The sequence below is a fragment of the Rhizobium sp. LjRoot258 genome (assembly GCF_964254185.1).
Classification (GTDB): domain Bacteria; phylum Pseudomonadota; class Alphaproteobacteria; order Rhizobiales; family Rhizobiaceae; genus Rhizobium.
On record NZ_CAXUST020000001.1, the window covers coordinates 3,301,164 to 3,357,846 of the forward strand.

53 protein-coding genes and 1 pseudogene (2 of these 54 only partly in view) are annotated in these 56,683 nt (G+C 60.5%); 19 read left to right on the forward strand and 35 right to left on the reverse strand.

Going from position 1 to position 56,683, the window contains the following annotated elements; translation table 11 throughout:
• From ACSQ9D_RS16210 to ACSQ9D_RS16230, 5 genes are all read left to right on the forward strand, one after another.
• On the forward strand, positions 1-592 hold the 3' portion of the coding sequence (locus ACSQ9D_RS16210) for an ABC transporter permease (protein WP_037119722.1). Its footprint begins 383 nt before the window's first position; the window shows 592 of its 975 coding nt (coding positions 384-975); the start codon falls outside the window, past its left edge; it ends in the stop codon at positions 590-592.
• Positions 582-1,397, forward strand: a complete 816-nt coding sequence (locus ACSQ9D_RS16215) for an ABC transporter permease (RefSeq protein ID WP_436283051.1) — start codon at positions 582-584, stop codon at positions 1,395-1,397. Before ACSQ9D_RS16210 ends, ACSQ9D_RS16215 begins: the two co-directional genes overlap by 11 nt.
• Positions 1,398-1,473: 76 nt before the next feature.
• A complete protein-coding gene (locus tag ACSQ9D_RS16220) occupies positions 1,474-2,901 on the forward strand; it encodes a gamma-aminobutyraldehyde dehydrogenase (protein ID WP_436283052.1) in 1,428 nt (475 codons plus the stop codon).
• A gap of 59 nt (positions 2,902-2,960) precedes the next feature.
• A complete protein-coding gene (locus ACSQ9D_RS16225; protein ID WP_436283053.1) occupies positions 2,961-3,455 on the forward strand; it encodes an ester cyclase in 495 nt (164 codons plus the stop codon).
• A 150-nt stretch (positions 3,456-3,605) separates the two neighbouring features.
• Complete coding sequence (locus ACSQ9D_RS16230) at positions 3,606-3,779, forward strand: DUF1328 domain-containing protein (RefSeq protein ID WP_024314924.1); 174 nt, start codon at positions 3,606-3,608, stop codon at positions 3,777-3,779.
• Here the strand turns inward: ACSQ9D_RS16230 and ACSQ9D_RS16235 are convergent.
• The 3 genes from ACSQ9D_RS16235 to ACSQ9D_RS16245 form a co-directional block, all read right to left on the reverse strand.
• The gene (locus tag ACSQ9D_RS16235) at positions 3,776-5,023 is read right to left on the reverse strand and encodes an adenylate/guanylate cyclase domain-containing protein (RefSeq protein WP_436283054.1); all 1,248 of its coding nucleotides are present in this window, start codon (positions 5,021-5,023) and stop codon (positions 3,776-3,778) included. The genes ACSQ9D_RS16230 and ACSQ9D_RS16235 overlap by 4 nt on opposite strands.
• A 38-nt stretch (positions 5,024-5,061) precedes the next feature.
• A complete protein-coding gene (locus ACSQ9D_RS16240; protein WP_436283848.1) occupies positions 5,062-5,700 on the reverse strand; it encodes a DUF1345 domain-containing protein in 639 nt (212 codons plus the stop codon).
• 101 nt (positions 5,701-5,801) lie between these two features.
• Positions 5,802-6,533: an SDR family oxidoreductase gene (locus tag ACSQ9D_RS16245; protein WP_436283055.1), complete on the reverse strand. Its 732-nt coding sequence runs from the start codon at positions 6,531-6,533 to the stop codon at positions 5,802-5,804.
• Positions 6,534-6,750: 217 nt separating this feature from the next.
• Here ACSQ9D_RS16245 and ACSQ9D_RS16250 point away from each other — a divergent pair, with 217 nt between their 5' ends.
• Entirely contained in the window at positions 6,751-7,587 is an 837-nt protein-coding gene (locus ACSQ9D_RS16250) for an amidohydrolase family protein (RefSeq protein ID WP_436283056.1), read from the forward strand.
• A gap of 237 nt (positions 7,588-7,824) precedes the next feature.
• On the opposite strand, the gene tal is transcribed toward ACSQ9D_RS16250, so the two are convergent.
• A complete protein-coding gene (gene tal, locus ACSQ9D_RS16255) occupies positions 7,825-8,790 on the reverse strand; it encodes a transaldolase (protein WP_436283057.1) in 966 nt (321 codons plus the stop codon).
• Between the two features lie 392 nt (positions 8,791-9,182).
• On the opposite strand from tal, the gene ACSQ9D_RS16260 reads away from it, so the two are divergent.
• Positions 9,183-10,163, forward strand: coding sequence for a sugar-binding transcriptional regulator (locus tag ACSQ9D_RS16260; protein ID WP_037119741.1), 981 nt, complete (start codon positions 9,183-9,185; stop codon positions 10,161-10,163).
• Positions 10,164-10,177: 14 nt separating this feature from the next.
• Here the strand turns inward: ACSQ9D_RS16260 and ACSQ9D_RS16265 are convergent, their stop codons facing one another.
• Both ACSQ9D_RS16265 and ACSQ9D_RS16270 read right to left on the reverse strand, forming a co-directional pair.
• Positions 10,178-11,050: a methylated-DNA--[protein]-cysteine S-methyltransferase gene (locus ACSQ9D_RS16265; protein ID WP_436283058.1), complete on the reverse strand. Its 873-nt coding sequence runs from the start codon at positions 11,048-11,050 to the stop codon at positions 10,178-10,180.
• Between the two features lie 69 nt (positions 11,051-11,119).
• Positions 11,120-11,617 (reverse strand): DUF2244 domain-containing protein, encoded by a 498-nt coding sequence (locus tag ACSQ9D_RS16270; protein ID WP_436283849.1) that lies wholly within the window; start codon positions 11,615-11,617, stop codon positions 11,120-11,122.
• 22 nt (positions 11,618-11,639) lie between these two features.
• Between ACSQ9D_RS16270 and nth the strand changes: the two genes are divergently transcribed.
• Positions 11,640-12,422: an endonuclease III gene (nth, locus tag ACSQ9D_RS16275; RefSeq protein WP_436283059.1), complete on the forward strand. Its 783-nt coding sequence runs from the start codon at positions 11,640-11,642 to the stop codon at positions 12,420-12,422.
• A 36-nt stretch (positions 12,423-12,458) separates the two neighbouring features.
• Here the strand turns inward: nth and ACSQ9D_RS16280 are convergent, their stop codons facing one another.
• Positions 12,459-13,172, reverse strand: a complete 714-nt coding sequence (locus tag ACSQ9D_RS16280; RefSeq protein WP_436283850.1) for a sulfate transporter family protein — start codon at positions 13,170-13,172, stop codon at positions 12,459-12,461.
• A gap of 230 nt (positions 13,173-13,402) precedes the next feature.
• On the opposite strand from ACSQ9D_RS16280, the gene ACSQ9D_RS16285 reads away from it, so the two are divergent.
• Positions 13,403-14,257: a MurR/RpiR family transcriptional regulator gene (locus tag ACSQ9D_RS16285; protein WP_436283060.1), complete on the forward strand. Its 855-nt coding sequence runs from the start codon at positions 13,403-13,405 to the stop codon at positions 14,255-14,257.
• Positions 14,258-14,261: 4 nt separating this feature from the next.
• On the opposite strand, the gene ACSQ9D_RS16290 is transcribed toward ACSQ9D_RS16285, so the two are convergent.
• From ACSQ9D_RS16290 to ACSQ9D_RS16325, 8 genes are all read right to left on the reverse strand, one after another.
• A complete protein-coding gene (locus ACSQ9D_RS16290) occupies positions 14,262-15,845 on the reverse strand; it encodes an FGGY-family carbohydrate kinase (RefSeq protein ID WP_436283061.1) in 1,584 nt (527 codons plus the stop codon).
• A complete protein-coding gene (locus ACSQ9D_RS16295; protein WP_436283062.1) occupies positions 15,845-16,534 on the reverse strand; it encodes an HAD family hydrolase in 690 nt (229 codons plus the stop codon). The genes ACSQ9D_RS16290 and ACSQ9D_RS16295 overlap by 1 nt, the downstream gene beginning before the upstream one ends.
• An 81-nt stretch (positions 16,535-16,615) precedes the next feature.
• Complete coding sequence (locus ACSQ9D_RS16300) at positions 16,616-18,097, reverse strand: mannitol dehydrogenase family protein (protein ID WP_436283063.1); 1,482 nt, start codon at positions 18,095-18,097, stop codon at positions 16,616-16,618.
• A gap of 107 nt (positions 18,098-18,204) precedes the next feature.
• A complete protein-coding gene (locus ACSQ9D_RS16305; protein WP_436283064.1) occupies positions 18,205-19,203 on the reverse strand; it encodes an ABC transporter ATP-binding protein in 999 nt (332 codons plus the stop codon).
• Between the two features lie 18 nt (positions 19,204-19,221).
• Positions 19,222-20,052, reverse strand: a complete 831-nt coding sequence (locus ACSQ9D_RS16310) for a carbohydrate ABC transporter permease (protein WP_072375549.1) — start codon at positions 20,050-20,052, stop codon at positions 19,222-19,224.
• Position 20,053: 1 nt separating this feature from the next.
• Positions 20,054-20,926 (reverse strand): carbohydrate ABC transporter permease, encoded by an 873-nt coding sequence (locus ACSQ9D_RS16315; protein WP_436283065.1) that lies wholly within the window; start codon positions 20,924-20,926, stop codon positions 20,054-20,056.
• Positions 20,927-21,062: 136 nt separating this feature from the next.
• Entirely contained in the window at positions 21,063-22,373 is a 1,311-nt protein-coding gene (locus tag ACSQ9D_RS16320; RefSeq protein WP_436283066.1) for an ABC transporter substrate-binding protein, read from the reverse strand.
• A 145-nt stretch (positions 22,374-22,518) separates the two neighbouring features.
• Positions 22,519-23,472, reverse strand: coding sequence for a sugar-binding transcriptional regulator (locus ACSQ9D_RS16325; protein ID WP_436283067.1), 954 nt, complete (start codon positions 23,470-23,472; stop codon positions 22,519-22,521).
• Positions 23,473-23,696: 224 nt separating this feature from the next.
• Between ACSQ9D_RS16325 and ACSQ9D_RS16330 the strand changes: the two genes are divergently transcribed.
• The 3 genes from ACSQ9D_RS16330 (at position 23,697) to ACSQ9D_RS16340 (ending at position 26,685) form a co-directional block, all read left to right on the forward strand.
• Positions 23,697-24,350 (forward strand): response regulator, encoded by a 654-nt coding sequence (locus ACSQ9D_RS16330; protein ID WP_436283068.1) that lies wholly within the window; start codon positions 23,697-23,699, stop codon positions 24,348-24,350.
• Between the two features lie 2 nt (positions 24,351-24,352).
• The gene (locus tag ACSQ9D_RS16335; RefSeq protein ID WP_436283069.1) at positions 24,353-25,687 is read left to right on the forward strand and encodes an ATP-binding protein; all 1,335 of its coding nucleotides are present in this window, start codon (positions 24,353-24,355) and stop codon (positions 25,685-25,687) included.
• Between the two features lie 74 nt (positions 25,688-25,761).
• Entirely contained in the window at positions 25,762-26,685 is a 924-nt protein-coding gene (locus ACSQ9D_RS16340) for an ROK family protein (protein ID WP_436283070.1), read from the forward strand.
• Here the strand turns inward: ACSQ9D_RS16340 and ACSQ9D_RS16345 are convergent.
• Entirely contained in the window at positions 26,678-27,553 is an 876-nt protein-coding gene (locus ACSQ9D_RS16345; protein ID WP_436283071.1) for a LysR family transcriptional regulator, read from the reverse strand. The two genes, ACSQ9D_RS16340 and ACSQ9D_RS16345, sit on opposite strands and share 8 nt — an antisense overlap.
• Before the next feature lie 127 nt (positions 27,554-27,680).
• Here ACSQ9D_RS16345 and ACSQ9D_RS16350 point away from each other — a divergent pair, with 127 nt between their 5' ends.
• Complete coding sequence (locus ACSQ9D_RS16350; RefSeq protein WP_436283072.1) at positions 27,681-28,040, forward strand: antibiotic biosynthesis monooxygenase; 360 nt, start codon at positions 27,681-27,683, stop codon at positions 28,038-28,040.
• 45 nt (positions 28,041-28,085) lie between these two features.
• Here the strand turns inward: ACSQ9D_RS16350 and ACSQ9D_RS16355 are convergent, their stop codons facing one another.
• The 6 genes from ACSQ9D_RS16355 to ACSQ9D_RS16380 form a co-directional block, all read right to left on the reverse strand.
• Positions 28,086-31,232, reverse strand: a complete 3,147-nt coding sequence (locus ACSQ9D_RS16355; protein WP_436283073.1) for an efflux RND transporter permease subunit — start codon at positions 31,230-31,232, stop codon at positions 28,086-28,088.
• Positions 31,233-31,257: 25 nt separating this feature from the next.
• Positions 31,258-32,394, reverse strand: coding sequence for an efflux RND transporter periplasmic adaptor subunit (locus ACSQ9D_RS16360; RefSeq protein WP_436283074.1), 1,137 nt, complete (start codon positions 32,392-32,394; stop codon positions 31,258-31,260).
• A gap of 53 nt (positions 32,395-32,447) precedes the next feature.
• Positions 32,448-33,056, reverse strand: a complete 609-nt coding sequence (locus ACSQ9D_RS16365; protein WP_037125701.1) for a TetR family transcriptional regulator — start codon at positions 33,054-33,056, stop codon at positions 32,448-32,450.
• Between the two features lie 320 nt (positions 33,057-33,376).
• Positions 33,377-33,808 (reverse strand): OsmC family protein, encoded by a 432-nt coding sequence (locus ACSQ9D_RS16370; protein WP_037125673.1) that lies wholly within the window; start codon positions 33,806-33,808, stop codon positions 33,377-33,379.
• Positions 33,809-33,937: 129 nt separating this feature from the next.
• On the reverse strand, positions 33,938-35,155 hold the full coding sequence (locus tag ACSQ9D_RS16375) for an adenylate/guanylate cyclase domain-containing protein (RefSeq protein WP_436283075.1): 1,218 nt from the start codon (positions 35,153-35,155) through the stop codon (positions 33,938-33,940).
• Positions 35,156-35,217: 62 nt separating this feature from the next.
• On the reverse strand, positions 35,218-36,240 hold the full coding sequence (locus ACSQ9D_RS16380; protein WP_436283076.1) for a LacI family DNA-binding transcriptional regulator: 1,023 nt from the start codon (positions 36,238-36,240) through the stop codon (positions 35,218-35,220).
• A gap of 94 nt (positions 36,241-36,334) precedes the next feature.
• Here ACSQ9D_RS16380 and ACSQ9D_RS16385 point away from each other — a divergent pair, with 94 nt between their 5' ends.
• From ACSQ9D_RS16385 to ACSQ9D_RS16400, 4 genes are all read left to right on the forward strand, one after another.
• Positions 36,335-37,522, forward strand: coding sequence for a phytanoyl-CoA dioxygenase family protein (locus tag ACSQ9D_RS16385; RefSeq protein WP_436283077.1), 1,188 nt, complete (start codon positions 36,335-36,337; stop codon positions 37,520-37,522).
• 85 nt (positions 37,523-37,607) lie between these two features.
• The gene (locus ACSQ9D_RS16390; RefSeq protein ID WP_436283078.1) at positions 37,608-38,429 is read left to right on the forward strand and encodes an SDR family oxidoreductase; all 822 of its coding nucleotides are present in this window, start codon (positions 37,608-37,610) and stop codon (positions 38,427-38,429) included.
• A gap of 100 nt (positions 38,430-38,529) precedes the next feature.
• A complete protein-coding gene (locus tag ACSQ9D_RS16395) occupies positions 38,530-39,441 on the forward strand; it encodes an SMP-30/gluconolactonase/LRE family protein (protein ID WP_436283079.1) in 912 nt (303 codons plus the stop codon).
• 149 nt (positions 39,442-39,590) lie between these two features.
• The gene (locus ACSQ9D_RS16400; RefSeq protein ID WP_436283080.1) at positions 39,591-41,834 is read left to right on the forward strand and encodes a glycoside hydrolase family 2 protein; all 2,244 of its coding nucleotides are present in this window, start codon (positions 39,591-39,593) and stop codon (positions 41,832-41,834) included.
• Positions 41,835-41,883: 49 nt separating this feature from the next.
• Here ACSQ9D_RS16400 and ACSQ9D_RS16405 read toward each other — a convergent pair whose 3' ends face one another.
• The 10 genes from ACSQ9D_RS16405 to ACSQ9D_RS16450 form a co-directional block, all read right to left on the reverse strand.
• Complete coding sequence (locus ACSQ9D_RS16405; RefSeq protein WP_436283851.1) at positions 41,884-42,165, reverse strand: hypothetical protein; 282 nt, start codon at positions 42,163-42,165, stop codon at positions 41,884-41,886.
• A gap of 100 nt (positions 42,166-42,265) precedes the next feature.
• Positions 42,266-42,976, reverse strand: coding sequence for a L,D-transpeptidase (locus ACSQ9D_RS16410; RefSeq protein WP_436283081.1), 711 nt, complete (start codon positions 42,974-42,976; stop codon positions 42,266-42,268).
• Positions 42,961-43,863: an ABC transporter substrate-binding protein gene (locus ACSQ9D_RS16415; protein WP_436283852.1), complete on the reverse strand. Its 903-nt coding sequence runs from the start codon at positions 43,861-43,863 to the stop codon at positions 42,961-42,963. Before ACSQ9D_RS16415 ends, ACSQ9D_RS16410 begins: the two co-directional genes overlap by 16 nt.
• A 173-nt stretch (positions 43,864-44,036) precedes the next feature.
• Positions 44,037-44,681 carry an alpha/beta hydrolase family protein gene (locus tag ACSQ9D_RS16420; RefSeq protein WP_436283082.1) on the reverse strand — a complete coding sequence of 215 codons (645 nt, stop codon included), beginning with the start codon at positions 44,679-44,681 and terminating at the stop codon, positions 44,037-44,039.
• A 60-nt stretch (positions 44,682-44,741) separates the two neighbouring features.
• The gene (locus ACSQ9D_RS16425; protein ID WP_037125650.1) at positions 44,742-44,939 is read right to left on the reverse strand and encodes a hypothetical protein; all 198 of its coding nucleotides are present in this window, start codon (positions 44,937-44,939) and stop codon (positions 44,742-44,744) included.
• Positions 44,940-45,319: 380 nt separating this feature from the next.
• Positions 45,320-47,032: a GH32 C-terminal domain-containing protein gene (locus tag ACSQ9D_RS16430; protein WP_436283083.1), complete on the reverse strand. Its 1,713-nt coding sequence runs from the start codon at positions 47,030-47,032 to the stop codon at positions 45,320-45,322.
• Positions 47,033-47,035: 3 nt separating this feature from the next.
• Positions 47,036-47,929 carry a carbohydrate ABC transporter permease gene (locus tag ACSQ9D_RS16435; RefSeq protein WP_436283084.1) on the reverse strand — a complete coding sequence of 298 codons (894 nt, stop codon included), beginning with the start codon at positions 47,927-47,929 and terminating at the stop codon, positions 47,036-47,038.
• Positions 47,922-48,854 (reverse strand): carbohydrate ABC transporter permease, encoded by a 933-nt coding sequence (locus ACSQ9D_RS16440; RefSeq protein WP_436283085.1) that lies wholly within the window; start codon positions 48,852-48,854, stop codon positions 47,922-47,924. The genes ACSQ9D_RS16435 and ACSQ9D_RS16440 overlap by 8 nt, the downstream gene beginning before the upstream one ends.
• Positions 48,855-48,936: 82 nt before the next feature.
• The gene (locus tag ACSQ9D_RS16445) at positions 48,937-50,229 is read right to left on the reverse strand and encodes an ABC transporter substrate-binding protein (RefSeq protein WP_436283086.1); all 1,293 of its coding nucleotides are present in this window, start codon (positions 50,227-50,229) and stop codon (positions 48,937-48,939) included.
• Positions 50,230-50,270: 41 nt separating this feature from the next.
• Positions 50,271-51,269, reverse strand: coding sequence for a LacI family DNA-binding transcriptional regulator (locus tag ACSQ9D_RS16450; RefSeq protein ID WP_436283087.1), 999 nt, complete (start codon positions 51,267-51,269; stop codon positions 50,271-50,273).
• Positions 51,270-51,523: 254 nt separating this feature from the next.
• Here ACSQ9D_RS16450 and ACSQ9D_RS16455 point away from each other — a divergent pair, with 254 nt between their 5' ends.
• Together ACSQ9D_RS16455 and ACSQ9D_RS16460 are read left to right on the forward strand one after the other, a co-directional pair.
• Positions 51,524-53,329: a hypothetical protein gene (locus tag ACSQ9D_RS16455; RefSeq protein ID WP_436283088.1), complete on the forward strand. Its 1,806-nt coding sequence runs from the start codon at positions 51,524-51,526 to the stop codon at positions 53,327-53,329.
• A gap of 102 nt (positions 53,330-53,431) precedes the next feature.
• Entirely contained in the window at positions 53,432-53,896 is a 465-nt protein-coding gene (locus ACSQ9D_RS16460; protein WP_436283089.1) for a hypothetical protein, read from the forward strand.
• A gap of 157 nt (positions 53,897-54,053) precedes the next feature.
• Here ACSQ9D_RS16460 and ACSQ9D_RS16465 read toward each other — a convergent pair whose 3' ends face one another.
• The 3 genes and pseudogenes from ACSQ9D_RS16465 to ACSQ9D_RS16475 all read right to left on the reverse strand — a co-directional run.
• Complete coding sequence (locus tag ACSQ9D_RS16465) at positions 54,054-54,989, reverse strand: DUF2950 family protein (RefSeq protein ID WP_436283090.1); 936 nt, start codon at positions 54,987-54,989, stop codon at positions 54,054-54,056.
• 34 nt (positions 54,990-55,023) lie between these two features.
• A pseudogene (locus ACSQ9D_RS16470) lies at positions 55,024-56,487 on the reverse strand (DUF3300 domain-containing protein).
• A gap of 38 nt (positions 56,488-56,525) precedes the next feature.
• Positions 56,526-56,683, reverse strand: partial view of a hypothetical protein gene (locus tag ACSQ9D_RS16475; RefSeq protein WP_436283091.1) — the 3' portion only. Its footprint extends 157 nt past the window's final position; only the last 158 of its 315 coding nucleotides appear in the window; the start codon falls outside the window, past its right edge — the gene reads right to left on this strand; its stop codon occupies positions 56,526-56,528.

Genomic DNA, 56,683 nt, shown 5'->3' on the forward strand with positions numbered 1-56,683 from the left:
GGGCAAATGGAAGGCGCTCTTCTATCTCGGCATCATGCTGCCGCTTTGGTCGAGCTACCTCGTGAAAATCTATGCCTGGAAACTCATCCTCGCCAAAGAAGGCATTCTCACCTGGATCTTCGCCAAGCTGCACCTGTCCTGGCTGCTCGACGGTGTCCTCAACCTGCCCATCATCGGCGGCAATTCGCTGTCGGTCAGCTATCTCGGCACCTTCCTCGTCTTCGTCTATGTCTGGCTGCCCTACATGATCCTGCCGGCGCAGGCCGCACTCGAGCGTGTCCAGGGCAACCTCATCGAAGCCTCCGCCGATCTCGGGGCAACCCCGAGCCAGACCTTCCGCACCGTGCTCTTCCCGCTGGCGCTACCCGGCATCGTTGCCGGCTCGATCTTCACCTTCTCGCTAACCTTGGGCGATTACATCATTCCGCAGATCATCGGCTCGTCGCGCCTTTTCATCGGCCAGGCTGTCTATGCCCAGCAGGGTACTGCCGGCAACGTCCCGCTCGCGGCCGCCTTCTCCGTCGTCCCGATCGTCATCATGGCCATCTATCTATGGCTAGCCAAGAAACAGGGGGCCTTCGATGCGCTCTGACCGTTCACAGCGTTCACCGCTGCTTGTGAAGATCGCCGCTGCGGGTGGCCTGCTCTTCCTGCATCTGCCGATCCTCTTGATCTTCGTCTACGCCTTCACCACCGAGGAGAAGAGTTATCAGTGGCCGCCGCCGGGTCTGACCACGCAATGGTTCGCCGTTGCGTGGAACCGTCCCGATGTCTGGTCCGCGCTCGGCCTCTCGGTGCAGGTGGCCTGTGTTGCCACCGCCATCGCTCTGATACTCGGAACGCTTTGCGCCGCCGCGGTCAGCCAGACGAAGTTCTTCGGTCGTGAAGCGATCTCACTCCTCGTCATCCTGCCGATCGCGCTGCCCGGCATCATCACCGGCATTGCGCTGCGCTCGGCCTTCAGCCTGTTCGACATCCCCTTCTCGGTCTGGACGATCGTGCTTGGCCACGCGACCTTCTGCGTCGTTGTCGTCTACAACAACGCCGTCGCCCGCTTCCGCCGCACCTCCGGCTCGCTGATCGAGGCGTCGATGGACCTTGGCGCCGACGGCTTCCAGACCTTCCGCCATGTCATCCTGCCCAATATCGGCACGGCGCTGCTCGCCGGCGGCATGCTTGCCTTCGCGCTGTCGTTCGACGAGGTCATCGTGACCACCTTCACCGGCGGCCAGCAATCGACGCTGCCGATCTGGATGCTCGAAGAACTCATCCGTCCGCGCCAGCGCCCGGTCACGAACGTGGTCGCAATGGTCGTCGTGCTCGTCACTTTCCTGCCGATCCTGGCAGCCTACTACCTCACCCGCGACGGCGATCAGGTCGCCGGAGCCGGCAAATAACCCAGAGTGGGATGCGGAAAAGTGTGAAGCGGTTTTCCGCCCACATCCCACTCGACCAACGACAAGGGAGAACATCATGGACACTGCGATGCTGATTGGATCCCGCTTCGAAGCGGGCAAGGAAACGGAAGAGCACATCCTGAACCCGAAGACGGGCGAGACAGTGCTTGATCTGCCGGAAGCCTCGCTTGGCCAGATCGACGCCGCCGTCGATGCCGCAGACAACGCGTTCAGGAGCTGGTCGCAGACGACACCGGGGGAACGCTCCGGCTACCTCCTGAAGATCGCCGATGCGATCGAGAAGGAGGCGCAGGGCTTTGCAACGCTGGAAGCGCTGAACTGCGGCAAGCCGATCAACGCCGTGCTCAATGACGAAATCCCGGCGATCGTCGATTGTTATCGCTTCTTCGCCGGCGCGGTGCGCAACCTGCATGGACCGATCGCCGGAGAGTATCTGCCGAACCACACCTCGATGATCCGCCGTGATCCGGTCGGCATTGTCGGCTCGATCGCGCCGTGGAACTACCCGCTGATGATGATGGCCTGGAAGCTCGCTCCGGCCATCGCTGGCGGCAACACCGTCGTCTTCAAACCCTCCGAGCAGACGCCGCTGACGGCGCTGAAGATGGCGAAGCTCCTCGCCGATATCCTGCCCGAGGGCGTCGTCAACGTCATCCTCGGCCGCGGCGAGAGTGTCGGCAATGCCCTGATCAACCATCCGAAGATCGGCATGGTCTCGATCACTGGCGATGTCGCCACCGGCAAGAAGGTGTTGCAGGCTGCTGCCAAGACCGTCAAGCGCACACATCTGGAACTGGGCGGTAAGGCGCCGGTCATCGTCTTCGACGACGCCGATATCGATGCCGTCGTCGCAGGCATCCGCACCTTCGGCTACTACAACGCCGGCCAGGACTGCACCGCCGCCTGCCGCATCTATGCCGACGCCAAGGTCTACGACAAGTTCGTCGCCGACCTCTCCTCGGCCGTCTCCTCGATCAGGTTCAATCAGGCCGACGACACCGAAAACGAGATCGGCCCGCTGATCTCCAAGCGCCAGCGCGACCGTGTCGAAAGTTTCGTCACCCGGGCTGCCGAGCACAAGCACATGGAGGTCACAACCGGCGGCAAGACATCGGGCGAGAAGGGTTTTTTCTTCGCGCCGACCGTCATCGCCGGCGCCACGCAGGACGACGAAATCGTTCGCCGCGAGGTCTTCGGTCCGGTTGTCTCGGTCACCCGCTTCACCGATGTCGAGGATGCTGTCACCTGGGCGAACGACAGCGATTACGGCCTCGCCTCGTCGGTCTGGACCAAAGACATCAGCCGCGGCATGAAGACGGCCGCCCGCCTGCAATATGGCTGCACCTGGATCAACACCCACTTCATGCTCGTCAACGAGATGCCGCATGGCGGCTTAAAGCAGTCCGGCTACGGCAAGGACATGTCGGTCTACGCACTGGAAGACTACACGGCCGTCCGGCACGTGATGATCAATCACGGCTGATCTGCGCCGGGCCGAACGGCCCGGCCGCCACCCAAACAAGCATGCAAAGGGGCGCCTACATGAAACGCCGTACCCTTCTTGCCGCCTTCGGCGGCATCTGTCTCGCCTCGACCCTTGCCGGAATGCCGGCCTATGCCGCCGACCAGGCGCCGCTGGCGGTCGTGGAACAGTATCTGGCTGCATGGAACGCCCATGACGGCGCCAAGGCCGCCTCCTATTTCGATGAGAAGGTGAATTACTACGACGCATCCGTCGGCAAGCCGACAGTGGGCCAGGCCGAAGCCAAGGCTGCCGTGATCGACAACTTCATGACCGCCGTGCCCAACTTGAAATGGATGATGCGCGGCGATCCGATCGTCAGCGGAAACAAGGTCTCTTTCGAGTGGACCTTCACAGGAACGAACAGCGGTGCCTGGGCGGATGGGACGGCCGCCACCAACAAGTCCTTCTCGTTCGACGGCGCCTCGGTCTTCGTCATCGAGAAGGGAGCAATCAAGCAGCAGTCCGACTACTACGACGCTCTTGGCTTCTACAAGCAACTGGGCCTGATGTAGCAGACTGCCTCGCCGCGTGCCTGCCGACGTGGCAAACTTGCCTGCGCGAAGCACTGGCGCCTGACGGCCATACCAATTGTGCGCCATCGGACATGGAACAATTCTCTTTGCCCCGCGTCATCGTGACGTAGAACACGGAGGAAGTCATCCATGCTCAAATGGGCTCTCATATTTTTCGTTGTGTCCCTGGTCGCCGGCTTCCTCGGTTTTTCCGGCGTCTCAGCGGCAACGGCAACGATCGCGCGGGTTCTGTTCGGCATTGCGCTGGTAATCTTCCTGATCTTCCTCGTCCTCGCGCTGTTGGCTGGCAGTGCCGTGTTTTAGCCCGCTGCCAGGCGTTGAGCGGCGAAAAGAGGCACCGAGTCCTTGAAGCCTTTCAGGGACACAGCTCCCAGACCCTGGAAGGCAAGACCGCGTGCTGCTGCTTCGGCGGCAGCACGCGTATTGAGGCAGACGAGAGTCTGCGAAGGCCCTGCGACGGAAGAAACACGCGCAGCAAGATTAACCGTCCTTCCGAAGATATCGCCGTCACGCGGCACCACCAGTCCCGTAGCCACGCCGACTCGCACAGGCGGCAACTCATCCAAACGGCTCTGCTCCACCAGCGACAACGATGCTTGCACCGCAGAAGCCGCATCCGGGAACAGCATCATCATCCCATCCCCCAGCGGCTTGACGATCCGTCCGTCGAACGCGCACGAAAGACGTTGCGCGATTGCTTCAAAGCGGGTGGCCTTCTCGGCGGCGGAAATGTCACCGATCTCATGCGTCAGCCCGGTGAAACCGGACAGATCGGCGAAGGCCACGGCCGGCAGGCTCTGCTCGTCACCAGGTTCCAGGCCGTGCTCGCGCAGAGCATCCTGCAGCCTCCCGACGATGTTGTCGAAAACCGCCTCCTCCAGCATCCGCCGCTGCAACAGGAAGAGCATTCGGAAACCGACCCGCTGCAGCGACAGCCGCTTTGCGGCGGAAATCTCCAGAAGATGGCGATAGCTCAGGCCCGCATTCAGCATGGGCTCCTCGACCTCGCCGCGGAAGAGGTCGCGCATCGTGTCGACGCAGCGGCGAACCGAATGACCGAAGACGCGCAACACCCGCTCCATCCCTGCAACGGAGGCACCAAGCTGTGTGCACTCCGTCAAAAGCCGGATGAATTCTACATCGTCCTCGCGAAGCGGCTGATCCACCGAAAGCGGCGGCAGACTGGCGCATGCCCTCACGCCATTGAGGATGTCGAGATCGAGTTGCCCTGCCGTCACCTCAGCCAAACCCAATGCCTCGGTCATCATCACCGGCTCGAACATCAGCTGATTGGCGAACTCCAGAGAAAAGATCGGCCGCTTCAAACCTTCCGCCAGTACATCAAGGCCGATGCCGGCATCCTGCAGGGCAAGGATCAATCGGAGCCGGCTGACATCGCTTGCGGCATAGCCGGCATGTCCGGGGCCAATGATCTGTAAGCGCTCGAGATCGCTGAGGCGGGCATCGTCGCAGCCAGCAAGTGCCAATAATCTCTCACGCAGCAACGCTTCCATCACGGCAACCTCTGGAGAAGGAGATTGCGTCATACATCAGATCCGTGTGCCCCTCCACGCAGCCAAAGGGGTTAGAGGAGGCTCGCACCGACATTGATGGCAAGCGCCAGGATCGTCGTGTTAAACAGGAACGACAGGATGGAATGCAGGAGCGTCAGCTTGCGCATGGTCACCGATGTCGTCGCGACGTCGGCCGTCTGAGATGCCACGCCGATGGTGAACGAGTAATAGAGGAAGTCCCAATAGACCGGCTCGTCATTGCCTTCCGGAAACTTCAGCCCTTCCCCCTTGTCCTCTCCGCCATAGAAGCGATGTGCATAGTGTACCGTGAACAAGGTATGCAGGAATGCCCAGGAGATGAGAATCGTGGCGATTGCACCAAGCGCTCGTGCGAGTGCTTCGCCTGCTTCAGCCTCCTTGGCTGTATGAAGCTCCAGTGCGATGCCGGCGATGCTGGCGAGCGCCGCCAGGATCGACAGCGCCAGCAGGAAGACGTCTGAAAAGTCAAGATCCTCCGCCCGCTTGCGGATGCTGGCAACGCTCGCGCGCAACATCCGGCGCCAGGTGAGCGCCGTAAACACGATTGCGCCGACGTTCCAGCCGAAGATCAGGTTCTGCGGGTTGACCTGGCGGCTCGTCAGCAGCAAGAACGTCACCAGCCCGGCGGCCACGGCGACGACGAACACCAAATGCCTTCGCACTTGCCCCATGACCCAGCTTTCCCGGTCCTTCGCGTCTTCCGCCATTGAACGCTCCGCCCGTGCGAGATCGTCCTTGATATCAGCTTGATGGCAGCGGGAGCAATACGATCTCAGCCGGTCCAGCCACCGTCGACGACATGGATCTGACCTGTCGTGAAGCCCGATTCGTCGCCGGCGAGATAGGTCACGAGAGCAGCAATCTCCTCTGGCGTTGCAATCCGCCCCATCGGCTGGCGGGCGATGAAATCCTTCAGCGCCTTCTCGTAGTCGCCGGTCGCACGCAGACGATCGTGCAGCGACGGACTGTCTACCGTGCCGGGGCAGATCGCATTGGCGCGGATGCCTTTGGCAACAAAGTCAGACGCGATCGACTTGGTGAGCCCGATCACGGCCGCTTTCGACGCGCTGTAGGCGAAGCGGTTGGGCACGCCTTTCACACTGGAGGCGACCGACGCCATATTGACGATTGAACCCTTACCCTTCTCCAGCATACCGGGAAGGAAGGTGCGGCAGGTCGTATACATCGCCTTTGCGTTCAGGTTGAAGGAGAAGTCCCAGTCCTTCTCCTCGCATTCCAATATCGAGCCAGCATGAACGAAGCCGGCGCAATTGAAGAGAACGTCGATCGGACCGATCTCCGTCGCGAAGGAGCGAACGGCGTCGCTATCGAGCACATTGAGGATATGCTTTTGTGCACCCTCAAGCGTGGAAAGCGTCTTCTCATTGATATCGGTCGCATAGACATGCGCGCCGAGCGAAAGGAAGCGCTCCGCGCTCGCTCGACCGATACCCTGACCTGCCGCCGTAATGACAACTTTCTTGCCTTCCAGACCGTGGCTCATGCATCCTCCCAAAATCCCAGCGCTTGCGGCGCATTCATTCATATGCAAACAATATATTCACATTGGCGTCAACCTGTATAACGCACGCTTCGCTCGCTGGAGAAACCCTAATCAATCCAGCGCCGACGGGCACGGGAAAACTCTGATACCGAGGCGCCACCCGGCGTAGATGCCGTAGCTCGGCGGCAGACAGCATGGCATGAATGGGAGGAATCGCATGTTCTTCGATACACACCTGCACATCGTCGATCGGCAGGCGCTCGACTATCCCTGGCTCTCCGGCGCAGGTGATCTTAACCGGGACAACCTCTACGACGATTATGCGCGGGATGCGCTGCGCTGCGGGATCTCCAATGTCCTGCACATGGAAGTGGACGTCGCGCCCGCGCGCATCAATGACGAGACCAATTATGTCAGGGAAATCGGCGCCCGCCCGGGCAGCCTCGTGCGCGGCGTCATCGCCGCCTGTCGACCGGAGGCGAACGGGTTTGCGGACTATCTCGAACGGTCGCTCGCCGATCCCTTCATCAAGGGCTTCCGCCGCGTGCTGCATGTGGCTGCCGACGATACAGCAGCACGGCCCTTGTTCCGCGAGAACATCAGGCGGCTATCCGCCACCCGCATGACCTTCGACCTCTGCGTCTTTCCCTACCAATTCGAAACGGTTCTCGCACTCGTCGATCATTGCCCGGATGTTTGCTTCATTCTCGACCATTGTGCCAATCCGCCGATCAAGGACGGAATGAACGACGTCTGGCGCAACGGCATCGGCGAGTTTTCCCGACGCCCGAATGTGACCGCCAAGATCTCTGGCGTCATCGCCTATGGCGATCTCGAAAACTGGTCGGTCGACAGTCTGCGTCCCTATGTCGAGCATACGATCGAGAGCTTCGGCTGGGATCGCGTCGTCTGGGGTAGCGACTGGCCGGTCTGCACGCTCGGCGGCGGACTCACGCCTTGGGTCGCCGCCACGCACGCGTTGACATCGGGCTGCAGCGCGCAGGAACGCGACAAGCTCTACCAGGCAAACGCGAAACGCATCTGGCCGATGTGAAAACCAAAGAGGGCGGCACCACTTCAAATCGCTGACAAGTCAGCCTCCCTCGACGTCGCCCCTCGACAAAAGGCTCTTTTCACGACGCAGACGCGCCGCGGCTGGATTCCTGTGACAAGCACAGGAATGAGGGTGACGGGAGGAGCCGCGCCAGAACTGAAGCGACCTCTATCAGCAAAGAAAAAACAGGGCAGCGCCATCGGCACCGCCCTTCTTTCAATCCAATGCTCGAAAGCCTCAGGCGGCTGCGAGCTGCAGTTCCTTCTGGACCATGGCGCGCAGCGTGCCGAGATCCTTAGCGAAAGCGCGGATGCCCTCGGCGAGCTTTTCGGTCGCCATGGCGTCTTCGTTCATCATCCAGCGGAAAGTCTTCTCGTCGATCGCGATCTTCGGGGCCGGCTTCGTCACGTCTGGCGACAGCTTGCGCTCGAGCTTGCCCTGATCGTTGGAGAGTTCGTCAAGCAGGTTCGGGGCGATCGTCAGGCGATCGCAACCGGCCAGCGCCTCGATTTCACCAGCGCTGCGGAACGATGCACCCATGACGATCGTCTTGATGTCGTTGGCCTTGTAATAATTGTAGATGTCACGGACGGAGATGACGCCCGGATCTTCCTCGGGCGTGAATTCCTTGCCCGTCGACTTCTTGTACCAGTCGAGAATGCGGCCGACGAAGGGCGAGATCAGGAACGCCTTGGCGTCGGCGCAAGCAACCGCCTGGGCCTTCGAGAAGAGAAGCGTCAGGTTGCAGTCGATGCCTTCCTTCTGCAGGATTTCGGCAGCGCGGATGCCTTCCCAGGTGGAAGCCAGCTTGATGAGGATGCGGTCGCGCTCGATGCCGCGTTCCTTGTATGCCGCGATGATGGAACGTGCCTTGGCAAGCGACGCTCCGGTATCGAAGGAGAGATCCGCATCGACTTCGGTCGACACGCGGCCCGGAACGAGCTTCACAAGTGCAGCGCCGACGGAAATCGCCAGACGATCGGCAACGGCCACGGAAACGGCCTCTGGATTGCCGCCCTGCTTTTTGCCCCAGGCAACGGCTTCCTTGACCGTGTCTGCGAACATCGGCGTACCGAGTGCCTTCAGCACGATGCTTGGGTTCGTCGTGCAATCGACGGGCTTCAGACGGGCAACGGCTTCGATGTCACCGGTATCGGCAACAACCGTGGTAATCTCGCGGAGTTGGTCAAGCTTGGATGTCATGGTCCCTGGTCCTTTTGACTTGAGCTGCGAGCCGATGCGAACCTCGCCCGGCAAAAATGATCTACGAATTGGCAGCCTGCATGCTGCGCATCAGATTGCGCCCGTCTTTTCCAAACGAGCCGCAAAGGTTGGCGGCAACTGCGTCGTCCCTGTAAAAAGCCGTCACGCCTCGACCGCCAAAGGCCGATGGGCTTCCCGCTTGCCTGCACATTGCCTCTCGGACGCACAAGAGCGACTTCTTCGCGGCGACTATCGCCATTCCTCCCTCGATATGTCAAGGACATTTGTGCATTTCAATTGACATAAGTGTCACACCCGTCATTATCGGGCAAAATACAGAACCCGTCCTGGCTTGATAGTAAAACTAGGGCGCAATTCGCTCCGGAGGAGATGTGGTCAAGCTCAAACGCGGCACGCACACGGCTTATTCTGAGGCATCCTCTCTGAGGCTGCGTGCCGCCTGGCTCTATTATAATCAGGGCCTGACGCAGAAGGACGTCGCCGAACAGCTCGGCATCAGCCGCACGACTGTTATCCGCCTGCTCGACGAGGCGATGAAGCGCAGCGAAGTGCAGATCTGGATCAACGACTCGATTGGCGACTGCGTCGAACTGTCGGTCAAACTCGAGCGCGCTTACGGCCTCGACGAGGCGATCGTCGTCCCCGCGCCCGCACACCCCGACGCCAACTCGCTAGCCAAGAGCGTCGGGCTTGCGCTCGGACAGTTTCTCTCCGAGGCCATTCCCGACGATTACACCATCGGCGTCGGCTGGGGCCGCACCATGACCGCATCGCTGTCCAGTTTTCGGCCGCCTCGGCGCGACAATTGCAAGGTCGTCTCCCTGCTCGGCGGCGTCGTCGCCGTCCACCAAACGAACCCGATCGACTACACCTGGCGCCTGGCGAGCCAGCTCGGTGCGGAGTGCTACATGTTCCTCGCGCCGCTGCTTGTAGATTCGACCGAGACGAAGCGAAACCTTGTCGAAAAATGCGGGCTGGACACGATCTATCGCCTGGCGGAAACGCTGGATCTCGCGATCGTCAGCTGCGGCGACATCGGGCCGCATTCCACTTCCTTGTCGGAAGGCTGGATCTCGAAGGCCGAGTTGCAGCAGCTGATCGACGCCGGCTGCGTCTGCGACACCATGTTCAACTTCCTCGACAAGGACGGCAATACGATCGATCACTCGATCAACAGCCGCGTCATGTCGGTGGATCTCGACACGCTGAAAAAAGCAAAGCACATCGTGCTGTCATCGGGCGGCGCCCATCGCGCCGTGGCGATTCGCGCCACGATCAAGCGGATCGGCTGCAATACGTTGATTACCGACGAAAGTGCCGCCAAGGTGCTGCTGGACCTAGCGGCACAATAAAAGCCGAGACCGCCTCAGGCGTGGGCGGCTTCCCAGCCCAATATGGCCCGCTTGCGGGTGAGGCCCCAGTGATAGCCGGTCAAGGCGCCGCCCTTGCCAACCGCCCGATGGCAGGGGACCACAAAGGAAATCGGGTTGGCCCCGACCGCCGCACCAACCGCGCGCATCGCCTTCGGCCGGCCGATGTCATTGGCGATATCGCTATAGGTGACGGCCCTGCCGAAGGGAACCTTCAACAGACTTTCCCATACCTCCACCTGGAAATCGGTGCCGATCAGCACGACGCGCAGCGGCTGCTCCGACGTCCAGCGGCCGGGCTCGAATATGCGCTCGGCATAGGGCGCCGTTGCTTCGGCATCCTCGACGTAACTCGCATTCGGCCAGCGACATGTCATGTCATCAAGACAAGCCACCTCCTCCCCGAGATCGCTGAAGGCAAGCCCGGCGAGGCCACGGTCCGTCACCATCACGAGCGCAACGCCGAACGGCGAAGGATGGAAGCCGTAGCGGATCGTCAGCCCACCGCCCTTGGCCTTCCATTCGCCAGGTGACATGGCCTCATGCGTGACGAACAGATCGTGCAGACGGCTGGGGCCGGAAAGCCCGACCTCGATCGACGTCTCCAGCAATGGCATCGCTTCTTCGCGGAGAAGCCGCTTTGCATGGTCGAGCGTGACGGCCTGCAGGAAAGCCTTCGGAGACAGGCCGGCCCACCGCGTAAACGTCTTCTGCAACTGCGTCGGCGATTGGCTCAGCCGCGCTGCAATCGTTTCGAGAGACGGCTGGTCGCGATAGTCCTCGGTGATGAGTTCGATCACCTGGCGTACGGTCTCGTAATCAGAGCCATCGGGCGTGATGTCGTTGTTCAGCTTGGCTACCATATTCATGATCTTTCTCCTTGTACCAAGGAGATAGTCAAGTGAGCCCTCGCAAACCACCCGATTCTTGCGTACCGATCAAATCCGCTGCTTGACGGTGGCAAGCGCCCACTTGAAGGCCTTGGCAAAGCTTTCGCGGTCATCGGGATTGAGGAAGGAACCGATATCCGTGCCCCGTCCCTCCCCGGAAATATACATGGAAAGGATGCCGATTTCCTGATGCCTGCGGACGAAGAAGCGCGTCCAGAAGGGATTGAAATGATGCTCCACCATCCGCCCGGAGGGCGCGAATTTGCGCACCAAAATATCACTACGCGACACGGTCACTTCCTCCCGCGCCCGGCCGGAACGGTAGTTCAACCAGAAGGCGCCGTAGAGCAACAGAAAATCCAACCCGAAAAAGAAGCCGATCGGCCAGGCGCCCGTCGCCACGAAGAACATGCCATACAGGCAGCACACCGCACCGGTCACAAGCAGCAAGACCTTGAAACCCTTGCGGCCAAGCGACCGATAAGGAAAAAGCTCTGCGGCAAAAACAGGTTGTTCGTTGGCTCTATCGGCGTTGCGTTCCATCATGGCTGCCAAGTATAGGTTTTCCATGCCAACTCCGAAACTCAAATCCGCCGCCACATCGCCGCAGAACTCAAAAGTGATCGTTCACCGCAAGAAGCCGGCAACGGTCCGTTGCGCCTATTCCGAAGCCGAGCGCGAGGAGATGTTCCACCGCTTCTCCATCCAGCGCCCGGAGCCCAGGGGTGAACTTGAGCACACAAACCCGTTCACGCTCGTCGTCGCCGTGGCCCTATCCGCCCAGGCGACGGATGCCGGCGTCAACAAGGCGACGCGTGCGCTCTTCAAGATCGCCGACACGCCCGAAAAGATGCTGGCGCTCGGCGAGGAACGGGTGCGGGATTACATCAAGACGATCGGCCTCTATCGCAACAAGGCCAAGAACGTCATCGCTCTCTCGCAGATCCTGGTCGAGAAATTCGGCGGCGTCGTGCCGCAAACGCGCGACGAGCTGGTGACGCTTCCCGGTGTCGGCCGCAAAACCGCCAACGTCGTGCTCTCCATGGCCTTCGGTCAGGCAACGATGGCGGTGGATACCCACATTTTCCGTATCGCCAACCGCATCAAGCTGGCGCCGGGTAAGACGCCGGATGAGGTCGAGGAACGGCTGATGAAGGTCGTCCCGAAGCACTACCTCTATCACGCGCACCACTGGCTCATCCTGCATGGCCGCTACACCTGCAAGGCCCGCAAGCCGGAATGTGAGCGTTGCGTCATCGCCGACATCTGCAAATCGCCCGAGAAGACCTGCGACGTGCCGGCGCCGCTGGTCGAGCTACCGCGGCAAGTGATTGGCGAGGCCGTCGAGTAAGCCTGGAGGCAGACTTCGGCACGCTCCACCTGACCCTTAGCCGTGAAGTCCCATGTCCTCGCGGGAAATCAGTTTGTGCAGGTGCACCATCAGCCCTGCGGCGAAGAGCGGCGTCAGCAGATTGACGATCGGGATGGCCAGGAAGGCAGCAATGACAAGCCCCGCGAGAAAGACCGTCGCCGCATGCTTGGCGCGGAATGACCGTGCCTCCTGCGGCGAACGGAACCGCATCGCGGCAAACTCGAAGAATTCCCGGCCGAGCAGGTAGCCGTTGACGAGGAAGAACGCGATCAGGTTGATGCCCGGCACGAAGAGCAGGAAGAGCGCGACGATATTGCCAAGGATGACGACACCGAGAAACTTGATAGAGCTTGCGAGCGCCGGACCGAGCGGCATCGCTGTGCCGGGCGGATCAAAGGGATAGTCCCGCTTTTCTACCACCTCGGCCACATCGTCGAGAAACAGGCCGGCAATCAGCGCTGTTACCGGTGACAGCAACAGCGCCAACCCGAGCGCAAGCCCGATGGCGGCAGCGATCGCAAACACGAAGCCGAGCCACCCCGCCCAATCGGGCATCGCGGGAAAAAAGCTGGCAATCCACGGAAAGACGAACGACATAAAGGCACTGCGCAGCGCCAGCCAAAGCCCGGCAAGCACCAGAAGAGTCAGTCCCAGGACCTTCCAGAACACTGAGCGTGTTTCCGCCGCAAAAAGATTGATGAGGGATAGGCGAGCGGCCTGAAAGATCATCCTGAGGTCTCCGGTTGCAATAGCCATGTAGGAATCTGAACTTTGAACGGCAAGGCTGAAATAAATTCCGTCGATTAACCCAAAACTTGTCGGAAAATCTATGTTAATATATAGTAATTTATCATCTAGGATTGTTTGATCCTGAGACGCAGCTTCCGGAATAGTTGCAAACGACAAGGGTGGGCCCTGCATATCCGAGAAATGCTTCCGGGAAGATCAGGACGGCTGACGTGGAAGATTTTGTCCAGAAGCTCCGCCAATATGCCAAGTCCGGCACCCCGGCCGAACGACGGATCGCGAAATATTTCTTCGAGCATCTGAACGACCTGCCGTTCGAAACAGCCGCCTCCGTTGCCGATCGGCTGGATCTGAGCCCAATGACGGTGGGCCGTTTTTTGCGCGCGCTCGGCTATCAGGGGCTCGACAGCGTCAAGATCCACATTCGCGAGACAAGCGCCATCTCGCCGACGCAGATGCAGGCATCGCTCACCGAGCTGCAGACCGACGCTTCCGCCGGTAAGCCGCTCGCCGTACTTGTCTCCGAACAGATCCAGGCGCTGCACCATATCTACCATCTGACGGGCCAGCCACAGTGGAACGAGGCAGTGTCGATGATATCGGCCGCTCATGAGGTTTTTGTCGCCTCGCATGCGCGCCTGTCCGGTTTCGCGTCCCACTTTGCCCAGCGATTGACCTATGCCCGCGACGGCATTCATGCGCTTGATGGAACGGGCAGCCGTTTCGCCGAGCTTTTCGCACGGCTCGATGGCAATGACGCGTTGCTCGTCGTGATCGACAGCCGTCGTTTCGGCAAAGCCCGCTTGCTGGCGCGGACGGCACGGCGCTACGGATACAAGGTCATCCTGATCACCGCACAAGGCGCCAACTGGATTCCGGATCAGGCCAATCTCGTCCTCGCCCTTCCGCCTGCCCGCTCCGATGGCGACGACAACCTGCCACCGCTGATGGCCCTGCTCGACTGTCTGTCGGAAGCCGTGATCGCCGCCGCCGGCGAAGAAGCGAGCGCCCGCACCCGTCGCATGACCGAATTTGGTAGCATGCTCGGGGAGGGCGCAAACCGCTAGGCGCCTACTCCATCGCCTCCAGTTCGGCGCGATGACGATACATGCCAAGCAGCCTGCGATAATCGCGGTCATAAAGGGCCCGTTTGGCCGCATTCGGCAGTCGCTCTTCGCCGCCGGGATACATGGCCGATCCGGCTTCTGCGAGATCTCCATAGAGACTGCAGGCTACGGAAGCGGCCATCGCCGTGCCAAGGAGTACGGCCTCGTTCATCTTCGGCACCACGACCTTGCAGCCGGTTGCATCCGAATAGAGCTCCATCAGCACCGGGTTCTTCACGTGGCCGCCAGCGACATGCAGCGTGTCCGGCACATAGCCATATTCCTTCATCCGCTCGAGGATGTGGCGGATCCCGAGCGCAATCGCCACTGCTGTGCGCCAATAGAGCGCGCAGAGCCCATCGAAGGACGTGTCCAGGGTCAGACCGCTGATACCGCCGACGGCATGCGGGTCGGCGAGCGGCGAGCGGTTGCCGTGAAAATCAGGCAGGACGAAGATCCGGGCGCCGAATTCGTCCCCCTCCTCGGTGCGAAGCTGCGCAATGCGCAGGACGATCTTTTGATGCAGCGCCGCAGTCGGTTCGCCGCCAGCCGCGTGCATCCGCACGATATGATCGAGCAACGCACCCGTCGCCGATTGCCCTGCCTCAACCAGCCAGGACTCCGGAAAGACAGCTTCGTAGTATGGACCCCACATGCCGTGACTCGGCTTGCGCTCGCGCGAGAAGGACACGATACAGCTCGACGTGCCGGCAATGAGCGCCAGTTGGCGTTCCAGCCGACGGGCATCCTGTGCCTCAGCGCCAAGCGTGCCCAGCGCCCCTGCATAGGCATCGATCATGCCTGCGGAGACATGGCACGCCGTCGTCAATCCGAGCGCCGAGGCGGCTTCCTGCGTCAGCGTCCCGACACTCTTGCCGACCGGCACTGTTTCCTCCGGCAGCCGTCCACGTTCGAGGAGGTCATCAAGCCCGATCTGCTCGAGAAAATCCTTCTGCCATCCCTTATTGAGATGTGCGAGATAGTTCCACTTGGCCGTCAGCGTGCAGCGTGAGCGAGCAAGCGCGCCGGTCGCCTTCCAGGTCAAGAAATCGGCGAGGTCGAACAGATAGCCGGTGTTCATCCAGGTGCCAGGCAGCTTCTTCTTCAGCCACATCAGCTTCGGCATTTCCATTTCCGGCGACATGAAATGCCCGGAATGCTCCAGCACGGGATGCTCCGTGGCCGTGCAGAAATCGGCTTCCCTCAGCGCCCGATGGTCGAGCCAGACGATCGTGTCGAAGCGCCGTTCTCCGCCGGTGGAAACGCTGATCTGGCCGCCATCGACATCGCGCACGACGAGCGAACAGGTGGCGTCGAAGCCGATCGCGCCCACCGATGCAGGCGCCGCACCCGATTGCTCCATCGCCTTGCGCACGGCAATGCAGACCGCCGACCAGATGTCTTCGGAATCGTGTTCGGCGTGGTTCTCACGCGGCCTGTTCATGATGATCGGGTGTTCGGCCTTGCCCAGCAGCGCGCCGCGAGCGTCGAAGACGCCGGCGCGCGCGCTGCCCGTGCCGATATCGACCGCAACCACATGCTGAGGCATTAAAGGTGCATCCCGTCCTGCTTATGTTTGCGGATAAGGTGTATCAAATCCGGCATCGCGTCAAACACGGCTTCAGGCGAAAGCCGGTCAAGTTCAGCGCGATAGCCGGAAAAATTGGCGTGCGAACCACCGGTGAAGGCAAAGACCGTCATGCCCGCGGCCTTCGCCGCCTCGATCCCAGCCGGGCTGTCTTCCACGACGACGCAATTTGCCGGATCGACGTTCATTTCGCGCGCTGCATGCAGGAAGAGATCGGGCGCCGGCTTGCCGTGCTTGACCATCGTCGCGCTGAAAATATCAGGCAGCCGGTCGATCAGGCCGGTGACCGTCAACGACAGCCGAATGCGTTCGACCTGACTTGAGGAGGCGACGCAACAGGGGACGCCGAGGCTGTCGATTGTCTTTGCGATCCCGTCCATCGGCTTCAACTCCTTGCGAAACCGGGCGTAGAGGTCTGTGCGGATCTGCTCGAGGAATTCCTGGCCCGGGTGGACGTTGTATTCGGACTTCATCGTCTCGATCACCGTTGCGAGACTTCGCCCTAGGAAACGCCCGTAGACCTCCTCCTCGGTGATCGGAACGTTGAGATCGTTCATCGCCTTGACCAAGACGCTCACCGATATCGGTTCGCTATCGACAAGAACGCCGTCGCAATCGAAAATGACCAGCCGTGTTTCAGCCTCAGCCATGGTAGACCCAATCGCAGTTAGTGCAGGAAGTTCCATCCGCCGGACGGGCGGAGGCGGCGGCCAGAATGCCGTCAGCGATCCTTACACAGCAAGCTTATTGTCGAGATAAAGCTGTAGGGTTTCACGCGTGCCCTTTTCCCACAAGGTTTCCAATGCGTGGGCGAAGCGCTTGCGGAACAGCTCGGATTTCGACACCTCGCCAAAGATGTCGTCGAAGGCGAGGAAGGCCAGCGGATCATCCTTGGCCTTCAAAGCCGCCGCATGCAGCCGGTCGGCGCTGGCGTCGTTGAAGGCAATGTCCTTGCCGCTATCCGTTTTTCCAGCGAAGTAGCGGCACCACAGTGCCGAAACCAACGCCAGGCCGACGACATCCCGGCCCTGGTTCAGATTGTCGAGTGTCGACGGCAGTATGAATTTCGGCTGCCGGTTCGATCCGTCCTGCGCCAGACGCGGGATCGTATCGGCAATTTTCGGATTGCGCAGTCGGTGCTCGATCAGCGAGAAGTAGGCCGTCAGCGAGGTATCGGGAACCGGCGGAACGATCGGGATGATCTCTTCTTTTTCCAGCTTGGCCAAGAAGGCCCCGATCAACGGATCTTCCATCGAGTCGTGTACGAAGTGGATGTCCATCAGCGCTGCGGGATAGGCGATCGCCGCGTGGCCACCGTTGAGAATGCGGATCTTCATGTGCTCGTAGGGCGTCACATCCGGCACGAAGGTGACCCCGACCTTCTCGAGCGCCGGCCGGCCGGCGGTGAACTTGTCTTCCAGCACCCACTGCTTGAACTCTTCGCAATAGACCGGCCAGTTGTCTTCGATGCCGAAGGCATTCTTCAGGAGATCGATTTCGCGCTGTCCGGTGGCCGGCGTGATGCGGTCGACCATGGCATTCGGGAAGGCGACGTTCGCCTTGACCCAGTCGGCAAAGGCAGGATCCGAAAGCCGTGCTGTGCCGATAACGGCATTCGCGGTGACGACGCCGTTATGGGGGATGTTGTCGCAGGACATGACGGTGAAAGGCACGATGCCCTTTTCGTTGCGCGCCTTGAGGCCGGCGACAACAAGGCCGAAGACCGTCTTCGGCTCGGCAGGGTTCTGGCCATCCGCGGCGATCGCCGGATGGTCGGGATTGAACGTACCAGATGCGTCGATGAAATAGCCGCCCTCGGTGATCGTCATCGAAACGATACGGATGATGGGATCCGCGAGCTTGGCGATGATCGTCTTGGCATCGCCCACTGGCAGGATGTCGACCATCGGCGCGGTGATCCGCGCGGCGGTTTTGTTGTTGTCCTGCTCGACGACGGTCGTCAGGAAGTCTTGGGCGGCGAGCTTTTCGCGCATCGCCGCATCGGACGGCAAGATACCAGCGCCGACAATCGCCCAGTCATGATCCTGGCCCAGATTGAAAAGGTCGTCGAGATAGATGGCCTGATGGGCACGGTGGAAATTGCCCACGCCGAAGTGCACGATGCCCGCTTTCAGCGACGCCCGCTCATAGGTCGGTACGGCGGCCGTCTTTGCCGCCTCGGAAAGCGTTGCCAGCGATAGTTTGCACGTCATGTTTCAGTCCTCTTGAAGGTCTTCGGGCTCGGCTGCGACCCCGGTATCGGCACGCCGGGCACCTTGTCCGGCGTTGCGCTTTCGTCCCCAACCCGGCAACAATGCGCTCAGATGGCGAGGCCGCCTTCGTTGAATTTGTGGATCCGCGTCTTGTCGGGCGTCAGATAGACAATGTCGCCGGCCTTGGCCGGGAAATCGCCCCCGCCACGCGCGGTAACATGGCCGATACCCTCGACATCGACATGCAGGAAGGTGTCGGCGCCGAGGTGCTCGGCGACCATCACCTTGCCCTTCCAGTCGCCGCTTTCGGTCGAAAGCAACATGTGCTCCGGCCTAACCCCGATCGTGTGCCCACCAAACTGCGCCGCATATTGGCCTTTCACGAGATTCATCTTCGGTGAACCGATGAAGCCGGCGACGAAGAGATTGCGCGGCTTGTGATAGAGCTCGAGCGGCGATCCCACCTGCTCGATATTGCCGCGGTTCAGCACCACGATCTTGTCGGCCATGGTCATGGCTTCCACCTGGTCATGGGTGACGTAGATCATCGTCGTCTTCAGTTGCTGGTGCAGCTCGCTGATCTCCAGGCGCATGTTGACGCGCAGAGCAGCATCGAGGTTCGACAGCGGCTCGTCGAAGAGGAAGGCCGAAGGCTGGCGCACGATCGCACGGCCGATCGCCACGCGCTGGCGCTGGCCGCCCGAAAGCTGTCGCGGCTTCCGCTCGAGGTAGTCAGTCAAGTTCAGAACCCGGGCAGCATCGGCAACCTTCCTGTCGATCTCCGCCTTGTCCATGTTTGCCATCTTCAGCGGAAAGGCGATGTTGTTGCGCACACTCATATGCGGGTAGAGCGCATAGGACTGGAACACCATCGCTAGACCACGTTCCGACGGGGCCTTTTCCGTTGCATCCCTGCCGTCGATGACGATGTTGCCGCCACTGACATCCTCAAGACCGGCAATCAGTCGGAGCAGGGTGGACTTGCCGCAGCCGGACGGGCCGACGAAGACGACGAACTCGCCGTCCTTGATCTCGAGGTCGATCGAAGGGATGACCTTGGCTTCACCGAAGACCTTCGAAACTTTCTGAAGGGTAATGCTTCCCATGTTTCTCTCCCTGATGTCTTATTTCACCGCGCCGAAGGTCAGGCCGCGGACGAGTTGTTTCTGCGAGAACCAGCCGAGGATCAGGATCGGCGCGATCGCCATGGTGGAGGCTGCCGAAAGCTTGGCGTAGAACAAGCCTTCGGGGCTGGAATAGGAAGCGATGAACGCCGTCAGCGGCGCCGCTTTCGACGCGGTGAGGTTGAGCGTCCAGAAGGCTTCGTTCCAAGCCAGGATGATGTTGAGAAGCAGCGTCGAGGCGATGCCCGGTACCGCCATCGGCGTCAGCACGTAGATGATTTCCTTGGCAAGCGAGGCGCCGTCCATGCGCGCGGCCTCCAGGATCTCGCCGGGAATTTCCTTGAAGTAGGTGTAGAGCATCCACACGATGATCGGCAGGTTGATCAGCGTCAGGATGATCACCAGGCCGAGGCGACTGTCGAGCAGGCCGGAGTTGCGGAACATCAGGTAGATCGGGATCAGCGCGCCGACCGGCGGCATCATCTTGGTCGACAGCATCCACATCAAGACGTCCTTCGTCCGCTTGGTCGGCGAAAACGCCATCGCCCAGGCGGCTGGAATGGCGATGATCAGGCCAATCAGCGTCGAGCCGAAGGAAATGATCACCGAGTTCATGAAGTGGCTGAGATAGTTTGAGCGGCTCTGCACTTCCGCATAGCTCTCCGTCGTCCAGTGGAAGAACAGAAACTGCGGCGGCGAGGCGATGGCATCCGCTTCCGTCTTGAAGCTCGTCAGGAACGTCCAGAGGATCGGGAAGAAGATCAGGATGCCGAGCGTCCAGGCGATGGCGGTCATGACCACCTTGCGCTGAGTTGTGACTTTTCTAGCCATCTCAAGCCTCCAGATTCTTGCCGACAAGGCGCACGAGGAAGATCGCAACGATGTTGGCGAGGATGACCGCCACGATACCGCCCGCCGAAGCGCCGCCGATATCGAACTGCAAAAGCGCCTGCACATAGACGAGATAGGTGAGGTTCGTGCTCTGCGTGCCGGGGCCGCCGTTGGTGGTGACCAGGATTTCGGCAAAGACCGAGAGAAGGAAGATTGTCTGGATCAGGATCACCACCGTGATGGCGCGGGCCATGTGCGGCAGAATGATGTAGATGAACTTCGAAACAACGCCGGCGCCATCCATCTCGGCGGCCTCCTGCTGCTCTTCGTCCAGCGACTGCAGGGCGGTGAGCATGATGAGTGTCGCAAAGGGCAGCCACTGCCAGGCGACGATCAGAATGATCGAGAAGAGCGGCGCATTGGCAAGCCAGTCATAGGGCTGCAATCCAAGCGCCTTGGCGAGATGCGCGAAGAGCCCGTTGACCGGGTTCATGAACATGTTCTTCCACACCAGCGCCGCAACCGTCGGCATGACGAAGAAGGGGGCAATCACCAGGATGCGAACGATGCCCTGTCCGTAGATATCCTGGTTCAGGAGCAGCGCAAACGCGATGCCGCCCACGACAGTGATCAGGAGCACGCCGAGCACCAGCAGCAACGTATTGATCAACGCGGAGAAAAAGGCCGGATCGGTTAGGAAATATTTGTAGTTCAGGAAGCCGACGAAGGTTTCCATGCCCGGGCTGAGCAAATTGTAACTCAGCGTCGAAAAGTAGATCGTCATCGCGAGCGGGACGATCATCCACAGGAAGAGAAGCACAACGGACGGTGCGATCATCATTCGCGCTGCGGAGCGGGTGTGTAACGTTGCCATGGCGATGACCGATCCTGTTCAAAGAGGCAGACGGCTGCAAGACAGCTGAGAAAAAGGGGGGTCGCCGACGCAGTTTGGGCATTCGGCGACCCAGATGGGCGGGGAGGTCAAACGCCCCGCCTTCTCAGGAGGTTATCTATTTGATGTAACCAGCCTTGGTCATTTCGCGGGTCGTCAGCTGCTGCGCGCTCTGCAGCGCCTGATCGACCGAGACCTGTCCTGCAAGAGCTGCTGAGAACTGCTGGCCGACGGCCGTGCCGATACCCTGGAATTCAGGGATAGCGACGAACTGGACACCGACGTAGGGGACCGGCTTGACGGTCGGCTTGGTCGGGTCAGCCGCGTTGATGCTGTCGAGCGTCATCTTGGCGAAAGGCGCCGCCTTCTGGTAATCGGCGTTCGCATAGAGCGACGAGCGCGTACCCGGAGGTGCATTCAGCCAGCCTTCCTTCTCGGCGACAAGGTTGGTGTAGTCCTTGCTCGTTGCCCAGGCGACGAACTTTTCAGCCGCTTCGACCTTCTGCGAGCCTGCCGGTATGGCGAGGTTCCAGGCCCAGAGCCAGTTGCCGCGCTTGCCGAGGCCCTTATCCGGAGCCAGAGCGAAGCCGACCTTGTCAGCGACGGTGGATTCCTTCGGGTTGCTGACGAAGGACGCAGCAACGGTCGCGTCGATCCACATGCCGCATTTGCCGGTCTGGAAGAGCGCCAGGTTTTCGTTGAAGCCGTTCGAGGATGCACCGGGAGGTCCGGCTTCCTTCATCAGGTTGACGTAGAAGTTCAGCGTGTCCTTCCACTCCGGCTGATCGAACTGCGGCTTCCACTGCTCATCGAACCAGCGGGCGCCGAAGGAGTTCGACATGGCCGTCAGGAAGGCCATGTTTTCGCCCCAGCCAGCCTTGCCGCGCAAGCAGATGCCGTAGATTTCCTTGTCCTTGTTGGTGATCTTCTTCGCGGCTTCCGCGATGAAGTCCCAGGTCGGCGCGTCAGGCATCTTCAGGCCGGCGGCTTCGAACAGGTCCTTGCGGTACATGACCATCGAGCTTTCGCCGTAGAACGGCGCTGCATAGAGCTTGCCGTCTGCGCTCAGGCCGCTGCGGATTGCCGGCAGCAGGTCGTCGGCATCGTAGTCTGCGCCGAGGTTGTCGAGCGGCAGAAGCCAGCCCTGCTTGGCCCAGATCGGAACTTCATACGTACCGATCGTCAGAACGTCGTACTGGCCACCCTTGGTCGCGATGTCGGTCGTAACCTTCTGGCGCAGGACGTTTTCTTCGAGTGTCACCCACTCGAGATCGATGTCGGGGTTCTTCTTCTTGAAGTCATCCGTCAGCTTCTGCATCCGGATCATATCGCCGTTATTGACGGTCGCGATTGTCAGCGTTTCGGCCGAAGCCATGCCGGCAAACGCCAGTGCTGAGCAGGCGCCCAGCAGGAGAGTTCTCAATGTCATATCTTCCTCCCAGAAGATGAGTGCGAGCATTCGCTTTGCTCATGGGCAATTACTCGCCTATGGGAGAAAAATGTCAATCACCATTCGTTGCTGCATCAGCGAAGATGTAGGTTATCTACCTGAATTCAAAGGAATATATATTTGCTCACGACCTGAGCAGATACTCGGCAGTGTCCTCATCGGTGATAAGCGCATTGATCTGATGGCCTGTTACAGCAGCCTTGATCGCCTTGAATTTACGCTTGCCCTTGCCGATTCCAATGACGGTCGACCGCTCGCGCGAGGGGATCGACGCAGAGGCCACCCGCTCGTTGATCGGGTTGTCGAGAAGCTTGCCCTCGCCGTCGAATACCCAGCCGCAGATCTCGCCGACAGCGCCGTTGCGCATCAGCTCCATCATCTCGTCCTTCTCCAGGAAGCCGTCGACGCAAAGCGGTCCGTCGATGCCGAGCTCGCCGATGCCGACGAACGTCACGTCCGCCTGCGCGCTGATCTCCAGCGTCGAGCGGACGAGCTGCTGGCTGTGTAAGGTTTCCCGCTCCTCCGCCGACGTCACCAGGACTGGCAGCGGCATCGGGAAGTGCCGCGCCTTCACCGCGTCGGCCATGCTGAAGATGACGTTGTAATAGGCGGCCGAACCGTCGGGCGCGATGTTGCCAGTCAGCGACACAATACGATGGTTGGGACATTCGATGGCGGGCAGCTGATCGACCGCGGCCTTCAACGTTCGCCCTGTCCCGACCGCCAGCACGATCGGATCCGCCCGCTTCAGCCAGCGCTCGATTTCGGCCGCAGCTGCCTCCGCGATGCCGACGGTCGTCGAACTGGAGCCTGGGTCGCTTGGCACGACCTCGACATGCTTGAGGTGGAACTTCTTGCGCACAGCATTGGCGAGTTCGAGGCAGGCGGCGATCGGATGGTCGAGCCGCACCTTGATCAGCCGTTCGGCAACGGCGAGCGACACCAGACGCTGTGCCGATTGCCGCGAAATCCCCATGGAAGAGGCAATCTCATCCTGTGTTCGCCCCGCCACGTAGTAGAGCCATCCTGCACGCGCCGCGTCATCCAGCCGTCCCGAAGTCTCGGATTTTCTTACCATCAAGTCTCTACCATGCTGAAAGGACCGGGCGTAGCCGACCAGAAGATGCATATTGCGGCAGATCAAACCAGAATTCGGGCAAATGTCGAGTGCATTGAGAAATTGCACAGCCTATTTTGACTTGCCGCGCGGTCGCTGGATGCCATCTGCTTGTCATCTTTGTCGATCAAGGCTTGCTTGACCGAGGGTTGAACTGCGAGCTAACTGGCACCGAGGAAAAAACTGTGCGAATTCTGCTGGTTGAAGATGACAGAATGATTGGTGGAGCAGTGCGCGATCACGTCATCGCAGCCAATCATGCCGTCGACTGGGTACAAAATCTCGCCGATGCCGACGCCGCGGCTCGACCTGTCGACTACGGGCTGATCCTTCTCGATCTTCAGCTCCCAGATGGCAGCGGCGTTGAGTTTCTTCGCCGCTTTCGCGAAAGAGGCCTGAAGACGCCCATTATCATCTTGACGGCGCGAGACCAGATCTCGGATCGCATCGACGGACTGAACGCCGGCGCCGACGACTACCTCGTGAAACCGTTCAATCTGGACGAGTTGGAAGCGCGCATCATGGCGGTAGCGCGCCGCTATGACGCCAATCCGCATCCCGTGCTCCGCATTTCCGATATCGAGATCAACCGGCCCCTGCATCAGCTCTCTGTGGCCGGCGAAACGATCATCCTGACGAGCCGCGAATGGGCGGTGCTAGACCTGTTGACGGCGCGCCCGGGCGCGATCGTTCCGAAGGACCGGATCGAGGAAGCGCTCTATGCGTTCGGCTCGGAGATCGAGAGCAACACGGTCGAGGTCTATGTGAGCCGCTTGCGCAAGAAGATCGGCAAGGACAGGATCCGCACGGCACGCGGCATCGGCTACACAATCGGATGAAGATGAAACGCGAACGCAGCATCACCGGCCCGCTTATTCTTGCTCTGACGACCGTCATGGTCGTCTTCTGGCTTGCTGCGATCGGCCTCAGCTTTCGGGTGATGCAGCATGAGTTCGATGAGATTTTCGACGGCGCCCAGCAGGAGACGACCGAGCGCCTGCTGGCTCTGATCCTCGACGATCTGAACCAGAGTACGAAGATCGATCCGCACGCCATGGCGATGTTCGACGCTGCGGCCAGACGCGAGTATCTGACCTATCAGGTACGCGACGCCAGCGGCAAGGTCGCGTTGCGCTCGAATGATGCGCCGGCCGAGCCCTTCGAGGCGCCGCTTCGCATGGGGTTTCACGACACGCCGACGGCTCGAATCTATACCGAGATGACAGCCGACGGTTCTCTGTTCCTGCAGGTGGCCGATCGGTTCAAGAACCGGCGCGAGGCGGTGCGCGAAAGCACCGTGACACTGCTCATCCCTTTGGTGGCGCTCATTCCCGCCAGCATTTTCGCGATCTGGTTCATCGTCGGGCGCGCGCTGCGACCGATCGAGACGCTTCGGCGAGATATCGGGACGAAGGACAGTGGCAACATGGCGGAGGTCGACGGCCAGAAGCTGCCGGTCGAACTACGGCCGATTGCGCGATCGGTTAACCTGCTCCTCGGGCGCCTGCGCGCTGCCCTCGAAGCGGAGCGCGAATTCACCGCCAACAGCGCGCACGAACTGAGAACGCCGATCGCCGGCGCGCTTGCACAGGCTCAGCGCCTCATCGAGGAACTGCCGCCCGGCGCAACGCAGGATCGCGTCCAATCGGTCGAGGCTTCGCTGGTCAATCTCGGCCGTTTGGCAGAAAAGCTTTTGCAGTTGTCACGCGCGGAGGCCGGCATCGGTGGGAGCTCAAATACGGTCGACCTGCGTCCGGTCCTGGACATGGTCGTCACCGACTTCCAGCGCGACAGCCGCACGAATGGTAGGCTTCAATATTCCGCGGCGCCGGACGCAAAGCTCGTCCGCAACGCAGACATGGATGCCTTCGGCATCGTCACACGAAACCTGATCGAGAATGCCTTGCTGCACGGCGATCCGGACCTGCCGGTCAACGTCAGCCTTGAAAGCGGCGGCATCATCCGCGTCATCAACGGCGGACCGCTGGTTCGCGAGGCCGACATGGCGAGTCTGAAAAAGCGCTTCAGTCGCGGCAAGACGACAGCGTCCGGTTCCGGGCTCGGACTGGCTATTGCCGACCGTATCGTCTCCCAGATGGGCGGCACGCTGGAGTTGTCGTCGCCGGCGACCGGCGCAAAAACTGGCTTCGAAGCGAAAATGACGCTTCCAGCCTAGCCAGGATTTTGGCTTGCAAAACCGGCGGAAGGATGCGAGCAGACGCAGACGCCATCCAAACCAGCAGAACCCGAATGATCATCTCTTTCGACATCGGCGGCTCCGCCATCAAGGGCGGCGTGGCACACTCCGAAGCCGACATCAGGCCACTCGGCCGTCGCCCGACCCCCAAGGACGATTTTGCTGCTTTCGTTGACACTTTGCGCGCCATCATAGCAGAAACGGGCGAGCAGCCGAGGCGCCTGGCCTTCTCGATCGCCGGCGTGGTCGATCCTGACACGCAGCGGCTCACCTGCGCCAACATCCCCTGCATCCACGGCCGCAATCTCGCCGCCGACCTCGAAGCCGAACTCGGATTGCCGGTGTTGATCGCAAATGACGCCGACTGCTTCGCCATGGCGGAAGCCGATCTCGGTGCCGGACGCGGCCATCGTATCGTTTTGGGTGCCATTCTTGGAACGGGCGTCGGTGGCGGCGTCGTTGCGGATGGCCGCCTGATCAATGCCGCTGGCGGTTTTGCCGGCGAATGGGGCCACGGCCCGGCGCTCGCATCACAGGCAGGCAATCCGCCCGTTGCGATTCCGGCCTATCCCTGCGGCTGCGGCCAGAAGGGTTGCGTCGATACGGTTGGCGGCGCGCGTGGTCTCGAACGCCTGCACAAGACGCTGCATGAAATTGACCTCTCCAGCCAGGAGATCATCGATGATTGGCTGAAGGGCGAGGCCAAGGCGGCGCGCACCATCGACGTCTTCGTCGATCTCGTCGCCTCACCGCTCGCGCTGACGATCAACATCACGGGCGCGACCATCGTCCCTGTCGGCGGCGGGCTTTCCAACGTCGAACCGCTGCTTGCAGAGCTCGACAAGGCCGTTCGGCAGCGCATCCTGCGCAAATTCGATCGCCCGCTGGTGGTGCGCAGCGAATGCCGCGTCGAGCCAGGCCTGATCGGCGCCGGTCTGCTCGGCCTGAAAGCGGAAGCCGATTTCGTCGCTAGCTGAAAAGGTGCCGCGCCATGTAGTCGACGAAGACCTGTATCTTCGGGGCTGGGTAGCGGTTGGCAGGCCATAGAATGCGAAAAGCGCCGACGTCTGCCAGCTCTTCTTCCATCACGGATAGGAGCCGGCCCGAACGGAGTTGTTCGCGCACGGTAAAGAGCGGCAGGCAAGCAAGCCCGATCCCGCTCTCGGCCATATAGATCAACGGCTCCAAGGTGCTCGCGATCGAGGACACGGGCAGATCCAACGGGCCATCGGTCCGGAACGGCCATCGCTCCAGTTTGCCGCTAGAGGGGTACTTGTGATGCAGGCAAAAGTGACGTCGCAAGTCCTTCGGTGCCGTCGGCACGCCCATGCGGGCGAGGTATTCGCTCGAGCCCACGATGCGGTGAGAGAACTTGCCGAGCGTGCGCGTCATCAGACGTGAATCGCTGATCTCGCCGGTTCTAACGACGGCATCGAACCCCTCCTCGATCACATCGACAAGGCGATCGGTAAAATCCAGGTCCAGCTCGATCTCGCGATAGGATTGCATGAAGGCGGTAATCGTCGGCATGAACAACATGCCCGCCAACGGCAGACTGACACGAAGCTTTCCACGCGGCGCCGCCTTCGTCCTCGCCAGCTCGAGCTCTGCGGCTTCGATCTCGCCGGCGATCCGCCGACAGCGCTCGAGGAACATCGCCCCTTCGGGCGTCAGCGTGATGCTGCGCGTGCTGCGATGAAAGAGCCGCACTCCCAACCGATCCTCAAGCCGCGCAATTGTTTTCCCGACAGCCGAGGACGAAATACCGAATTGCTGCCCTGTCCTGGCAAAACTGCGGAGTTCGGCCGCCTGTATGAATATTCCGAGCGCGCCAAAATTATCCAAGCACCCCTCCGATTGCGGACAGAATGGTCCGATCTTATCGGAACATCGTCCCATTTTTCCATAATAGCGACAAGGCTACCACTCTCCCGTTGGCCGAAAACTCGGCCTTGCAACCACGGAGACCCGCATGCCCCAAGACTACGCCGCCGGCTTCAATATCGCGCCCGCCCCCACGACCTTCATCGTCAACGTCATTCACGCCCATCCGGGAAAACAGGACGAGGCTTTCCGGATCATCCAGGACGTCGTTCACTATGTCGCGGAGCGCAAGAAAGGCTTCCTCTGGAGCAACCTTTCAAAAAGCACGGACGGCAAGACCGTCGTCAACATCGAAGCGATCCAGGACGAAGGCAATATCGGCGAGTTTTTCGCCGATCCGGTCTTTCTTGAGAAATTCCGCATGCTCGACAGCGTCTCGACGAGCGAATTCCACGCCTACAGGGTGGATGATCTCGTGCTGCCAAAGCGCGCGAACGCGCAAGGCTGATCTCTAAAAAGCAGAAAGGCGCGGCTTTCGCCGCGCCTTTTGACTTCACTCGGCAGCGACAGCCGGGGGATGGCGATCATCCACCGTGTCGTCATTGGCGTTCGACCGATCGCTTTCGGCGCCAGCCGCCTTCGGCTCCTTGCCGAAAAACAGCGCGTACGCAGCCGGCAGCACCAGGATTGTCAGCACCGTCGCGACCAGAATGCCGCCCATCATGGCGTAAGCCAGCGGCCCCCAGAAGACGCCCCGCGAGATCGGGATCAGCGCCAGGACAGCCGTCAGCGCCGTCAGCATGATCGGGCGGAAGCGCCGGACTGCTGCACCGACGATTGCTTCCTGCCGATGCATCCCCGCCTTGATGTCCTGGTCGATCTGGTCGACGAGGATGATCGAGTTGCGGATGATGATGCCGAGCAGTGCGATCACTCCGAGGATGGCAACGAAGCCGAAGGGTGCGCCTGATATCAGCAAGGCCGCAGCCGCACCGATGATCCCAAGCGGGCCTGTCGCCAGTACGAGCATCGCCTTGCCGAAGTGCTGCAACTGCGCCATCAGCAAGAGCACGATGACGACGAGCATGATCGGCGCCTTGGCCGCGATCGACGCCTGGCTTTCGGCGGAGTCTTCTGCACCGCCCTGGATCTCGATGTTGTAGCCGGCCGACAGACTGTCGCGCAGGGACTGCATGTCGGCATACATCTTCATGACGACGTCATTGGACTGCACGCCATCGGGCAGCGTTGCGCGCACGGTGATCGTTGGCAGACGATCACGCCGCCACTCGATGCCCTGCTCCAGAACGGGCACGACCTTGGCAACCTGCGACACTGGGACGAAGCCGCCGAAATCCGTTGGTACATAAACCGAGTTGACGGCAGACAGCAGGGCGCGGTTCGCTTCCGGCTCCCGGGCGACGATCGACACCGTCTCCTCGCCATCGCGGAAGTCGTCGAGCGGTGCACCGGACACGGCTGTCTGCAGCATCTGGCGAACGCGTTGCGAGGTGACGCCGAGTGCGCGGGCACGATCCTGATCGATTACCAGCTTCATTGCCGGTACCGGCTCCAGCCAGTCGTCGTGGATCGCGCCAAGCAGCGGATTGGCCTGGAACTTTGCCTTCACCTCGTCCGCGATCTTGCGCACTTCCTGTCGATCCGGCCCCATGATGCGCATCTGCACTGGCCAACCCGTCGGCGGGCCGAGGAACAGACGATCCACCTTGCCCCGGATATCAGGGAAGTCTTGCGCCAGGATGGTCCGTAGCTTCACGATCAGCCGTTCACGCGCCGGCTCGTCGTTTGCCATGACCAGAAGCTGCGCGAAGTTCGGATTGCGAAGCTGCTGGTCGAGCGGCAGGAAGAAGCGCGGGGCGCCCTCGCCGATATACGTGGCGACGAATTTCTTGTCCTTGTCGTCCATGATCTTGGCTTCGAGCGCCTTTGCCTGCGTCTCGACTTCCTTGATGCTGGTGCCTTCGGGCAACCAGAGGTCGACGAGGATTTCCGGGCGCGACGACTGCGGGAAGAAGTTCTGCGGGATGAACTGGAATGCCCACAGGCTGGTGGCGAAGGTCACGAGTGTCATCGCGATGACGATGATGCGATGGCGCACGGCCCAGCTGACTGTCGCTCTCAGGCGGTGGTAGAAGCGCGTATCGAAGGCGTCGTGATGCTCGCCCGCATGATGGCGCTGTTTCAGGATCATGTAGCCGAGCCAGGGCGTGAAATAGACCGCGACGAACCATGAGACGACAAGCGCGATGCCGACGACGTAGAAGAGCGTGCGAACATATTCGCCGGCTGTCGATGCAGCAAAGCCAACGGGAATAAAGCCAGCGGTGGTAATCAGCGTGCCGGTCAGCATCGGGAAGGCGGTCGAGGAATAGGCGAAGCTCGCCGCCTCGATCTTCACAAGACCTTCCTCGAGTTTTCGCTCCATCAGCTCGACGACGATCATGGCGTCATCCACGAGCAGGCCGAGCGCAATAATCAGGGCGCCGAGCGAGATGCGCTGCAGGTCGATGCCGAGCTCGTACATGATGGCGAAGGTCGCGGCCAGCACGAGTGGGATAGCGATCGCGATAACGAGACCTGAGCGCCAGCCAATAGACAGGAAGGACACGATGAGCACGATGATCAGCGCTTCGCCGAGCGCATGCATGAACTCGCTGATGGCATCGGTGACGACGTCGGGCTGGTTGGAAATCTGGTCGACGGCCACGCCGTAGGGCAGCGATTCCTCGAAGCGCTGATAGGTCGCTTCGACATCCTTGCCGACATCGGTCACCTTGAAGCCCCTGGCCATGACGACGCCGACCTGGACGCTCTCGTGACCATTGAAGCGATACTTGCGCTGATAGGGATCTTCGAGGCCGGAATAGACGGTGGCGATATCGCCGAGGCGCGTCACCTGGTTGCCGGCCTTTAGCCGCAACTCGCGGATGTCCTCCGCCTTCGTGACATCACCTTCGACGGAGATGCGCACCGAACGCGTGCCGGTATCGACCGATCCGGCCGGATCGACGCTGTTCTGCCCCTTGATTGCATTCTGCAGGTCGAGCACGGTCAGGCCGCGTTCAGCCAGCGCCTTCGAGGAAACGTCGATGTAGATTTTCTCGGGTTGGTCGCCGATGATCACCGCCTTCTCGACGCCGGGCGTCGTCAGCAGCATGTCGCGCGCCTGGATGGCAAACTTCTTCAACTCGGGATAGCTGTAGCCATCGCCGCTGATCGAATGCAGCGTGATGTAAGTATCGCCGAACTCGTCGTTGAAATAGGGCCCGAGCAGCCCTTCCGGCAGCTCATTGGAGATGTCGCCGACCTTCTTGCGCACTTGGTAGAAGGCGTCGGCCACCTGCGCACTGTTGGTATCGCCTTTGACCTGCAGGGTGATGATGGCGCTGCCAGCCCGCGTATAGGATTTAACCCAGTCGATATGCGGGGTTTCCTGCAGCTTGCGCTCGATCTTGTTGACGACCTGGTCTTCCATTTCCTGGATGGAGGCACCCGGCCATATGGCCTGCACGACCATAACGCGGAAAGTGAAATCCGGATCTTCCTTCTGACCCATCCGCATCAAGCCGAGCACGCCGGTGATGAGGATCAGCCCAAACAGGAAGCGCGCAATGCTCGGGTGGCCGATGGCCCAACGCGACAGGTTGAAGGGACGCTTCTCGGCGGTGGAGTTGTCCATGATCGTGTCCTCTCCTGGCCGGGCTCTAGCGAATGATGTCGCCGGTTTCGGCTTGCGCCGACTGCTGTTCCGGCAGCTTGATCTTGAGGTTCTCGGTCATGAACTGCGTGCCGGCTGAGACGACGAGATCGCCAGTTTTCAGACCGTCGGCGACATGGACGCCGCCGCTGGTGAAGTCCGCGACCTTGATTTCACGGGCATGGACGGTTGACGCATTGCGATCGACGACCCAGACAATCTTTTTGCCGTCCCTTTCGGCAAGTGCACTCAGCGGAATGGCAAGGTTGGTCTCGGCATTGCCAATGGCGGCCTCGATCGTCGCCGTCATGCCGAGCAGCACGCGATCGTCGGTCGGAAGGCTGACGCGAACCGAGAAAGTCCGCGACTGCGCATCGGCACTGCCGGAAACCTCACGCACCTTGCCGTCGAGCACCAGCTTGTTGTCTGACCAGAAGCTGGCCTTGACCGTCTTGCCGGGCTTGAACTGCGCAATGTCGTTTTCCGGAACGGCGATCTGCACTTCCTTTTCGCCGTCGAGCGCGACGGTGACGACAGGCGTGCCTGCCGCGACAACAGCGCCAGTGTCGGCGCTGATCGACGTTACGATACCATTCCGGTCAGCCTTGAGCTCCGTATAGGTGACCTGGTTCTTGGCCTGATCGAGTGACGACGCTGCGGCATCGCGTGTCGAAACCGCTTGATCGTAGCTGAGCGCGGCCTGCTCCATCTGTGACTTTGCCGTGACGCTCTTGTCATAAAGCTGTTGGGCGCGCTTGTTGGAAAGGTCGGCGGTCGCCACACCCTTTTCGGCAGCGGCGAGATTCGCCTCGGCGGTCTTGACCGCCAATTCGTAATCGGTCGGATCGATTTCAGCGAGCAGATCGCCAGGCTTGACGCGATCGCCGATGTTGACACGACGGTCGGTGATCTTGCCTGCGACGCGGAAGCCAAGGTTCATCTCGACGCGGGCCTTCACCGCACCGGAATAATCCAGCGCACGCGTATCGCCAGCCGCGGTAATTTCCACCACCTTGACCGGCCGGATGATCTCTTCGGTCTCGGCCTTCTTCTCCTCGCTGCAGCCGGATACGGCGAACGCAACGGCGCCAAGGAGCGCAAGACTGACAAAGGACGGCAACTGGACTGTCTTCAGCGAAATCATCTTTCGCACTCCTGAAATCGGTTATCGGTTGATCTGCGGGCCCTTGCCGCGTGTTATTTTTTCAGTGCCCTGATCGTGAATTCGACCAGTTCATCGACGGTGGCGCGGTTGGTCTTGGCGAGGCATTGCGCCACCATCTGCGGATGGCAGAGGCTGATGGTTGCGGCCCCGAAACAGCGGGAGGCGACATCCGCGTCCTGCTCGGCAAACTCGCCAGCTGCGATCCCTTCACGGATCACATCAGCCAGCAATTCATGAATGCTGTCGACGTGCTTCTCGATGACGTGCCAGTCGCGCTCGATGGCGACGATGACCATCTCATGCACCTTCTCCTGGTCGAGCATGGTCTCGACCGTCATCTGGTATTGGCCCTGCACGAAGCGGCGCAGCCGATCGGAAGCGCTGATCGGCAAGTGGCAGGCGTCGTAGGCCATCTGATAGCTCAAGGCGAGCATGCGGCCGCAGATCGCCTGGTGGATCTCCACCTTCGAGGCAAAGAAACGGTAGACGTTGGCCGGCGACATGCCGAGATCGCGGGCGATATCGGCAACCGTCGTCTTTGAGTATCCGTAGTGACGGAAAAGCCGCTCGGCAGCGTCGAGAATGCGCGTCACATTCTCCTGACGTGCTAGTTCGATCGTGTTCTCCGCAGCATCGTTGATCAATTTTCACGCACCTTGCTTACGACTGACGATTTTTGAATTTCGTCAGTCGTAAAATATCAATCGTAATATGTCAAGGTTTTCGTGCGTTGAGGAGCGGAACGATTGGACGCGCCAATGCGATCCCACCACCGCCTAACTCCAGCGATGGCGTTGGGTTGCCAGATCGCAATGGAATGCTCGATGCGGCAGGGCGCGCGATACCGCACCGCCGCCCTACGCCGCGGCGCAACTGCTTTGAGATAAAGCGGGACTTGAGAAACCAGGCAGACGACAAGGTGCCGACACCTATGCACGGCACTTGGTCTAATCCGTCGGGCTCAGGAGAGCTTGACGTCCAGCGAGATCGGAACAGCCGAGAGCGCCTTCGAGACCGGGCACCCGGCCTTGGCCTTGTTGGCGAGTTCGACGAAGGTCCTTTCGTCCGTATTGGGAACCGTGCCGGTCAGCGTAAGATGGATCGCGGTGATCGCGAAGCCGCCTTCCACGCTCTCGAGCGTCACCTTTGCCGTCGTCTCCATATCGGTCGCCTTGAGGCCCGCTTCCTCCAGAATGAGCGACAGGGCCATCGTGAAGCAGCCGGCATGGGCCGCTCCGATCAGTTCCTCCGGATTGGTCCCGGGAATACCTTCGAAGCGGCTCGAAAAACCGTAGGGATAGTGCTTGAGCGCGCCGCTTTGGGTGGAAATCTGTCCCTTGCCGTCCTTCAGTCCGCCGGACCACTGCGCTGAACCTGTACGATTGATCTGCATGCCGTTCTCCTATCTGGGTTAGAGGAAGCTGAAAGAAGCAATTCGCCTCTTTAACGCGATATAATCCTCTATCGGCAGAAGGCGACAACGCCGTGAAATTTCTTCCGGGCAGCGATAGGCAAAAGGCGATCAGATCTCGATGCGCGCCGTGTCGAGCGTGTAGAGTTCTTGCGCGCGCTTGACACCGCGGAGTGCGTAACGACCGATGCAGGCCAGCGCGCCGCGCTCGCCTTCCGGGATCGTCGCCGCAAACTCCGACGACATCAGTACGTTGAGATCGACCGATCGGCACATGGAGGCGATCCGGCTAACCTCGTTCACAGCAGGCCCGATGACGGTAAAGTCCAGCCGCTCGCGGCTGCCGATATTGCCGTAGAAGACATCGCCGATGTGCAGGCCGATATAGACCTCCGTCGTTGGCCGCCCCTCGAGCGCGCGTTCGTCGTTCAACGCCTTCAGCTTCTGCCGCAGCAATCGCTCGGCCCGCAACGACGCGCAGCAGGCATCTGCCGGCTCGTCCCCCTTGAAGATTGCCAGGACCCCGTCGCCGATCAGCTTCAACACGTCGCCGCCGGCCTCGTGGATCGCTGAAATGACGACATCGCTGTAGGCATTCAGCATCGGCAGGATTTCTTCCGGCGGTGCGCTGTCGGATATCTTGGTGTAATTCAGAAGATCCGAGAACCAGAGAGCCGCCGAGATCCGCTCCGACTTCCCACGCGTGATTTTGCCTTCCAGCACCTGCCGCGCGGCATCATCGCCAAGATAAACCTCTGCAATCGTCCTCGCGATACGCGCCAGCGCAATGCACTTGATCGCAAGGGCCAGTACCGGCACCAGCTTTCGCAGGATAATGAGATCCTGATCCGAGAACCCTTCGGGATGGCGCGTCGCGAAGTGAGAGAAGAAGCAATCCATCTCGCCGATCGTGCCTGCCTTGGCGAACCGGTGGACCATCGCGACAAAATCGGTATGGCCCTGCTCGAGCATCGTGTCGAGCATGACGAAATCGGTCGGATCGCCAAAGCCGATGCGCCGTCTGACCTCGTTCTCTTCTCCGGCCCAAAGATAGTAGAAGGCGGAGCGTTGCCAGCTGTCCAGCGCAGCTCCATCGCTCGAGGGTCCATACTCGAATTCGGTCTCGATCTCCTCCCGGCTATCCCAGCGAAACGCCCGGCCCTCGTGGACGGGATGCAGCGTATCCATCAGCGCCATGCCGCGATCGAGCGGAAGACCGCGCTCGCGGCAAGCATTGCAGAAGCCGGTCAGCAGCTCTGCCTCGGAGGCACCTTTCAGACCCTGCTCCGTCAGCCAGGCCGCAATTGTCCCTATATCGCTGTATTCCATGCCGTTTCCCTCGCTGGTGCGAAAGCTGTATCGCGATTTTGCCGGCAAGGGAAAGACAAAGCTCAGCCCGTCGCAGGCATGTTGTAAGGTGTGACAATTTCCACCGACGACAATGCCGAAGGCGCAATTCCGCCTCTGACCGAGCGACCCATCACGGCGCGGAAGGCCGAACGGGCGTCCGTGCGCAGATCGTGATGCAGCACGAAGCCGATCTTGTGGGCGGCAAGCAGCGCGCGATTGTCTGCATCAAGGTCATGCGCCACGAAAACATGGACCGGCCGTTGCGCGGCTTCGAAGGCAGCAAGCACCGCCCGGTTTCCGCCGCCGATCGAGTAGACCGCGTTGATTGCCGGATCCGCCGCGATCGCCTGCACGACCAGCGTTCTCGTCGCCGCGTCCGTGCCATGCCCTTCACTGATTTCGGTCACGCCGATCAGCGGATAACGTTCGCGCAGCACACGGCGAAAGCCGATCTCGCGCTCTTCCTCGCCGCGAAAGCGACCGCTGGAAAGTGTCACGAGGACGCGCCCCGGCGCTCCCCCGAAATGCTCACCGATGAGATAGGCCGCCGTCTCGCCGGCCGCCCGGTTGTCCGCACCCGCGTAAGCGCTGCGTGACGAATTCGGCAGGTCCGTCACCAGCGTCACAACAGGAATGTCCGCTTCGGTTGCGCGCGCCACGGCCGCGACCATCTCTGGAACATCAGGTGCCTTCAAAACGATGCCGTTCGTGCCGCGCAGCCGGATCCGGTCAATCAGTTGCACCAGCTCGGCCTGCTTCATGACCTCGGCGAAATGGAAACGGCACCGAAACACTGTCGGCAGGAACGTCGCAACCTCCGCTTCGAAGGCGTCGCGAACCGCGGTGCTGAACCGTTCCGGCGTTTCCATGACAACATCGATTGCGAGTTTTCGTCCGCTCACCTCTCCGCCGATCTGCTGCTTCTCCAGCTCGGCAATCGCTGCCTGAACCCTTGACATCGTCTGGAACCGAACCCCGCTCCTATTGTTAAGGACGCGATCCACGGTCGCCGTGCTCAAGCCGGCCTGAAAGGCGATATCCTTGACGAGAAACCGATGTGCCACGCTGTCCGTCTTTGATGCTTTTTTGATGGATTCCTGATCTATAACACACCGGTCGGCGGCGTATAGTGCCCTCATCGGAAGGGAGGAGTACCTGATGAAAACCGACAACCTACAGAAACCGCGCGCCGACCGCGTCTGGCTGACCGAGGAGGCCTGCGATCTTAGCGATTTCCGCAAGCTTGCCGAGAAGACAACGGCTCTGGCCGACTATCCGACGGCAGCGGCCGTGGAAAAGAACATTCTGATTTATGACAGTGGCAAAGTCTTAGCAGCGATCGCCAGCCCCGACGGCCGCAGAGCGGTCCTCGCCGAGATATGCGCGGCCTTCGGTGAGGGCCCCGGCGTCGTCGTTTTCAAGCGCGCCTACAGGGATACGAGCGTCATCGACCGCGCCAGCGCAATATTCGACGAGATCATCGAGGAGCAGCATCGTACCGCAACTGGAGGCGGCGATCACTTTGCCAAGCCGGGAGCCAACGACCGCATCTGGAACTCGCTGGAAAAGCACTGCCTCGCCGATCCCGAAAACTTCGCCGAATACTATGCAAATGCCATCGTCGCGATCGCGAGCGAAGCCTGGCTCGGCCCGAGCTATCAGATGACCGCACAGGTCAACCGGGTTAATCCGGGCGGCGCGGCACAGTCCGCTCATCGCGACTACCATCTGGGCTTCCAGTCTTCCAAGGTGATCGAGCAGTTCCCGGCGCATGTGCACAGGCTCTCGCCAGTGCTGACACTGCAGGGCGCGGTCGCCCACTGCGACATGCCGCTTGAAAGCGGCCCCACGCTCTTCCTGCCGCATAGCCAGACCTACGAGCCGGGTTACCTCGCCCTCAAGCGCCAGGAATTCAAAGACTACTTCGAAACGCATCATGTCCAGTTGCCGCTCGAAAAGGGCGACGTGGTATTCTTCAATCCGGCCCTCTTCCACGCAGCCGGTACCAACCGCTCGACCAACATCAAGCGCGTGGCCAATCTGCTGCAGGTCTCCTCCGCGTTCGGCCGCGCCATGGAGACGGTCAACCGTGAGCGCATGAGCGCCAGGCTATTCCCGGCATTGAAGAGGATGAAGGGCAATCTGTCCGAAGGCGAGATCGGCAACGCCGTCGCCGCCTGCGCAGAGGGCTATTCCTTCCCAACCAACCTCGACCGCGACCCACCGATCGGTGGCCTTGCCCCGAAGACGCAAGCGCAGCTGATGCATACGGCACTGCAGGAAAATTGGGACGATGCGAGGTTCACCTCGGCACTGGCGCAACAGAGCGAGCGGCGATTAAGCTGACGCATAAGCATTGACGAATTCTGCTCCCGGTGCCTCTCGCTTCGGGAGCTTTTGGCATATGGCCCATCATTCAAAGGAGGAACGCATGACAACAGACCATAGCCGCCTCGACGGCAAGATCGCAATCGTAACCGGCGGCACGCAGGGGCTCGGGGCAACAATCGCCCGCCTGTTTGCCGAGCGCGGCGTCAGGGGCCTCGTCATTTGTGGCCGCAACGAGCAGAAGGGCAAGGCGAAGGCCGACGAGATCGCTGCCGCCACCGGCATCAAGGCCGTCTATGTCCAAGCGGATCTCGGGCAGGTCGATGATGCCAAAAACGTCGTTCATGTCTGCGACCAGACCTTCGGCCGCGTCGATGCCCTCGTGAATGCGGCTGCCATCACCGACCGCGGAACCATCCTGGATACCAGCCCGGAACTCTTTGACGCCATGTTCGCCGTCAACGTCCGCGCCCCCTTCTTCCTGATGCAGGAAGCGGTGAAGGTGATGCGTCGTGAGAAGATCGAAGGCACGATCGTCAATATTGGCTCCATGTCGGCCAAGGCAGGGCAACCCTTCATTGCCGCCTATTGCGCCTCGAAGGGTGCCTTGGAAACTTTGACGAAGAACACGGCATACGCACTGCTGCGCAATCGCATCCGTGTCAACGGCCTCAACATCGGCTGGATGGCGTCCGAGGGCGAAGATCGCATTCAGCGGGAATTTCATGGCGCACCTGCCGACTGGCTGGAAAAGGCGGCTGCCGGCCAGCCTTTCGGCCGCCTGGTGGATCCTGAGGAAGTGGCCCGCGCCTGCGCCTATCTCTCCTCGGCGGAATCCGGCCTCATGACCGGATCCATGATCTGCTTCGACCAGTCGATCTGGGGCGCCTACGACGGCTCGCCGCACCCGGACACAGCCCTTTGAAAAAATGCAGAGCCCGACGCTTTTGCGGGCGCCGGGCTCTGGAACACATTGCCGTTTACGTTTACGAAGAGCGTCACATCGCTTTGGGAGGAGCTGACCCGTGTCAGAAGATGCGCTCTATGACATCCGTGACGACCGTTTCCGCGGCTTGATCGCCGGCAGCGCCCGGCTGGAGGAACTCTATACCGGCTGCCGTTGGTCCGAAGGCCCCGTCTGGTTCTCAGACCTGAATTGCCTGATCTGGAGCGATATCCCCAATGAGCGGATGATGCGTTGGGTGCCCGATGGCAATGTCTCGGTTTTCCGCTCGCCATCCAACTACGTCAACGGCAACACCCGCGACCGCCAGGGCCGATTGATTTCCTGCGAGCACGGCGGCCGGCGCGTCACCCGCACCGAGTTCGACGGCCGCATCACCGTGCTGGCCGAAAGCTATAACGGCAAGCGTCTGAACTCGCCAAACGATGTCGTCGTCAAATCGGACGGCTCGATCTGGTTTACCGATCCGAGCTACGGCATCATGTCCGACTACGAAGGTCACAAGGCGGAACCGGAGCAGGAAACGCGCAATGTCTACCGCATTGATGCCCCCACCGGCGAGATCGAAGCGGTCGTCACCGATTTCATCCAGCCCAACGGCCTTGCCTTCTCGCCTGATGAAAAGCAGCTCTACATCGCCGATTCCGGCTCTTCCAATCATGAAGTCCCGCGCCACATCCGCGTTTTCGACGTCGTCGACGGCAAAAAGCTGACGAACAGCCGGTATTTCTGCTCGATCGACAGCGGCGTGCCGGATGGCTTCCGTTTCGATGTCAGCGGCAATCTCTGGACGAGTGCAGCCGACGGCGTTCACTGCTTTGCGCCCGACGGCACGCTGCTCGGCAAGATCAAGGTGCCGCAAACGGTATCGAACATCGCCTTTGGCGGCGTGAAAAAGAACCGGCTGTTCATCACGGCCACCCAATCGCTGTATTCGATCTACACCACGACCAACGGCGCACAATATCCATAGGGTCAGTATCGCGCGCGCCATCGAACCAGGACGTCAGCGCGCCTACGGAGCTAGGCATTCCATCCAGAAAGAATCGTCGATGTTCGAGTTTTCCCGCGCCCGCAACCGGCGCCAATCCATCTGCAACGCTTTTTTCATGGGAGCCTGAGATGCGTTCGGTCGTCTCTTTCAACGAAAGCTGGAGTTTTCACGAGGGTTTCGGCCAGCGTCTACTTGAGGACTTCGATGGCACGGCGACCGTCAGGCTGCCTCATACGGCCGTTGAGCTGCCGTTTAACTACTTCGATGAGAAAAGCTACCAGCGGGCATTCACCTATCAGAAGATCCTGCGCTGGATGCCGGAGTTTGAGGGCCGCGAGGTTTCGCTCGTCTTCGACGCCGCCATGGCCGATGCCGTCGTCTACCTGAACGGCGAAGAGATCATCGCTCACAAGGATGGCTACACGCCCTTCGAAGCACGCTTCACCGGCAGATTGGTGATGGGCGACAATCTGATCACCGTGAAAATCGACGGCAGCGAAAATCCTGAGATTCCTCCCTTCGGCGGCCGCATCGACTACCTGACCTATGCCGGGATCTACCGCGACGTCTGGCTGAAGGTCACCGACCCGATCTCTGTCGGCAACCTCAAGATTGAAACCCACAACGTGCTGGCAGAGGAAAAGTCGGCAAGCGTGCGCGTCGATCTTGCCAATCCACAGCAGCTTTCGTTCCTGGGCTCGGTATCGGCGTCGCTGAAGGATGCTGACGGACGCCTGCTTGCCACGGCTTCCGCAGAAACCACCGGTGAAGACCTTACGCTCTCCTTCGATGGCCTGACCGGCCTATCGCTCTGGGACATCAGCGATCCTGCGCTCTACGAAGTCACCGTCGAATTGAAGACAAGCCATGGTTCGGACCGCGTCTCGTCGCATTTCGGCTTCCGTACCGCGGAATTCACGCCCGAAGGCTTCCTGCTCAACGGCCAGCCGCTGAAACTGCGCGGCCTCAATCGCCACCAGGCTTTCCCCTATGTCGGTTATGCCGCGGGCAGATCGGCCCAGGAGCGTGATGCCGATATCATGAAGTCGGTGCTGAAGTGCAATATCGTCCGCACGTCGCATTATCCGCAATCGAAGTGGTTCCTCGACCGGTGCGATCGCATCGGCCTCCTCGTTTTCGAAGAGATCCCAGGGTGGCAGCATATTGGCGATGAGGAGTGGCAGCAAGAATCGATCCGCAACGTCCGGCGCATGATCGAACGCGACTGGAACCACCCTTCGATCATCATCTGGGGCGTGCGCATCAATGAGTCGCAGGACAGCCACGACTTCTACGTCGAGACGAACCGGCTTGCCCGTGAACTCGACCCGACACGACAGACCGGCGGCGTCCGCTACATAACGGACAGTGAACTGCTCGAAGACGTCTACACGATGAACGACTTCATCCTCGGCAACGAGGAACTCCCCGGCAACAACCGCCCGCGCACGGCGCTTCGCCCGCAGCAGGAGGCCACCGGCCTGTCGCGCAAGGTGCCTTACATGATCACCGAGTTCGGTGGCCACATGTATCCCACCAAGATCTACGACCAGGAAGCCCGGCAGGCCGAGCATGTCCGCCGCCACCTCGAAGTGCTGAACGCCGCCTATGGCGATCCGGATATCGCAGGCGCGATCGGCTGGTGCATGTTCGACTACAACACCCACAAGGACTTCGGCTCCGGCGACCGCATTTGCTATCATGGCGTCATGGACATGTTCCGCGAACCGAAGTTTGCGGCCTATGTCTATGCCAGCCAGTGCGATCCTTCCGAAGAGATCGTCATGCAGCCGGTCACCTTCTGGGCGCGCGGCGAGCGCAACATCGGCGGCGTGCTGCCACTGATCATCCTGACCAACTGCGACGCGGTCGAACTGCGCTACGGCTCTGTGACGAAGCGAATCGGGCCCGACCACGAGAACTATCCGCACCTGCCGCACCCGCCTGTGGTTCTCGACCACCGTCATTTCACGCCTGATGAGCTTGGCACATGGGGCCTCGAGTGGATCGACGGCGAATTCACCGGCTACATTGACGGCGAACCTGTCGCCAGATTGACGCTTGCCGCCGACCCGCTGCCGACGACGCTGCAGATCGTTGCCGACAGCACGACGCTGAAGGCCCGCGAGCGCGACACGACCCGTGTCATCATCCGCGCGCTTGATCAACAGGGGCAACGCCTGCCCTTCATGAATGAGAATGTTACCCTGCAGGTCGACGGGCCGGCAAAGATTGTCGGTCCGGCATCGGTTCCGCTACAGGGCGGCACGGCCGGCTTCTGGCTGGAGGCGACCGGGCTGACGGGTGCGATAAGCGTTCATGCAAGCTGCAGTCGCTTCCCAGAGGTCAAGCTGGAGCTGACGGCCGTCTAAGGTCACTGCGGATACGCCAAACCGTCGGGCGGGGCGTGCCGCGAACCAACTATACCGGCTGCACCGACCGGACCGTACCGTTGTTATCGACGATGCACGAGAATTTCTTGCCGCCGGCATCGAGGTCGACGCCGAAGGTGCCGTCGGGCAATTGGCGAGAGGCGGTGGGCAACACCTTGGCGTTCGCACCGGCAACCCCAGCCGCGGAATTGGCGCACAGCAGCTGCAGATCCGCTGGCGCGGTCTGCAGCGTTGTGCGCGCCATGCTGTCAGGCGCCGGTGGCGTCGGCGTGCAGGCACCAAGCAGGGCCGCACTTGTCATTGCCGCCATCATTCGGCCGATCGAAATCTTCTTCGCGGTGTTTTTCCACAAAACCCTGTCCCCCGACTAGCGTGATTTGTTCGCTTTCCGGCGCTGAGCCGGCCCATTTTCAAACGCCCTTGTAGAGTGCAGCCCCCTGCATCAGCACAATGACCTTGGCGCCGATCTTGATCCGTGACGCAAGGTCTACGATGTCGTTGTTGTTCATGCGGATGCACCCGGACGACACATCGAGCCCGATCGTCCAAGGCTCCGCTGTCCCATGGATACGATAGATGGTGTCCTGGTCGCCTTCGTAGAGGTAGAGCGCCCTGGCACCCAGCGGATTTTCCGGTCCACCCGGCATCCCGGCCGCCCACTTTGCCGCATTCGGGTCGCGCGCCACCATCTCGGCCGGCGGCGTCCAGGTCGGCCATTCCGCTGTCCGGCCGACACGCACGATCCCGGCCCATCCGAAGCCTTCGCGGCCAACGCCGATGCCATAGCGGATTGCCTGACCGCCAGGCTGGGTGAGGTAGAGGAAATGCTGGTTGCCATCGATGATGATCGTTCCCGGCGGCTCGGCGGTCCTGAAGGGAACCGTCTGCATTCGGAATGCTTCCGGCGGCTGATTGTTGCGCGCGTAATACTGGCGGGCCTTCTTCTTGTCGTAATCAACCCAGGTGTGCGTCTTGGAATCATAGATCTGCGTCTGTGCCCACGCGGCAAGCGGGCCAACGCACGCTGCGGCCGCAAGCAGCGCCAAGGTCAGCTTGCGCACCCGCGTGGCCTCTTTCGCCTTCACTGGAAATCCGGGCTTTGCTGTCATTTTTTCGCCCACCCATCTACGCGCTTTGCGTTGTCGGCGACCCATTTTGTCGCGTAGTCGAGTGGCGGTATACGCTCGACTTCGAGCGCATAGCTCATCGCCGTCGCTTCCTCTGGCGACAGATCGACCTTTTCCAGGAACGCGGCGATATCGGGGTGCTTCTTCTCGAAAGCCGCTGCGTATCCGATGCGGAAATTGGCCGTGTCCCAGGCCGTCGATGCCGAGGACTTGGTGATCCAGAGTGGATCGTTTGGACCGACGAGCTTCCACTTGCTGGCATCGTGCGGAGGCTCGGCAAGGCGGACGATCTTATGCAGGTCAAAGATGAAATGCGGCGCGTAACACGCAAAGACCAGCGGCTGGTTCGTCGCGATCGCGATATCCAGCCCCGCCATGGCAACTTCCTCTTCCGACTCGACCAGCGTCAGGTTTTTCGCATAGCCGTAGGTATTTGCCCGGACCCGCTCGATCCCGGTCGAAGACCATGTCGGTGCGCCGAGCCACATCTCGCCTTTACCGTCACCGTCGGTATCGAGAATCTTCGTCTTTTCCGGATCGCTGAGATCAGCGATCGTCTTCAGGCCCTTTTTTGCGGCAGCCGGTGTTGCGCAGATGCCCTGCCAAGCCGGCACGCCACGCTTGGCGAGAACCACGACGCCCTTTTCCGTCACGAACCGCTTGATGACGTCTTCGAGATTGGGTTGCCAGACCTCTGGGTGGATATCCACCGTGCCCTTCTCGAGGCCGTTGAACGCAAGTAGCGTGCCCATTTCCTGCACATCGGCATTGAGCCCGAACTCCTTGCCGATGCTGACCTTGAGGATGTTGGCCGTCGCCTGTCCCGAAGGCCAATTCGGCATCGCGATCACGAGGTCGGCGCAAAAGGCAGCACTGCTCATCGTAAGCGTTGCGGCGAAAACGGATGAAAAGAGCCCTGAACATGCTACGCGCTTCGCCATGCCTGTCCCCCAAACATGCGATAAAGGATCGTAGATATGCACGTCACACTTTGCACGCGAAGATGCATAAAGCTTTCACATCCGTCAAGTCGAGTTGACGTTCCCGCCTGCGCCTAACGGAGGCAGCCGTCGTCCGCCCAAGCCTTCACGCGCGCAGCCGTCGTGGCGAGATGATCGCCGACTGAGAAGCCGGAAATCTTCTTGCGCGGCGCAAGATCGTGGTCGCCGTCCTCGAGCCAGAGGACTGATATTGCAGCGGAAAGCGGATAGGTCGCCACCTCTTGGCGCGTGCCGAATTCGTCGCGTGTCCCTTGGCAGATAAGCGTCGGCGTGCGCAGGTTCTTCAGATGCGCCGTGCGCAACTGTTGCGGCTTGCCGGGTGGATGGAAAGGGTAGCCAAGGCACAACAATCCACGGACCGTCCCTTGCTCGTAGAGGTCGTCTGCCACCATGCTCGCCACTCGGCCACCCATGGATTTGCCGCCGATAATCAGCGGCCCGTTGCTCGCGAGCGCCTCGACCGCCTCCAGATATTCGGGGATCAGGGTCTCGGCCTTCGGCGGTGGCTTTCGCGCATCGGACGTCCGGCGGGCAGCCATGTAGGCGAACTCAAAGCGTGCAACGCAGAACCCGACCGCAGCAAGCGCGTCTGCGGCTGCTGTCATGGACTTCGAGTCCATCGGCGCGCCGGCACCGTGGGCAAGCATGATGGTGGCCGGTGGATTGTCCGGGCCGGTGATCAGAAACTTCTCGCTCATTGCGATGTCATAGCGCAATGAGCCAATTGCCGCCATATCGGACAGGCAGGGTAAATGCGATCAATGGAATCTCGGCATGTCTGGAAGAGCCGAGAATTCTTCGCTGATCAGTTCGCTGAGCGCGACCAATATTTCTTTACGGGAGAAGCCCGAACGCTCGAGCTCGTCGATCATTTGCCCGAGATCCAACTCGAGCTGCCCACGACAGCACGCCACCCGATCAGCAGAAACGAGGAGAATTTCTTCAAGAATCAGCATCGCTTCGCTCCTATTTACAGAAGCAACCTGCGACCGCGCTAAATGTTCCAACGACGCTCAGCAACATTTTCCACTTCGCCAATCGCGGGATTTATTACCGATACATAGAATATTGGCCGGAACGCGTGCGGCAGAGCCTCACCACGGCCGGCCCTTATCCTTGGGAAGCCAGATCTCTACGTCGCTAACGGATGATCCTCTCCGTCCGGGGTGACCAACCGGCAGCTAGTGCTGTCCTTCCTCGACCACCTGTGGTTTCGCCTCGCGTTTGACGCCTTTCGCCTTTTCCCGCAGCCACTGGAAAATCACATAGAGAACGGGGATCAGAAAGATGCCGACGAGTAAGACCCGCGACGGATGCGATGTTCTTTTCTCTTCGATCAGAGCTTGAGTTGCCAGATGCGAGCAGCCGCGACGCTGCCTTCGGATGCGTTAAGTGTTGCCGATCGGATAGCGGCAAAGCCTGGGATGCGCTTCGTGCCGCACCAGCGGCCGTTGTCCGCGAACACTTCGATCGAGCCGGCGTCGACAAAGATGCGAACCTGCTCAGGCTTGGCGCCGGCAGCCAGGTAGCGCGGCGACGGCTTTCCCGTTCCGGCATCGAAAAGGACCGCCAGCCCATCTTCGTCCAGCCGGACACCAAGACTGATCTCGGGATGGTCGAAACTGAGTTCGAAGGATGCTCCGGCTTGCTTGAGGTCAAGCTGAATCTCGACCGCCCCATCGAACAACTCGACGCTCTTGCCGGTCCGCAACCCGTCGTCATCGAGAAGCTTGTGGCGCAGGCCCTCGACTGCCTCGAGGGGCGGCGTCAGAACCGCGCCCCCATCGAGAAGAATGCGCCGCGGCAGTGTCATGGCCGTTGGGAAATCGACGCTCTTGGAAACGTCCGTCCAATTCGCCAGCCAAGCCAGACCGACAGGTCCGTCATGATCGACGAAGGCCTGAAAGGCATAGGCGTCGGATCCGAAGTCGAGTTCCTGCTCAAACTCCGGTTGGAAATGGCGACCATCGAACCGACCAACGGTGATGGACGACATGTTGCGGCGTCCGGTCGCCGCATCGCGGCTGGTCAGGAGGCCGAAAATGAGAGCCCAGCGCGTCTCGTCGCTTGCGACATCGCCAAGAGGGATCATGCAGGGGCATTCTGCAGCCGTCATGCCAAAGCGATCCTCGCGATGCAGGACGCCGACAAAGCTCCAGCTGCCTTCTGCATCGCGATCAGTCGTCTCATAAAGGAGGATCACGCCGCCGGATTTGTCGCGGCTGCCGAGCATCATCTTCCAGAGGCCGTCCGGCCCCTTGAATACATAGGGATCGCGGAAGTCCAGAGTGAGCCCTAGTCCTTCCGGTCGCACCGGCAGGACAACGGAGGGGTTGCCAACAAAAACCCCGTCTGCGCAGATCGCAGAAAGCTGTATCTGCTCCTCCGGCTTCCGATCCCGCACCTGCTCGGTGAAGAAGACGAGGATCTGCTCGCCGTCCTCTGTCGCAACCGGGATGGCCGACCCGGAAAAAGCTCCTCCGCGGCCGTCGTCACGCATCGAGAGTTCGGCTGCAGGAAACAGGAAGACCGGAAGATGCGTCCAGTGAAGGTAGTCATGCGAGACCGCATGCCCCCAATGCATCGTGTTCCAGCGCAGGCTATGCGGGTAATGCTGGTAGAAAAGGTGCGCTTTCCCCCCGAATCGGCCGAAACCATTGGGGTCGTTCATCCAGCCGAAGGGCGGGCGGAAATGATACCCCGAATGGAGTTGCGGCGGCGCATTTGCTGCCGAGCAGTGAAGCACGCGAATGCCCCCTTCAAGCACGCCTACCGGATCGAAGCTGTAGATCACCGAGACGGCCGTGGCCGATGGCTCATAGCTCAGCACGCATTTTCCACCTGCTGGTAGAACAACTTGCTGGAATTCGAACTCTTCGGTCTTGGTGGAAACCGCCGCGGTGATCTCGACACCCTCGACGGTCACGCCGACAGAAGCCGTAACGCCCGTGATCCGCGCCTTCAGCCAAACGTGGATCACCTCCCCGGCTTGGAGATCGGCACTCACCTTCTCGCGAGACCCCGAGAAACTTCCTGTTTGAATTGTCATCAATCAACCTTTCACGGCAGAGCCGACGAACGAACTCACAAACCAACGCTGGAAAGCGAGGTAGAGAGCGAGAATGGGGATCATCATCAGGACGGAGGCGGCCATGGCACGGTCCCAATAGATGCTGTCCTGGCCAAAGAAGGTGGCGATGGCGACGGAGATCGGACGCGCATAGTCTGTCTGCGTCACGAGGGTCGGCCAGAGATACTGGTTCCAGCTTTCGATCCCCATGAGGATCGAGACGGTGGCAAGCGCAGGCAGGCTGAGCGGCATATAGATCGAGCGATAGATACGGAAGACTGAAGCCCCATCGATCTCCGCCGCCTCGTAGAGCTCCTTGGGTAGCTGTGCGAAGAACTGGTAGAACAGAAAGATGTAGAGGGGGCTCGCGACCCAGGGAAGAATCTGCACGGCGAAGGTGTCGGTCATGCCGGCACGCGACACCATCACCACCAGCGGCATGATGATGCTTTCCTGCGGAATTACGTAGAGAGCGACGACCAGCGCAAGCAAGACGGCTTTGCCGCGCAGTGAACCCCAGGCAAGCACGAAGCCGGCCATGGAGTTGACGACGAGACCGCCGCCGACTGTGACCGCCAGGATCAGCAGCGAGTTGAGAAGATAGCGGCCGAATGCCAGTTCGCCGGAGAAGTGCGCGACTTCCTTGAAGTTGGCGAGCGTCGGATCAGATACCCAGAAGGCACGGAAGCTGCCCATATCCGCCAGAATCTGGAAACGATCGTCTTTCAGGCTCGCGATGAGGAGCATGAACAGCGGCGAGATCACCACCAGGGCGATGATAAAGATGCAGACGGCCTGAACGAGGTGGAATGACGCCTTGCTGGAAGCCCAGGGCTTCACGACGGGCGTCGCTTGGCTTATGACGAGATCAGACATCGAAGCGCCTCAAGAGTTTGCGCTGGATCAGCGCGATTACGAGTACGATGACGAACAAGATGACGGAGACGGCGGAAGCATAGCCGAGCTTCTGTTCCTCGAATCCGGCCCGCACCATGTAGTGCACGACGGTTTCGGTGCTTCCTTTGGGTCCGCCCTGGGTGAGGATGGCGACCTGCGTATAGAGCTTGAACGCCTGGATGGTCGTAATGACAAGCACGAAGACGTGAGTAGGCCGCAGACCGGGCATCGTGACATGCCAGAAGCGGCGCAGTGCGTTCGCGCCATCGATCTTGGCGGCATCATAGAGTTCGTCCGGGATCCCCTGGAGACCGGCGAGGTAGACGATCATCTGGAAGCCATAGGCCTGCCACGCGGACAGCAGCACGATCGAGAACATCGCCCAGTTCGGATCGCCCAGCCAGTCTATCGGCTGGATCCGGCCGCCGGACAGGAAGCCGACGATCTGGTTGAACGGTCCGCTCGGGTACTGGAACAGAGTGCCCCAGATGACGCAGACGACAACCATGGAGGTGATTGCAGGCAGGAAGAACATGCCGCGCAGGAGATTGCGACCGGGTATCTTCTGGTGCAGCAGCAGCGCCGTCGCGAAGGCGAGGCCGCATTGGACCGGCAGGACCCAGAATGTAAAGCGCGACACGTTCCACAAGGAGGTCCAGAACAGCGGATCGTTGAAGATGCGCTGGAAGTTCAGCAACCCGACGAAGCGCACCGGCGTTGGCCGCGGCACCAGCGGCTGGTTCGTCATGGACGTCCAGAATGACAGAAGGAACGGCGCGATCAGGAAGAAGGCGAGAAGCAGGACGGCCGGGGCGATCATCAGAGCCTCCTGCGCCAGCCGGCGCAGATCGCGCCGGCCGCCCGCGCGCAGCCGCCCGGCAGCGGGCGATTGTTGCAAAGTCATGATCTCCTCCTCCTGAAGATTGGGGGCATCCAACGGGGTTACCGCCAGGCTGCCTTACCGGCACCGCCTGGCGGCAAACCTCTCACTGCTGCGCATCGAACGGCGGGTAACCGGCGTTATCCTCGATATCTTCATCGATCTTCTGGGCGGCTTCCGACAATGCTTCCTTGGCGTCACCACCATTGAAGATCTTGTCGACGGCCTGCATGAAGGCCGAGGTGATCGTCGGATAGGCCGGATGCGGCGGGCGAGCGACGGCGGTCTTCGACGCCTGTTCGAAGGCAACGGCCATCGGGCCACCCGCAGCGTAGACCGGCGAGTCGGCGGCAAAGCTCTTCAGTCCGGGGAAGCCGGAGTTCTCCTTGGCAAACTCGCGATACGCCTTGTCCTTCAGAAGGAAGCTCAGGAACTTGCCGGCAACGTCGGGATGCTCGGACGACTTCGTGATACCCCAGATCCAGGTCCCGTTAGGGCTGACACCTTTGGTGCCGAGCTTCGGCAGCGGCATGACGACGATATCGTCCTTCATCGCCGCGGCTGCCTCCGCATAGAACCAATGACCGCCGAGTGCCAATGCAGCCGGCTTGCCGTCGGCATAGAACTGGTTTGTGCCCGACGAGCCCGGAACGACCCAACCGTTCTTCACCCACGTTTGCATCATCGTTAGCGCATTGACGCAAGCCTCGCCGTCCAGCGTTCCCGTTGCCTTCCACGATGTCCGGTCGATCAGGTCACAGCCGGCAGACTCGAGAAGTGGTCCGTAAGCGTAGGTGATCCACTCCGTCTTGATGCCATAGCCGCGGAACGTATCGATGGGCCATTTGACACCGTCGAGCTTGGAGAGCTTTTCCAGGTAGCCTTCGAATTCCTCTTTCGTCCAGGCGTCGTCGACGGATTTCGGAATGCGTGCGCCGATCGCCTCCAGGTATTTTTTGTTGCCGTAGAGCACGACCGAGGAGTCGGTGAGACCGACGGCATAGAGGTCCTTGTCGATCGGATAGGTACCCTGTGCAACATTCGAAGGCGTCATGTCGTCGACGATATCCCTCTCGATCAACGGCTTGATCGGCTGCAGGTATCCCGACCAAACGTAGTTGGCGAGAAACGGTGCATCGAGTTCCATGATGTCGGGCAACTGCTTGGCCATCACAGCCGCGCTGAACTTTTCGTTGTAGGCATCGTGCGGCGCATAGATGAGTTCGACGTCAACATCGGGATTGGCTTCCTCGAAGCGCTTGGCAACGTCGCCATAGGTCTTGACCCAACCCGGGTCGCCCTGATGCATCATGTGAATGACCGTCTTGGCCTCCGCCAGGCCGGCGGTTACGGCAAGGGACGTCGAGACCAGAAGCGCCGAAAGTAAACGTTTACCCATTTTATTTCTCCTCCTTTGGACAATCATGCTGCGGTTGATTTTCAGATGGAAGATCGAGAGATGAGCTGGAATGGAAGCCTTCGCGTTTGCGGAGGAACCGTCTCCTCGCTCAGCAATATCTCTGCGGCAAGCCGGCCCATGGCGCGATGCGGCAGAGCCATCGTTGTCAGCGGCGGATCGAGCCTTGTGGCGATCTCGACCTGATTGTCGAAACTGCCGACCGCGACGTCGTCGGGAATGCGCGCTCCCACGCGCCTTAGCGCCGAATACACCTCCATAGCGACACGATCGTTGCCACAGAGGATGGCATCCGGACGCTCGCTCGCGTTCATGAGGCCGGCGATATGCGTTGCGACCAGACTGGGCGCGCGATCGCTGTAGATCGGACGGCGGACAGCAGGCACAACGCCTGTCGGCGCAATGCCTGCTTGATCGAGCGCCTTTCGAAAGCCGCGCTCACGCAATTCCCCGGCGAGAAGGCCCGGAAGATTGATGAAGGCAATGCGGCGACGCCCGGCGGCGAGCAGGTGACGTGTAATCTCGAAAGCAGCACTCTCTTCGTCAGGCACCAGCGAGGTTACCCGACCGTTGGCTTCGCTGCAGTTGATCATGATGCCGACATTTCCGACCAACGCTTCCGGCAAGGCGACGGTCTTGTGGTACATCGCCGCATAGGCGATGGCGCGAGGACGAAAGCGGCGCACCTCCTCCAGAACCGAAGCGACGTCGCGGGTGCCGTTGAGGTTCATCGCAAAGACGGCCATCTGCGCGGTCCGTGCGGCACCATCGAGGCCGCGGATGATCTCCGTCGCAAAGGGTGAGGTGATAAGCTCGTCGGCAACGACGCCGATCAGCGGCAACCAACCCTGCCGAACGCCTCTGGCAGCGAGGTTGGTGACGTAGCCGAGTTCCTCGGCGATCTGCTTGATCCTCGAGCGCGTCTCTTGCGACATACGGGCGGTTCCGCCATGCAGCGCGCCGGAGACGGTCTTGATCGAGACCCCCGCCCGGTCCGCTATGTCTGAAAGCGACGCCGCCAAGTCTTCCTCCCTTGGGTTATCGTTTACCCAATAAAATAATCCAATGCGCTTTGTCAAGCGTGAAGGAATTTTGACTTGTGCGATCTGGTCAAGCTCGTCTGTTTACAGATGAGAGGCCTTGCGCCGCAAATGCAAAATCAGCCTCCTTACGGGAGATCAAACAATTATATTGCAACCCACTGAATTAGCAGATTTAATATATACGGAAAACGCCGATAAAACTGAGCCATAGGAACAGTCTGAGGGCGCCTGCAATGCAAAGTTCCCGAGCGAGCAGGGATGGGACTGCCAATCCCACAGTCAATGAAATACGTGATCAAATCGAGCGCATCCTCTCCAGTGGCGAGTTTCACGCTCCCGACCGGGGCCGGCGATTTCTCGAATTCATTGTGGAGGAGACACTTTCAGGCCGTGCGGACTACCTGAAGGCCTACACGATTGCGCAAGAGGTATTCGCGAGAGACACGTCCTTCGACGCTCAAAACGATCCGGTTGTGCGGATCGAGGCAGGCCGGATCCGCAGGGCGCTCGAACGCTACTACTTGGTTGCCGGCCACGCCGACAGCATCGTTGTTACGATACCAAAAGGCGGGTATGTGCCATCCTTCGGCTACGCCGAAGGTGCCTGCGAGCCCACCGCTCAAGTGGTATCGGCCCCGAGCACGCCTCTGGAACGGGATCCGACGGAACCGGCGCCGGCACCTGTGCGATCCCCTCCTACACGCTACCGGCGCTGGATCTGGTATGCCACAGCGGTGTCCACGGCAATTGTTGGGGTCATAGGCTTCCTTCATGCGCCGCGGCTTTCCCTTACCGCTCCACCGCCCCTGTCCTCATCTGCTGTTTCGAGCGACGGCACTCAGCCCAGGATCATGGTCGAGCCGTTCCAGAACGTTCCCGGCAAGGCTGCCTCGGCAGATATCGCACAAGGGCTGACGGATGAAGTTGTCGGACAACTCACGAAGTTCAGGGAGATCGTCGTGATTGCCCCCCGAACACAGCAGGGATCCCAGGCGGAAGAACCATGGTTTGCACTGCAGGGAAGCGTTCGGCTCGAAGCGGATAAAATGCGGCTGATCGCGCGGCTGATCCGCCGCGCGGACGGTGCCGTCATCTGGGCAGACGATTATGATGCGGACCTCCGCGAGCGTAACCTGCTTGAGGTGGAGACCGACGTTGCGCAACGTATTGCCACGACCATTGCCCAACCATACGGTATCGCTTTTCAGCCTTACGTCAGCAAGGTCGGAAAGCCGGATAGCGGCGATTGGGAAGCTTATTCATGTGCGCTGTCTTACTACGCATATCGCGCCGAGCTCGATCCGCGGATGCATACCGCGGTAAGAGATTGTCTGAAGCAGGCAATCAGACGGCTTCCAACTAATTCTACCTATTGGGCTTTGCTGTCGCTGATCTATCTCGATGAGGTGAGGTTCCAATACCAGCTCAGAGCCCAGTCGTCGCCACGGCCATTGGAGCTCGCGGCGGACGCAGCCAAACGGGCGGTGGATCTTGACCCCCAGAACGCACGTGCATTGCAGGCGCTGATGCTCGCCAGCTTCTTCAGCAACGACGTGGACGCTGCGCTGAGAGCGGGAGCTGCCGCCTACGCAATCAACCCCAATGATACGGAGGTTGCGGGCGAATATGGCTTCCGTCTTGCGATGTCTGGAAAGTGGGACACCGGCTGCGAATTGATCTCCGGCGCGATCAGCAGAAATCCCGGCCCAAGGGGATACTACGAGGTCGGAATGGCGTTGTGTGCCTATATGAGGGGAGACAATCAGGCAGCTGAGCTTTGGGCCCGCATGGCCGATTTGAAATACAATCCCATGCACCATCTCGTTCTGCTGGCCATCCTCGGCGCGTCAGGCAAGCTTGATGAAGCGCGCAGCGAACAGGACTGGCTCCGGATGAATGCCCCGGTGCTTATGGAGGACATCCGCAAGGAAGTGGCGCTACGTCTCCACCGTCCGCAAGACCAGGAGCACTTCCTTGACGGCTTGCGGGCCTCCGGCGTCGCGATCCCTCCTGGCGATGGCATGATCGGCAGCCAGTAGTTCGCGACGTAGCATACCGTATGCTACCTCATCCGACGCGTATTTTACTGCCTTAACGCCCCTACTCACCTTATCCTTTGGAAAACTTTGGAGGACATGGCGATGACTGCAAGCGAGACGACCCCTCAGTCGATGACCAGTGCCGAAGAGCTGCGCAAGCGTGCACTTGAACTTCAGCTCGCGGAGATGGAACGCGACGAGAAGATAAAGGCCCGCGAGGCGACGAAGCATGCAGAGTTCGTCGAGGATTTTTTCCAGAAGCATATCGGCGAGACAGAACGCGCAGTCATCAAACGTCTGGTGATGAAGGCGGCTGCGGACGGGAAATACGAAGCGATGGTCTATAGCTTCCCGTCCAACCTCTGCTCGGACAGCGGTCGCGGCATCAACAACAACCTGCCCGGTTGGCAAAATAGCCTACAGGGCAAGGCAAAGGAACTCTACGATCTATTTGAAACGGTCGCGAAACCCCAGGGTTACGGCCTGAAAGCGGCGATTATCAATTTCCCGGGCGGCATCCCCGGCGACGTCGGCTTCTTCCTGACCTGGGAGCCGCCCGTCGACTAGATCGGACGGGATAGACCCCCGACAGGTTTGCGCGGTGAGCGCGAATAAGGCTCCTGCGGCCTGTCGGCAGGAAAAGTCGCTGACGAACAACGATGCTCGAACCTCTAAAGGCCAAGCGTTCCCGCGACGCGTCCGCCTGTTCTGCGAATGGCTTGGGCTAGTCGGGCACGATCGTCCAGTTATCGTCCGGGTTAAATTCCTTGATTGTTGAGACCCGCTGCTCCGTCTCGGGGCCCAGATCCCGCTGATAAACGATGTTCGCGCCGTTGACGATGAACGTCTGAACCCCGGTCACGCGATACGTCACCGGCCACGCAATCAAGGCAAATCCGGCTGTCATGTTGCCATTGACGATGTAGCTCTGCTTGCCGCCAATGACGTTGGAACCCTGGGCGGTCAAGATACGATAGCGATATCCATAATACCCTTCGCCGCGCTTGGCCTTGCCGAAAGCCGCCGTCTCTATCAGATGCCCGGCCGGGCTCTCCTCATCGAACAAGCCGGGCTCCCAATACAAGCCATCCCGCTTGCCGGAGCTGCTGATCAGCCGCTGAGCGAACTCGTAGACGCCATCCTCATCCTCGTCGAATTGAGCATATTGGTACTGGGCGTTGACGTAGTCGTGCATCGTGCGGATCGTTGCAAGCTCGTTTTGGCCGACCCTGCGGTTAACGATCTCCTGCAGCCCGACTTCCGTATCGAATGCCCATTTGCCGTCCTTGTTCTTGGATAGGGGGAAAGGCAGGGGCCACAGGACGTCTCCGACTAGGACGACCTTGCGATCTTCGACGTCCTGCAATTGCAACTGCCGCGCGGCACCCTCGCGGATCATGCCGTAGCTTATCATCGCCTCGTTGCTGGATCGCAGCTTTGCCGCGTTCAGACCGAGAAGGCTTGCCAAGCCATCGACGTCGTTGGCGCTCAAGACGGTCTTGAGCCGATCAAGCGCCGCCGATGGATCGTCGAACGATGGTGGGGCGCCAGCTTCGAACTCCGAAAGGTCCGTCTGCATCTGCGACATCAACGGAGCTGCCGACGCCAGGGATAGAGCCGTTCCGAGCAGCAGCGGGATTAATCTCAACTGTAGTCTCATGGTTTATCTCCGGAAATCCGAGAAGCTGGAAACACTACCGCCGACCGCCACCACCACGACCGCCACCGCCTCGACCACCGCCGCGGCCACCGCCTCCGTGCGGTATTGGGCGCGAGCGTTGGACGGAGGGACGGGGGCCACCGCGTTGCCCGCCTCCCATGCTCTGTCCGCCTCGCTTGGAAGCCACCGCCTCACGCCGGCCGGATTGCACATTGCCGAGGGCGCTGGGTTGGCGCGGACGATTGTCGGATCGCGCCGCCATCTTCGGTGCGCTTGGCTTCTTGTTGACTTTCGCAGCCGGCTTTGATGGGCGGTTTGCCACATTACCTGGGCGATTGGCCGCATTGCCTGGACGCGCATCCGCGCGGTTGGCTACGTTGCCTGGTCGGGCATCCGGACGCGATGCCCCCGGGCGGTTCGCCGCAGCGTCTCTGGTGTTCGCTCTCGGATTTGCCTTCAAGCCTTCGACCGTGCCCTTGCGGATGTCGTCGGCACGGGCGCCGACGTCCCTGGCTCCCGGCCCGCGGTTTGCCTGCCGGTCGCTGACCTTGTTCTTGAGCTGGTTGCGGTTGTCGGATTGCAGGCTGGACTTGATGGCCGAGCGATCGATATTGGCGAACTGATCCTTTCCGATATTCAGCTTGCTCCGGTCCACCTTGGTCCAGTCGATGTCGTTCCATTTGACCTTGCCGTTGAAGTTCCGGTCGTTGAAGCAGTTGTTGCAGTCGACATCGAGGTCGCCGTCCCAATTGCCGCCCCAAACGCCCCAATCGTCCCAGTTGACGATGGCCGCCCACGCGACGCCGGTCACCGCGGCTGCGAAGAACCCGGCTCCTGGATAATAGTAGTTGTCGTAGTAGTCGGGATAGTAGGAGATCGGTTCCACCGCATAGCCCGGTTCGTAGAGCATCTCAGGAGGGTATTGCGGGATATAGACCTTCTCCGGATCGGTCGGTCGAATGACGACGTTCTCGTTCTCCGTGACAACCGTGACCTTGTCGTCTGTCTTGATGATGTTCTTCGCCACGGCTTCGTCGCGAAGCTGCTGGATGGCGATCAGCACGTCCTTTTGCTGGTTGTTCAATGCGTCAGCGAGCGCCTGGGTCCAATCGAGATCGTCGCTCATCATCTTGACGATATCTGGATAGTTCAGGAGCGATATAACACTTCCGTCCCAGTCGTCCTTCGGCTTGAGATTGGCGTCTTTCTTCTTGGCCTCCAGGAAGCGCTGAGCCTCCACGACCTGCAGGGGAAACAGCGATGCTGCCGAGATCGCGGCCACGAGCTCGTCCGGATAGAGCGCGATGCGGGCGACGAGTACCTCGAGTTCATCCTCGGAGAGTAAATCCGTTTCTGGCTACGTCGGCTCCGTGCTCTCGGTCGACGCAGGCTTCGGTGTGGGGGTCGCGGTCTGTGAATATGCCGCTAGCCCCGGATGCATGGAAATGACTGCCAGGGCCGAGAGCCCCGCAAGCAGCCTCAAGGATCTTGCTTTCATCATGCACCGATCTCCTTGCAAATGGCCTGGCTGAATGCTCACTGCGGCTTGGGCTTTGTCTCGCCCCACCGCCTGAGCATGACGACGTTCGATTGGGAAAGCGCATCGCCGATTTCAGCGACGAGCGCATCGACGAGGCTTGCATACTCCTGCCGTCGCGTTTCTCTGACATTGTCCGGAAGACGCTCGACATGCG

Coding starts and splice junctions, on each gene's coding strand:
- ACSQ9D_RS16415 (WP_436283852.1), bottom strand. CDS start 43,863: ATGAGCAGTGCTGCCTTTTGCGCCGACCTCGTGATCGCGATGCCGAAT.
- ACSQ9D_RS16340 (WP_436283070.1), top strand. CDS start 25,762: ATGATCATCTCTTTCGACATCGGCGGCTCCGCCATCAAGGGCGGCGTG.
- ACSQ9D_RS16440 (WP_436283085.1), bottom strand. CDS start 48,854: ATGACTTTGCAACAATCGCCCGCTGCCGGGCGGCTGCGCGCGGGCGGC.
- ACSQ9D_RS16465 (WP_436283090.1), bottom strand. CDS start 54,989: ATGAGACTACAGTTGAGATTAATCCCGCTGCTGCTCGGAACGGCTCTA.
- ACSQ9D_RS16315 (WP_436283065.1), bottom strand. CDS start 20,926: ATGGCAACGTTACACACCCGCTCCGCAGCGCGAATGATGATCGCACCG.
- ACSQ9D_RS16320 (WP_436283066.1), bottom strand. CDS start 22,373: ATGACATTGAGAACTCTCCTGCTGGGCGCCTGCTCAGCACTGGCGTTT.
- ACSQ9D_RS16265 (WP_436283058.1), bottom strand. CDS start 11,050: ATGAATATGGTAGCCAAGCTGAACAACGACATCACGCCCGATGGCTCT.
- ACSQ9D_RS16240 (WP_436283848.1), bottom strand. CDS start 5,700: ATGGGGCAAGTGCGAAGGCATTTGGTGTTCGTCGTCGCCGTGGCCGCC.
- ACSQ9D_RS16250 (WP_436283056.1), top strand. CDS start 6,751: ATGTTCTTCGATACACACCTGCACATCGTCGATCGGCAGGCGCTCGAC.
- ACSQ9D_RS16220 (WP_436283052.1), top strand. CDS start 1,474: ATGGACACTGCGATGCTGATTGGATCCCGCTTCGAAGCGGGCAAGGAA.
- ACSQ9D_RS16290 (WP_436283061.1), bottom strand. CDS start 15,845: ATGCCTCAGCATGTGGTTGCGGTCGATATCGGCACGGGCAGCGCGCGC.
- ACSQ9D_RS16430 (WP_436283083.1), bottom strand. CDS start 47,032: ATGACAATTCAAACAGGAAGTTTCTCGGGGTCTCGCGAGAAGGTGAGT.
- tal (WP_436283057.1), bottom strand. CDS start 8,790: ATGACATCCAAGCTTGACCAACTCCGCGAGATTACCACGGTTGTTGCC.
- ACSQ9D_RS16425 (WP_037125650.1), bottom strand. CDS start 44,939: ATGCTGATTCTTGAAGAAATTCTCCTCGTTTCTGCTGATCGGGTGGCG.
- ACSQ9D_RS16215 (WP_436283051.1), top strand. CDS start 582: ATGCGCTCTGACCGTTCACAGCGTTCACCGCTGCTTGTGAAGATCGCC.
- ACSQ9D_RS16295 (WP_436283062.1), bottom strand. CDS start 16,534: ATGGCTGAGGCTGAAACACGGCTGGTCATTTTCGATTGCGACGGCGTT.
- ACSQ9D_RS16325 (WP_436283067.1), bottom strand. CDS start 23,472: ATGGTAAGAAAATCCGAGACTTCGGGACGGCTGGATGACGCGGCGCGT.
- ACSQ9D_RS16225 (WP_436283053.1), top strand. CDS start 2,961: ATGAAACGCCGTACCCTTCTTGCCGCCTTCGGCGGCATCTGTCTCGCC.
- ACSQ9D_RS16390 (WP_436283078.1), top strand. CDS start 37,608: ATGACAACAGACCATAGCCGCCTCGACGGCAAGATCGCAATCGTAACC.
- ACSQ9D_RS16350 (WP_436283072.1), top strand. CDS start 27,681: ATGCCCCAAGACTACGCCGCCGGCTTCAATATCGCGCCCGCCCCCACG.
- ACSQ9D_RS16435 (WP_436283084.1), bottom strand. CDS start 47,929: ATGTCTGATCTCGTCATAAGCCAAGCGACGCCCGTCGTGAAGCCCTGG.
- ACSQ9D_RS16235 (WP_436283054.1), bottom strand. CDS start 5,023: ATGACGCAATCTCCTTCTCCAGAGGTTGCCGTGATGGAAGCGTTGCTG.
- ACSQ9D_RS16460 (WP_436283089.1), top strand. CDS start 53,432: ATGACTGCAAGCGAGACGACCCCTCAGTCGATGACCAGTGCCGAAGAG.
- ACSQ9D_RS16405 (WP_436283851.1), bottom strand. CDS start 42,165: ATGGCGGCAATGACAAGTGCGGCCCTGCTTGGTGCCTGCACGCCGACG.
- ACSQ9D_RS16355 (WP_436283073.1), bottom strand. CDS start 31,232: ATGGACAACTCCACCGCCGAGAAGCGTCCCTTCAACCTGTCGCGTTGG.
- ACSQ9D_RS16310 (WP_072375549.1), bottom strand. CDS start 20,052: ATGGCTAGAAAAGTCACAACTCAGCGCAAGGTGGTCATGACCGCCATC.
- ACSQ9D_RS16420 (WP_436283082.1), bottom strand. CDS start 44,681: ATGAGCGAGAAGTTTCTGATCACCGGCCCGGACAATCCACCGGCCACC.
- ACSQ9D_RS16305 (WP_436283064.1), bottom strand. CDS start 19,203: ATGGGAAGCATTACCCTTCAGAAAGTTTCGAAGGTCTTCGGTGAAGCC.
- ACSQ9D_RS16245 (WP_436283055.1), bottom strand. CDS start 6,533: ATGAGCCACGGTCTGGAAGGCAAGAAAGTTGTCATTACGGCGGCAGGT.
- ACSQ9D_RS16300 (WP_436283063.1), bottom strand. CDS start 18,097: ATGACGTGCAAACTATCGCTGGCAACGCTTTCCGAGGCGGCAAAGACG.
- ACSQ9D_RS16230 (WP_024314924.1), top strand. CDS start 3,606: ATGCTCAAATGGGCTCTCATATTTTTCGTTGTGTCCCTGGTCGCCGGC.
- ACSQ9D_RS16280 (WP_436283850.1), bottom strand. CDS start 13,172: ATGATCTTTCAGGCCGCTCGCCTATCCCTCATCAATCTTTTTGCGGCG.
- ACSQ9D_RS16335 (WP_436283069.1), top strand. CDS start 24,353: ATGAAACGCGAACGCAGCATCACCGGCCCGCTTATTCTTGCTCTGACG.
- ACSQ9D_RS16370 (WP_037125673.1), bottom strand. CDS start 33,808: ATGCAGATCAATCGTACAGGTTCAGCGCAGTGGTCCGGCGGACTGAAG.
- ACSQ9D_RS16270 (WP_436283849.1), bottom strand. CDS start 11,617: ATGATGGAACGCAACGCCGATAGAGCCAACGAACAACCTGTTTTTGCC.
- ACSQ9D_RS16455 (WP_436283088.1), top strand. CDS start 51,524: ATGCAAAGTTCCCGAGCGAGCAGGGATGGGACTGCCAATCCCACAGTC.
- ACSQ9D_RS16385 (WP_436283077.1), top strand. CDS start 36,335: ATGAAAACCGACAACCTACAGAAACCGCGCGCCGACCGCGTCTGGCTG.
- ACSQ9D_RS16445 (WP_436283086.1), bottom strand. CDS start 50,229: ATGGGTAAACGTTTACTTTCGGCGCTTCTGGTCTCGACGTCCCTTGCC.
- ACSQ9D_RS16400 (WP_436283080.1), top strand. CDS start 39,591: ATGCGTTCGGTCGTCTCTTTCAACGAAAGCTGGAGTTTTCACGAGGGT.
- nth (WP_436283059.1), top strand. CDS start 11,640: ATGCCAACTCCGAAACTCAAATCCGCCGCCACATCGCCGCAGAACTCA.
- ACSQ9D_RS16375 (WP_436283075.1), bottom strand. CDS start 35,155: ATGGAATACAGCGATATAGGGACAATTGCGGCCTGGCTGACGGAGCAG.
- ACSQ9D_RS16360 (WP_436283074.1), bottom strand. CDS start 32,394: ATGATTTCGCTGAAGACAGTCCAGTTGCCGTCCTTTGTCAGTCTTGCG.